Consider the following 57,671-nt stretch of genomic DNA (forward strand, 5'->3'; position numbering starts at 1 on the left):
CCGGGGTTTTGTGTGGGGCGGGGCCCCCCCCCCCGGGCCCCCCCCGGGGGGGGGGGGGGGGGGGGGGGGGGCCCCCCCCCCCCCCCCCCCCCCGCCGCCGTTGTCGGTGGCAGCGGATAGCCTGGCGTGAAGTCGAAGATCACCGAGGGGAGGGGCGCGTGCGGGTACTCGGAGTGGACCCCGGACTGACGCGATGCGGTGTGGGCGTCGTCGAGGGGGTCGCGGGCCGGCCGCTCACCATGGTGGACGTCGGTGTCGTACGGACGCCCGTGGACGCCGAGTTGGGACAGCGCCTCGTCGCCATCGAGCAGGGCATCGAGCAGTGGCTGGACGAGCACCGGCCCGAAGTCGTCGCCGTGGAGCGGGTGTTCAGCCAGCACAACGTACGGACCGTGATGGGCACGGCCCAGGCCAGCGCCGTCGCCATGCTGTGCGCCGCCCGCCGGGGTCTCCCCGTCGCCCTGCACACCCCCAGCGAGGTCAAGGCCGCGGTCACCGGCAGCGGCCGCGCCGACAAGGCCCAGGTCGGCGCGATGGTCACCCGCCTCCTCCGGCTCGACGCACCCCCGAAGCCGGCCGACGCCGCCGACGCCCTCGCGCTCGCCATCTGCCACATCTGGCGCGCCCCCGCCCAGAACAGACTCCAGCAGGCCGTCGCCCTGCACGCCGCCAAGGCATCCTCGGCGTCCCAGGCATCCCCGGCATCATCGAAAGGCCGTCTCGCATGATCGCGTTCGTCAGCGGCCCGGTCGCCGCCCTCGCTCCCGACTCCGCGGTGGTCGAGGTGGGCGGGATCGGCATCGCCGTCCAGTGCACCCCCAACACGCTCTCCGGGCTGCGCATGGGCAAGCAGGCCAAGCTCGCCACGTCCCTGGTGGTGCGGGAGGACTCGCTCACCCTGTACGGCTTCGTGGACGACGACGAGCGCCAGGTCTTCGAGCTGCTGCAGACCGCGAGCGGAGTCGGCCCCCGGCTCGCCCAGGCCATGCTGGCCGTGCACAGCCCCGACGCCCTGCGGCGCGCCATCGCCACCGGTGACGAGAAGGCGCTCACCGCCGTCCCGGGCATCGGCAGGAAGGGGGCCCAGAAGCTGCTGCTCGAGCTGAAGGACCGCCTGGGGGAGCCGATCGGCGCACCCGTGGTCGGCGCCCCCGTCACCCAGGGCTGGCGCGACCAGCTGCACGCCGCGCTGATCGGTCTCGGATACGCCACCCGCGAGGCCGACGAGGCCGTCTCCGCCGTGGCACCGCAGGCGGAGGCCGCCGGGGGCACGCCCCAGGTCGGCCAGCTGCTCAAGGCGGCCCTGCAGACCCTCAACCGCGCCCGCTGACCCACCTGCGCCACGCCAGCTAGGAGATCTCAGTGAACTGGGACGACCCGACCGACGCCCCCGCCCCCGAGCGGCTCGTCGGTGCGTCCGCCGACCACGAGGACCAGGCCGTCGAGGCCGCCCTGCGCCCCAAGGACCTGGACGAGTTCATCGGCCAGGAGAAGGTCCGCGAGCAGCTCGACCTCGTCCTGCGCGCCGCACGCGCGCGTGGCGCCACCGCCGACCACGTGCTGCTCTCCGGCGCCCCGGGCCTGGGCAAGACCACCCTGTCCATGATCATCGCGGCCGAGATGGGCGCCCCGATCCGCATCACCAGCGGCCCGGCCATCCAGCACGCGGGCGACCTGGCCGCGATCCTCTCCTCCCTCCAGGAGGGCGAGGTCCTCTTCCTCGACGAGATCCACCGCATGTCCCGGCCAGCCGAGGAGATGCTGTACATGGCGATGGAGGACTTCCGGGTCGACGTGATCGTCGGCAAGGGCCCCGGCGCCACCGCCATCCCGCTCGAGCTGCCCCCGTTCACGATGGTCGGCGCCACCACACGCGCGGGCCTGCTGCCGCCCCCGCTGCGCGACCGCTTCGGCTTCACCGCGCACATGGAGTTCTACGAGCCGGCCGAGCTGGAGCGCGTCATCCACCGCTCCGCGAACCTGCTCGACGTCGAGATCCGAGGCGACGGTGCGGCGGAGATCGCCGGCCGCTCCCGCGGGACGCCCCGTATCGCCAACCGCCTGCTGCGCCGGGTGCGCGACTACGCCCAGGTCAAGGCCGACGGCATCATCACGAGAGAGATCGCGGCGGCCGCTCTCGCGGTGTACGAGGTCGACGCCCGCGGCCTGGACCGCCTCGACCGGGGTGTCCTGGAGGCGCTGCTCAAGCTGTTCGGCGGCGGTCCGGTGGGCCTGTCCACGCTCGCGGTCGCGGTAGGGGAGGAGCGCGAGACGGTCGAGGAGGTGGCCGAGCCGTTCCTCGTCCGGGAGGGTCTGCTCGCCCGGACCCCGCGCGGACGGGTCGCCACTCCGGCGGCCTGGGCGCATCTCGGCCTCACTCCGCCCCGCTCGTCCACTGCGGGAAACGGACAAGGGGACCTGTTCGGGACGTGATGGCATCGTGACGGCGCGGGCATTGGCCGGGCCAGGAACCCAGGTGCCATGCTGAACGTTGTTCCCTGCGCGCGGACTCGCTTAGACTCCGCCGATGCCGTCGTTGTCGGCGGTATACATACCCCCATCCATGAGGCCGCTCTCCATCGCGGTCGTGCGAAGGAAAATCCGTCCCGTGAATAACATCGGCATGCTCCTCCCCTTCATCGTGCTCATCGGGGCCATGTTCCTCATGACCCGCTCGGCCAAGCGCAAGCAGTCGCAGGCCGCACAGATGCGCAACGAGTTGCAGCCCGGCAGCGGCGTCCGCACGATCGGGGGCATGTACGCGACGGTCAAGGAGGTCAACGAGGACACGGTCCTCCTCGACGCCGGTCCGGGCGTCGAACTCCTCTTCGGGAAGAACGCCATCGGTTCCGTGCTCAGCGACGACGAGTACAACCGCATCGTGCACGGCATCGAGCACGACCTGAAGTCCGACACCGACGTGGTCCCGGACGACGCCTCCTCCCTCACCGAGACCGACGACTCCGCCGACGAAGCTGCCGCCTCCGACGACAAGTCCGTCGACTTCGGCAAGAAGGACGCGCCCGAGGAGCCGGCCGACGACACCGCGCCCGCCGAGGCCACGTCGGCCGCCGAGGCCAAGTCGGACGCAGAGCCGAAGAAGACCGACGGCGACTCCGAGGCGAAGTAGAAGGTGCTCCAGGGCGCGCGGGTCAGCACCGCGCGCGCTGGAACACGTACAGCTCGCAGCGGATCCCGACACATGTCATGGCCACCCGCCCCTGACCCGGCGCAGGGTGGCCCGAGAGGGAGTACGAGAAGGTGGCAGCACCTAAGAGGGGCCGGAGCGGGAGCGCCCAGAGCAAGCCGTGGCGACCGCTGGCCCTCATCCTGATCGCCATCGTGGCGCTCACCGGGGGAATGTTCGCCTCCGGGCACACCACTCCGCGTCTCGGCATCGACCTGGCCGGCGGCACGAGCATCACGCTCCGGGCGGTTGCCGAGCCGGGCCAGGCGTCCGCGATCAACAAGACCAACATGAACACCGCGGTCGACATCATGAACCGCCGTGTCAATGGTCTTGGTGTCTCGGAGGCCGAGGTTCAGACCCAGGGCGACAAGAACATCATCGTCAACATCCCCAAGGGCACGAACTCCAAGGAAGCGCGGCAGCAGGTGGGCACGACCGCCAAGCTGTACTTCCGCCCGGTGCTCGCCACCGAGGTCTCCGGCGGCGCCGCGACGGCCACTCCGTCGCCGAGCGCCTCCAGCAGCGCCTCGGACAAGGCCACCGGCAAGGCGACCTCGTCCTCCTCCGCGACGCCGACGGCGTCCGCCACGTCACAGGGCCGCCCCGTCACCGACGGTCTCAAGGCCGACTCGACGCCGAGCGCCTCCGCGAGCCCCAAGGCATCCTCCAGCGCCTCGCCGTCCGCGAGCAGCAGCGCCTCCGCCTCGACCAGCAAGCTCGAGGCGCAGTACGCCGCCCTGGACTGCACCAAGAAGTCCGTCCGCGCCACGGCCGGCAAGGGCACCAAGCCCACCGACACCGTCGTCGCCTGCGGTCAGAACTCGCAGAAGCAGTGGCAGAAGTACATCCTCGGCCCCGCCCAGGTCGACGGCACCGACGTCAAGAAGGCGCAGGCCGTCTTCAACACGCAGACCGCCGCCGGCTGGACCGTCACCATGGACTTCACGTCCAAGGGCGCCAAGAAGTTCGCCGACGTCACCGGCAAGCTGGCTCAGAACCAGTCCCCGCAGAACCAGTTCGCGATCGTCCTCGACGGCGACGTCGTCTCCGACCCCTACGTGCGGCAGGCGCTGACCGGCGGCAACGCTGAGATCTCCGGCAGCTTCAACCAGGAAGAGGCCCAGAGCCTCGCCAACATGCTGTCGTACGGCGCCCTCCCGCTGTCCTTCAAGGAGGACAGCGTCACCACGGTGACCGCCGCGCTCGGCGGTGAGCAGCTGCACGCCGGTCTGATCGCCGGCGCGATCGGCCTCGCCCTGGTCATCATCTACCTGCTGATCTTCTACCGCGGTCTGTCGGTCATCGCCATCCCCTCGCTGCTGGTCTCCGCGATCCTGACCTACGTGATCATGTCGCTGCTCGGCCCGACCATCGGCTTCGCGCTGAACCTGCCGGCCGTCTGCGGTGCGATCGTGGCGATCGGTATCACGGCGGACTCGTTCATCGTGTTCTTCGAACGCATCCGGGACGAGATCCGCGAGGGCCGCTCGCTGCGCCCGTCCGTCGAGCGTGCATGGCCGCGCGCCCGGCGCACCATCCTGGTCTCCGACTTCGTGTCGTTCCTCGCCGCGGCGGTGCTGTTCATCGTCACCGTCGGCAAGGTCCAGGGCTTCGCGTTCACGCTGGGTCTGACCACCGTGCTCGACGTGGTCGTCGTCTTCCTGTTCACCAAGCCGCTCATGACGCTGCTGGCCCGCCGCAAGTTCTTCGCGAACGGCCACAAGTGGTCCGGCCTGGATCCGAAGGCACTCGGCGCCAAGCCACCCCTGCGCCGTACCCGCCGTCCCGCCCGCCCTGCCGGCCCCGTCGACCCGAAGGAGGCCTGAGATGTCGAAACTCGGCAGCCTCGGCGCCCGACTGCACCGCGGCGAGGTCGGCTACGACTTCGTCGGCAAGCGCAAGATCTGGTACGGCATCTCGATCCTGATCACCATCACGGCCATCCTGGGCCTGGCGGTGCGCGGCCTGAACATGGGCATCGAGTTCCAGGGCGGCGCCGTCTTCACCACACCGAAGCACATGAGCGCCTCGGTCACCCAGGCCGAGTCGTTCGCGACGGACGCCTCCGGGCACGACGCGGTCGTCCAGAAGCTCGGCGACGGCAGCCTGCGCATCCAGATCGCCGGCATCGACACCGGCAAGTCCGACGCGATCAAGGAAAAGCTCGCCGGCGACCTGAAGATCAACTCGGAGACCATCAACGCCGACCTGGTCGGCCCCAGCTGGGGTGACCAGATCGCCAACAAGGCCTGGGAGGGCCTGGCGATCTTCATGGTCCTCGTGGTGATCTACCTGGCGATCGCCTTCGAGTGGCGGATGGCCCTTGCCGCGCTCGTCGCCCTGATCCACGACATCACCATCACCACCGGCATCTACGCCCTCGTCGGCTTCGAGGTCACGCCGGGCACGGTGATCGGTCTGCTGACGATCCTCGGTTACTCGCTCTACGACACGGTCGTCGTCTTCGACAGCCTCAAGGAGCAGACGAAGGACATCACCAAGCAGACCCGCTGGACCTACAGCGACGTCGCCAACCGGTCGATCAACAGCACCCTGGTGCGCTCCATCAACACCACCGTGGTCGCGCTCCTGCCGGTCGCGGGCCTGCTGTTCATCGGTGGCGGCTTCCTCGGCGCCGGCATGCTCAACGACATCTCGCTGTCGCTGTTCGTCGGCCTCGCGGCCGGTGCGTACTCCTCGATCTTCATCGCCACGCCGCTCGTCGCCGACCTCAAGGAGCGCGAGCCGCAGATGAAGGCGCTCAGGAAGCGCGTCCTCGCCAAGCGGGCGCAGGCCGCGGCGCAGGGCGAGCCGGAGGAGCCGGAGTACGTGGACGAGACGGAGGACGAGCCCGAGGACGCCGCTCCCGCGGTCGTCGGCCCGCGCGGCCAGGCCGGGGCCCGCAACCAGCCCTCGTCCCGCAACCGCGGCCGCGGCCGCCCCTCGGGGAAGCGCCGATGACCGACCTGGCAGACATCTCGACGCTGCTCCTCAGCCGCATCCGCGATGTGGCCGACTACCCGGAGCCGGGTGTGATGTTCAAGGACATCACCCCGCTCCTGGCGGACCCGGCCGCCTTCTCGGCGCTCACCGACGCGCTCGCCGAGATCGCCGACCGCACCGGCGCCACCAAGGTCGTCGGCCTGGAGGCCCGGGGCTTCATCCTCGGTGCCCCGGTCGCCGTCCGCGCCGGTCTCGGCTTCATCCCCGTACGCAAGGCGGGCAAGCTCCCCGGAGCCACCCTCGGCCAGACGTACGAGCTGGAGTACGGCTCCGCGGAGATCGAGGTGCACGCCGAGGACCTGTCCGGCGACGACCGCATCCTGATCGTCGACGACGTCCTCGCCACCGGCGGCACCGCCGAGGCCTCGATCCAGCTGATCCGCCGCGCGGGCGCCGAGGTCGCGGGCCTCGCGGTCCTGATGGAGCTGGGCTTCCTCGGCGGCCGCGCCCGCCTGGAACCGGCCCTCGGCGACGCCCCGCTGGACGCGCTGCTGGTGGTCTGACAGCGCCGGTACGCACGGTATGCGACGAGAACGGCCGTCCCGGCCTGTCCGGGGCGGCCGTTCTCGTCGGGAATGCCGCCGAGAGCCCGTCGTGTTTGCAGGGTAGACGGGCCTCACATCGGCCTGAAGGCGATCCTGGGGCGCAGGATCGCTACCATGGGGTCTCCGGAACCTGACCGGGGGACCCGGATCGCGCACGAGGAGTCCTCTTGCCAGACGAGGCCCAGCACCTGACGGCCGCCAAGCCCGAGTCGGCCTCGGCAGCCACGGCCAAGCCCGCGCCGAACACGCCGCACGCGAAGAACGACGCCGGCGGGCCGGTCGAGCACGCCCAGTCCGCACCCGTCGACAAGTCGGCCGAGCAGTCGCGCCCGAAGCCCTCCCCCGCTCCCGACTCCGCTCGAGCGGGGGGACCCCCATCTGCCGAGAACCCCGCGTCCTCGCAGCCCGCGGTCCGCCCGAACACCGGCCAGCCGCCGGCCCGCTCCGGCTCCTCCAACCGCGTCCGCGCCCGCCTCGCCCGGCTCGGCGTCCAGCGCTCCAACCCGTACAACCCGGTGCTGGAGCCGCTGCTGCGGATAGTGCGCAGCAACGACCCGAAGATCGAGACCGCGACGCTGCGGCAGATAGAGAACGCCTACCAGGTCGCCGAGCGCTGGCACCGCGGCCAGAAGCGCAAGAGCGGCGACCCGTACATCACGCACCCGCTCGCCGTCACCACCATCCTCGCCGAGCTCGGTATGGATCCGGCCACGCTGATGGCGGGCCTGCTGCACGACACCGTCGAGGACACCGAGTACGGCCTGGAGCAGCTCCGCCGCGACTTCGGCGACTCGGTCGCCCTCCTCGTGGACGGCGTCACCAAGCTGGACAAGGTCAAGTTCGGCGAGGCCGCGCAGGCCGAGACCGTGCGCAAGATGGTCGTGGCCATGGCCAAGGACCCGCGCGTCCTGGTCATCAAGCTCGCCGACCGCCTGCACAACATGCGCACCATGCGCTACCTCAAGCGCGAGAAGCAGGAGAAGAAGGCGCGCGAGACCCTCGAGATCTACGCGCCGCTCGCCCACCGCCTGGGCATGAACACCATCAAGTGGGAGCTGGAGGATCTCGCCTTCGCGATCCTCTACCCCAAGATGTACGACGAGATCGTCCGGCTGGTGGCCGAGCGGGCACCCAAGCGTGACGAGTACCTGGCCATAGTGACCGACGAGGTCCAGCAGGACCTGAGGGCGGCCCGCATCAAGGCGACCGTCACCGGCCGCCCGAAGCACTACTACAGCGTCTACCAGAAGATGATCGTCCGCGGCCGTGACTTCGCGGAGATCTACGACCTGGTGGGCATCCGTGTCCTGGTCGACACGGTCCGCGACTGCTACGCCGCCCTCGGCACCGTGCACGCGCGATGGAACCCGGTCCCCGGCCGGTTCAAGGACTACATCGCGATGCCCAAGTTCAACATGTACCAGTCGCTGCACACGACGGTCATCGGCCCCAACGGCAAGCCGGTCGAGCTCCAGATCCGCACCTTCGACATGCACCGCCGCGCCGAGTACGGCATCGCCGCGCACTGGAAGTACAAGCAGGAGGCCGTCGCCGGCGCCTCCAAGGTGCGTACCGACGTGCCCAAGGCCGGCAAGGGCAAGGACGACCACCTCAACGACATGGCGTGGCTGCGCCAGCTGCTCGACTGGCAGAAGGAGACCGAGGACCCGGGCGAGTTCCTGGAGTCCCTGCGTTTCGACCTGTCGCGCAACGAGGTCTTCGTCTTCACCCCCAAGGGCGACGTCATCGCGCTCCCGGCCGGGGCCACCCCGGTCGACTTCGCCTACGCGGTCCACACCGAGGTCGGCCACCGGACCATAGGAGCACGGGTCAACGGCCGCCTCGTGCCGCTCGAATCAACCCTGGACAACGGCGACTTGGTGGAGGTCTTCACCTCCAAGGCGGCCGGCGCCGGCCCGTCCCGCGACTGGCTCGGCTTCGTCAAGTCACCGCGGGCCCGCAACAAGATCCGGGCCTGGTTCTCCAAGGAGCGCCGCGACGAGGCGATCGAGCAGGGCAAGGACGCCATCGTCCGCGCCATGCGCAAGCAGAACCTGCCGATCCAGCGCATCCTGACCGGCGACTCGCTGGTCACGCTCGCACACGAGATGCGCTACGCCGACATCTCGGCGCTCTACGCGGCGATCGGCGAGGGCCATGTCTCCGCGCAGAACATCGTGCAGAAACTGGTCCAGGCGCTCGGCGGCGAGGAGGCGGCCACCGAGGAGATCGACGAGTCGGTCCCGCCGACCCGCAGCCGCAGCCGCAAGCGCCGCTCCAGCGCCGACCCGGGCGTCGTCGTCAAGGGCGTGGACGACGTGTGGGTCAAGCTGGCCCGGTGCTGTACGCCGGTCCCGGGCGACCCCATCATCGGCTTCGTCACGCGCGGCAGCGGCGTATCGGTTCACCGCAGCGACTGCGTGAACGTGGAGTCGCTGTCCCGCGAGCCCGAGCGCATCCTCGAGGTCGAGTGGGCGCCGACCCAGTCCTCGGTCTTCCTGGTCGCCATCCAGGTCGAGGCGCTGGACCGCTCCCGGCTGCTGTCGGACGTCACGCGCGTCCTGTCCGACCAGCACGTCAACATCCTCTCCGCGGCCGTGCAGACCTCCCGCGACCGCGTGGCCACCTCCCGCTTCACCTTCGAGATGGGCGACCCGAAGCATCTCGGTCACGTCCTGAAGGCGGTCCGGGGCGTGGAGGGCGTGTACGACGTCTACCGCGTGACCTCGGCGCGCAGCAGGTCGTAGCGGAGCCGTACCCGGCCGTACGCACGAGAAGGGGCCCGTACCGCGAGGTACGGGCCCCTTCCACTTCTGGCGGCGACGGTGTCAGCCGCCGAACTCCTGCAGGCCCTTCAGCGCCTGGTCCAGCAGGGCCTGGCGGCCCTCCAGCTCCCGCTCGAGCTTGTCGGCCCTGGCGTTGTTGCCCTGGGCGCGTGCCTGCTCGATCTGGCCCCGCAGCTTGTCCACGGCCGCCTGGAGCTGCCCGGTCAGCCCCTCGGCACGCGCGCGTGCCTCCGGGTTCGTCCGGCGCCACTCGGTCTCCTCGGCCTCCTGGATGGCCCGCTCCACGGCGTGCATCCGGCCCTCGACCTTCGGGCGGGAGTCCCGCGGCACGTGGCCGATGGCCTCCCAGCGTTCGTTGACCGAGCGGAAGGCGGCGCGAGCCGCCTTCAGGTCCGTCACCGGGAGGATCTTCTCGGCCTCCTCGGCCAGTTCCTCCTTCAGTTTCAGGTTCTCGGACTGCTCGGCGTCCCGCTCGGCGAAGACCGAGCTGCGGGCCGCGAAGAAGATGTCCTGGGCGCCGCGGAAGCGGTTCCACAGGTCGTCCTCGTGCTCGCGCTGGGCACGGCCTGCGGCCTTCCACTCCGCCATCAGCTCGCGGTAGCGCGCCGCGGTCGGACCCCACTCCGTGGAGCCGGACAGCGCCTCGGCCTCCGAGACCAGCCGCTCCTTGATCTTGCGGGCGTCCTCGCGCTGCGCGTCCAGCGCGGCGAAGTGGGCCTTGCGCCGCTTGGAGAACGCCGAGCGGGCGTGCGAGAAGCGGTGCCACAGCTCGTCGTCCGACTTGCGGTCCAGGCGCGGCAGGCTCTTCCAGGTGTCCACCAGTGCCCGCAGCCGCTCGCCGGCCGCCCGCCACTGGTCGGACTGCGCCAGCTGCTCCGCCTCGACGACCAGGTCCTCCTTGGCGTGCCGCGCCTGGTCGGACTGCTTCGCGCGCTGCTGCTTGCGCTCCTCGCGGCGTGCCTCGACGGTCTCGACCAGCTTGTCCAGACGGGTCCGCAGGGCGGCCAGGTCGCCGACCGCGTGGTGGGCGTCGACCTGTTCCCGGATGTGATCGATGGCGGCCTGCGCGTCCTTCGCGGACAGGTCGGTGGTCTTCACTCGCTTCTCGAGGAGGCCGATCTCGACAACCAGGCCCTCGTACTTGCGCTCGAAGTAGGCCAGCGCCTCCTCAGGGGAGCCGGCCTGCCAGGATCCGACGACCTGCTCGCCGTCGGCCGTACGCACGTACACGGTCCCCGCCTCGTCGACGCGTCCCCACGGGTCGCTGCTCACAGCGCCTCCTCCACATGATGCCTGCGGGGGGCCTCAGCACCCCCGGGCATCGTCCACAGTTTCGTCACGGCCAACATAGGCGACCGGCGGGTGACCTGTCCGCATCCCGCGCGACCGAAATTTCGCACTTGACGGTCAGGACTTCGTGACCGTCGCCTTGTTGATCACCACGGTCGCGTTGGGTGCCGTGTTGCCGGTCGTGGGGTCGGCCGCGGCGGCCCCCGCGGCGGCGATCTTCTTGAGGACCTTCATGCCGTCCTTGGAGATCGTGCCGAACGGGGTGTAGTCGGGCGGCAGCGGACTGTCCTGGTAGACGAGGAAGAACTGGCTGCCGCCGGTGTTGCGGCCCTTCTTCGTCTGGGCGTTGTACTGGTTGGCCATGGCGACCGTGCCCGCCGGGTACACGTTGCCCTTGAGGCTCTTGTCCTTGAGGTTCTCGTCCGGGATGGTGTAGCCCGGTCCGCCGGTGCCGGTGGCCGTCGGGTCACCGCACTGCAGCACGTAGATCCCCTGGGGAACCAGCCGGTGGCACTTGGTGTGGTCCAAGTAGCCCTTGCTGACAAGGAAGTTGAAGGAGTTGACGGTGTGGGGCGCCGCCGACGCCTTCAGGTCGATGCCTATGTCACCGCAGGTCGTGGCGAGGTTCATCGTGTACTTCGCCGACTTGTCGATGGTGACCGCCGGCTCCTTCTTCCAGCTGAGCTTCTTCACGGAACCCTTGGCCGGCTTGGCGCACGGATCCGGCGCCTTGCTGGTCGCGGCCGCGCTCGGGGTGGTCTGCGAGCTCGCGTTGGCCTTGTCGTCCTTCTTGCCGCCCTTGAAGGGCCCGGTCGTGTAGAGGACCACGCTGCCGATCACGATCACGCCGAGCGCCGACGCGATCACCGAATTGCGCATCTTGGCCTTGCGCCGCGCGGCCGTACGCCGCTGCTGCTGGCGCAGGAACTTCTCCCGGGCGAGCTGGCGCTTCCGCTGTTCCTGGGTGACCACCGGGTTCTCTCCTCATGCGTCTCGTACGTCGACCGGTACGCGTGCGTCCTGTGAGCCGACCGCCCGCGTGTGCCCCGTACCGTATATGGGTTCGCTGAGGATTCGGCAGCGCCGGTAGGCTCTGACAGCAGCTGAAGCCACCTGTAATCGACACAACGAAGGACGATCGTGCTCATTGCCGGGTTCCCCGCCGGGGCCTGGGGGACGAACTGTTATCTCGTCGCCCCCGCCGCCGGCGAGGAGTGCGTGATCATCGACCCGGGCCACCAGGCCGCCCAAGGCGTCGAGGAAGCGCTGAAGAAGCATCGGCTCAAGCCCGTCGCCGTCGTCCTGACCCACGGTCACATCGACCATGTGGCCTCGGTCGTCCCGGTGTGCGGCGCGCACGACGTACCGGCGTGGATCCACCCCGAGGACCGCTACATGATGGCGGACCCGGAGAAGGCGCTCGGCCGCTCCATCGGCATGCCGCTGATGGGCGAGCTGACCGTGGGGGAGCCCGACGACGTCAAGGAGCTCGCCGACGGCGCGCGGCTGGCGCTCGCCGGCCTGGAGTTCTCCGTCGCGCACGCGCCCGGCCATACCAAGGGGTCGGTGACGTTCCAGATGCCCGAGACGACCGAGATCCCCTCGGTCTTCTTCTCCGGGGATCTGCTCTTCGCCGGCTCCATCGGACGCACCGACCTGCCCGGCGGTGACATGGCCGAGATGCTCGACTCGCTGACCCGCGTGTGCCTGCCGCTCGAGGACTCGACCGTAGTGCTGTCCGGCCACGGCCCCCAGACGACCATCGGCCAGGAGCGCGCCACCAACCCGTATCTGCGGCAAGCGGCCGCAGGCCCCCAAGATCACGGTGTGAACACCGATGCCGCTCCCCGACGAGGAATGTGACGAGACCTTCCGTGAGCACCTTCAAGGCCCCCAAGGGCACGTACGACCTGATCCCGCCGGACAGCGCCAAGTACCTGGCCGTCCGCGAGGCGATCGCCGCGCCCCTGCGCAACTCCGGCTACGGCTACATCGAGACGCCCGGATTCGAGAACGTCGAGCTCTTCGCGCGCGGTGTCGGTGAGTCCACCGACATCGTGACCAAGGAGATGTACGCCTTCGAGACCAAGGGCGGCGACAGGCTGGCGCTGCGCCCCGAAGGCACGGCGTCCGTGCTGCGCGCGACGCTGGAGGCCAACCTGCACAAGGCGGGCAACCTGCCGGTCAAGCTCTGGTACTCGGGCTCCTACTACCGATACGAGCGCCCCCAGAAGGGCCGCTACAGGCACTTCTCGCAGGTCGGCGCCGAGGCGATCGGTGCCGAGGACCCGGCGCTCGACGCCGAGCTGATCATCCTGGCCGACCAGGCGTACCGCTCGCTGGGCCTGCGCGACTTCCGCATCCTGCTCAACAGCCTGGGCGACAAGGAGTGCCGTCCCGTCTACCGGGCCGCGCTGCAGGACTTCCTGCGCGGCCTCGACCTGGACGAGGACACGCTGCGCCGTGCGGAGATCAACCCGCTGCGCGTCCTGGACGACAAGCGGGAGGCGGTCCAGAAGCAGCTGGGCGACGCCCCGCTCCTGCGTGACTACCTCTGCGACGGCTGCAAGGCGTACCACGAGGAGGTCCGCGAGCTGATCACGGCGGCGGGCGTGGCCTTCGAGGACGACGCCAGGCTGGTGCGCGGCCTCGACTACTACACCCGTACCACCTTCGAGTTCGTCCACGACGGTCTGGGCTCGCAGTCCGCGGTGGGCGGCGGCGGGCGCTATGACGGCCTGTCGGAGATGATCGGCGGCCCCGCGCTCCCGTCCGTCGGCTGGGCCCTCGGCGTGGACCGTACGGTCCTGGCGCTGGAGGCGGAGGGCGTCGAGCTCGAACTCCCCTCCACGACCAGCGTGTTCGCGGTGCCGCTGGGCGAGGAGGCACGGCGTGTGCTGTTCGCCAAGGTGACCGAACTGCGCAAGCTCGGCATCGCGGCCGACTTCTCCTACGGCGCGAAGGGCCTCAAGGGCGCCATGAAGAACGCCAACCGCAGCGGCGCCCGCTACACGGTCGTCGCCGGCGAACGCGACCTCGCCGAGGGCGTCGTCCAGCTCAAGGACATGGAGTCCGGCGAGCAGACGGCGGTCGGCGTGAACGAGATCGTGGCGGAGCTGGAGTCGAGGCTGGGCTGAGCCCGGTGGAGTGAGGGGGCTGCGGTCCCCTCACTCCAACAGCCCGAACCGCATCGCACTCGTGACGGCCGCCGTCCGGTCGTCGACCCCCAACTTGCCGAAGGCGCGCAGCAGATGGGTCTTCACGGTCGACTCCCCGATGAACAGCCGCCGCCCGATCTCCGCGTTGGTGCAGCCCTCCGCCACCAGTCGCAGCACCGCCGTCTCCCGCTCGGAGAGCCGTGGCCGCTCCGGCCTCGTGCGCAGCCGGTCGACCAGCCGGGCGGCCACTGACGGCGCGAGGACCGTCTCGCCGCGTGCGGCCGCTCGGACCGCCTCCGCCAGTTCGGCGCGCGGCATGTCCTTCAGCAGGTAGCCCGCCGCCCCGGCCTCCACCGCCCGCAGGATGTCCCCGTCCGTCTCGTACGTCGTCAGGACGATCACCCGGCACGGCAGCCCCGCCGCGCCCATCCGCACGATCGAGTCCACGCCCCCGCCACCCGGCATCCGCAGGTCCATGAGCACGATGTCGGGTCGCAGCTCAGCCGCCAGTGCCTCGGCCTGTGGCCCGCTCGCCGCGTCGGCGACCACGTCCAGGTCCGGCTCGGCGCTGAGCATCGCCCGCAGACCCTCCCGTACGACGGGATGGTCGTCGGCGAGGATGATCCGGATCACTGCGAGCTCCTCAGAGGCGGTACGGGCGATACGGGTGAGACGGGCGACAGGGGCGATACGGGCAGGCTGACGGTCACCGTCGTGCCGTCGCCCCGCGCGCTGCGGATCCGCGCCGTGCCGCCGACCTCCGTGGCCCGGGCGCGCAGCCCCGCAAGACCGTAGCCCTCGCAGGGCGCACCCGGGTCGAAGCCGCGGCCGTCGTCCCGTACGGACACGGTGAGCATGTCGTCGAAGTACGCCAGCGCGATGTCCACGGCCGCCGAACTCCCCGCGTGCTTACGGGCGTTGGCAAGGGCCTCCTGGCAGGAGCGCAGCGCGACCACCTCGGGCCCGGCCGGCAGCGGGCGCACCGGACCGGTCACGTTCAGCGTCGCCTCGTGCCGGGCGGCGAGCCGGCGCAGCGCGTCCGGCAGCGAGGTGCCGTCGAGGTCGGCCGGCGCCGCCCCGGCGACCAGGGCCCGGGCCTCGGCGAGGTTCTGCCGGGCCGTCTCGTCCATCAGGGCCAGATGGCGACGGGCCTGCGGAACGTCGTGGTCGAGTTCCGCCTCCACCGCCTGAATCAGCATCAGCAGGCTGGTGAACCCCTGCGCGAGGGTGTCGTGGATCTCGCGGGCCATGCGCTCACGCTCGGTCAGCGCCCCGTGCGCGGTGGACAGGCGCGAGACCTCGTGGCGGCTGGCGTCGAGTTCCGCGATCAGCGCGGCCCGCTCCTGGCTCTGCTCGATGATCCGGATCACCCAGGTGCCGACGGCCACCGAGAAGGCAAGGCTGACCACGGCGAACAGCCCGTTGAAGAAGACGTCCTGGTCGCTCGGCCACCACAGCAGCGCCCAGCCCGCCATCGGCACCACGTTGATCACGGCCACCACCGTGATAGCCCACCGCATCCGCAGGGTCATGAAGCACTGAGGGACGAGCGCGAAGGTCATCACCCGCGTCTCGCCGACCAGGATCGCCGACGGCAGGAACAGGGCCGTCATCGCGACGAGGTAGAGCAGCGCCCGGCGCTCGGGCGGCGGATCACCCCGCAGCAGGGGACGCCCCACCCACACGAACAGCGGGATCAACGGCACCAGCAGCGCCGCCGCCGTGAGCCGGACCGGCCACCCCGGGTGGTCCGTGCCGAGCACGAACGCCAGGGTGGCCAGCCAGATCAGTGCGAAGTAGGAGTCCCAGAGCCGGAATGAACGGTCCCAGGTGTACGCGCCGACGGCCTCCGCCGGACCCGTCATCCGTCGCGCCGGTTCTTCCACCGGAAGGTCAGCAGACACAGCACCAATCCTCCGACGCACCAGGCCCCGAGCACCAGAGCGACCTTGCCGAACTCCCAGCTGCCGGCCTGCTCCAGAACCTGCGCCGAGTCCGGCAGGAACACCCCGCGCAGTCCCTGGCACATCCACTTCAGCGGGAACAGCGCCCCGATGTTCAGCATCCAGTCGGGGATGGTGTCGATCGCGATGTACACGCCCGAGATGAACTGCAGCACCAGGAACGGCAGGACGACCACGGAGGTCGCGCTCTTGCCCGACTTCGGCACCGAGCTGACCGCGATGCCGAGCAGCGCGCACGCCGTCAGACCGAGGACGAAGATCCAGGCGAGGTCGAACCAGCGGGCCGCGTCCGAGGGCAGATCGACGCCGTAGAAGGAGGTGCCGACGAGCAGCAGGATCGCCGTCTCCAGCACACCGGTACACAGAACCAGCCAGATCTTGCCGAGGAAGTACGCGGCCGGTGGCATCGGCGTCCCGCGCAGCCGGCGCAGTACCTTCTCGTCCCGCTCGATGGCGATCGAGATGCCGAGCGACTGGAAACTCGTCGACATGATGCCGGCGGCCATCATCGCCGGGACGTACAGCTGCGAGGCGGTGATCCCGGCGCCCTTCACGTCGTCGCTGAAGATCGACGCGAACAGGAACAGGAACACCACCGGGAACGCGAAGGTGAACACGACCTGCTCGCGCTGCCGGAAGAACTGCTTGATCTCCAGGGCGCCCCGCTGAAGGCCCAGCCCCCAGGCCCCCGGCAGCCTCGCGGTCGTCGTCCCGGCCTTGGTCGGTACGGCGGTCGTGGTCATCGGGCGTCCTCCTGTCCGGTCAGCCGGAGGTAGACGTCCTCCAGCGTGGGGCGGCTCACCCGCAGGTCCGGGATCTCGCCGTCGAAGCGATGCATCAGTTCGGCGACCGTCCTGGTCGGGGTGTCCGTGCGCTCGGTGCGGGTGGCGCCGTCGGGTTCGGTCCACTCGACCGTGGCCCCGGTGCCGAACTGCTTGCGCAGATCGGCGGGTTCACCCATGGCGACGACCTGGCCCTTGGCCACGACGGCGAGCCGGTCGGCGAGCGCCTCCGCCTCCTCCAGGTAGTGCGTGGTCAGCAGGATGGTCGTGCCCTCGTCGGCGAGCAGCCGGATCAGGTCCCAGAACTGCCGCCGCGCCGCCGGGTCGAACCCGGTGGTCGGCTCGTCCAGGAGCAGCAGTTCGGGCCCGCCGATCACCCCGAGGGCCACGTCGAGACGCCTGCGCTGGCCGCCCGACAGCGCCTTGATGCGGCTGTCCGCCTTGGCCTGAAGACCCACCAGGCCGATGACCTCCTCCGGGTCGCGCGGCCTCGGGTAGTAGCGTGCGAAATGCCGTACGGTCTCGCGGACCGTCAACTCGGCGGGCGCCGATTCGTCCTGCCAGACGATTCCCACGCGGGACCTCCACGCGCGCGTGCCGGCCGCCGGGTCGGACCCGAGCACCGACACCTCGCCCGCGTCCCGGCCGCGGTTGCCCTGGAGGATCTCCACGGTGGTCGACTTGCCCGCGCCGTTGGGCCCGAGCAGGCCGAACACCTCGCCGGTGCGGATCCCGAGATCGATGCCGTCCACCGCGGTCACGTCCCCGTACTGCTTGCGCAGCCCCCGTACGTCCACCGCGAGTTCGTTCGCGTGTGTTGTCATGCACCCAAGGCTCGGCCGGAACCGAACGCTCAGGGACGACCGTGCGTACTTCCTTATGTCCACCGAACGGTGGACACAGGGCCGAGTGCGGCACAATGGCCCCTGCCCGAAGAAGGTCCAACTCTCAAGCAGACGGAATCGGCGTGATGAGCAAGACCACAGTCAAAGACATCTCCACCGAGCCCGAACCCGCTTCCGGAAACGGCTCCGCCGGACCACGGACGGAGGGCGGCAGCCGGGCCTTCGCGCTGCTGCTGGTGATCACGGGCGCGGCCGGTCTGCTCGCCGCGTGGGTCATCACGATCGACAAGTTCAAGATCCTCGAGGCCAAGGTCGCGGGCAAGACGTTCACCCCGGGGTGCAGCCTCAACCCGGTGGTCTCCTGCGGCAACGTGATGGAGTCCAAGCAGGCCGCCGCCTTCGGCTTCCCCAACCCGATGCTCGGCCTGGTCTGCTACGGCATCGTCATCTGCGTCGGCATGAGCCTGCTCGCCCGCGCCCGCTTCCCGCGCTGGTACTGGCTCACGTTCAACTTCGGCACCCTCTTCGGTGTGGCCTTCTGCACCTGGCTGCAGTTCCAGTCCCTGTACCGGATCAACGCGCTGTGCCTGTGGTGCTCGCTGGCCTGGGTCGCCACGATCACCATGTTCTGGTACGTGACGTCGTTCAACATCCGCAACGACTTCCTGCCCGCCCCGCGCTGGGTGAAGAGCTTCTTCGACGAGTTCACCTGGGTCGTGCCCGTGCTGCACGTCGGCATCATCGGCATGCTCGTGCTGACCCGCTGGTGGGACTTCTGGACCAGCTGACCTCCGCCGCGGAGGGCCCGGAGGGATTGTCAGTGCGGTGAATTAGGGTTTGGGACGTGGAGCCCGACCTGTTCACCGCAGCCGCAGAAGAACGCCAGGAGAAGGACCCGGCAGGGAGCCCCCTGGCGGTGCGGATGCGCCCGCGCACCCTGGACGAGGTGGTGGGCCAGCAGCATCTGCTGAGGCCCGGCTCACCCCTGCGCAGACTCGTCGGCGAGGGCGCCGGCGGCCCGGCCGGACCGTCCTCGGTGATCCTCTGGGGCCCGCCCGGCACCGGCAAGACGACCCTTGCGTACGTCGTCTCGAAGGCCACCAACAAGCGCTTCGTCGAGCTGTCGGCGATCACCGCGGGGGTCAAGGAGGTCCGCGCGGTCATCGACGGCGCCCGCCGCGCCACCGGCGGGTACGGCAAGGAGACCGTCCTCTTCCTCGACGAGATCCACCGCTTCAGCAAGGCCCAGCAGGACTCCCTGCTGCCCGCGGTCGAGAACCGCTGGGTGACGCTGATCGCGGCGACGACGGAGAACCCGTACTTCTCGGTGATCTCCCCGCTGCTGTCCCGCTCCCTGCTGCTCACCCTCGAACCGCTCACGGACGACGACGTCCGCGGGCTGCTGAAGCGCGCGCTGAGCGACGAGCGGGGCCTGAAGAACGCGGTCGCCCTCCCGGACGACACCGAGGACCACCTCCTGCGCATCGCCGGCGGCGACGCCCGCCGCGCCCTGACCGCCCTGGAGGCAGCGGCCGGAGCCGCTCTGGACAAGGGCGAGCCGGAGGTCTCCCTGACGACGCTGGAGGAGACGGTCGACCGGGCGGCGGTGAAGTACGACCGCGACGGCGACCAGCACTACGACGTCGCCAGCGCCCTCATCAAGTCCATCCGCGGCTCGGACGTCGACGCCGCGCTGCACTATCTGGCCCGCATGATCGAGGCCGGCGAGGACCCCCGCTTCATCGCCCGCCGCCTGATGATCTCGGCGAGCGAGGACATCGGCCTCGCGGACCCGAACGCGTTGCCGATCGCGGTCGCCGCCGCCCAGGCCGTCGCCATGATCGGCTTCCCCGAGGCCGCCCTCACCCTCAGCCACGCGACCATCGCCCTCGCCCTGGCCCCCAAGTCCAACTCCGCGACGACGGCGATCGGCGCCGCCATGGACGACGTACGCAAGGGACTGGCGGGGTCCGTGCCCCCGCATCTGCGCGACGGGCACTACAAGGGCGCCGCCAAGCTCGGTCACGCACAGGGGTACGTCTATCCGCACGACCTGCCCGAGGGCATCGCCGAGCAGCAGTACGCCCCGGACGCGATCAAGGACCGCGAGTACTACACCCCGGGCCGGCACGGCGCCGAGGCGCGGTACGCCGACGCGGTGGAATGGACCAGGAAGCACCTCGGTCGCAGGCGGTCCTAGGAGGGCATGCCCGGCAATTCCCGCCTGCCTCGCCCGCTCTCCGGGCGGACGACGGGAATTGCCAGGCACGCCCTCGCACCCTGTAGACTTTGCCGAAGTGCCGAGTCCCGTGCCGTCAGAGCGGGACATCCGGCCGGAACCCCCAGCGGGTTCCAGGAGCGTCGCGCACCGTCGAACGGTGTCGCGGGCAGCCCACCACCACCCGTCGCACGACGGGAAGGGTCGGTGGGCCACTCGCGTACTGCACGTATGTGCCCAGACCAGGGGAGCGGCTGCCCGCCCCGCCCACCAGGGCGAGGAGGGTTTCCCCGGCTGCGGATGCGACCTCCCAGAACCCTGACAAGCCGAAGAATCTGAGAGAAGAGACTAAAGACAGTGGCGAACCAGTCCCGCCCCAAGGTCAAGAAGTCGCGTGCCCTCGGCATCGCGCTGACCCCGAAGGCCGTCAAGTACTTCGAGGCCCGCCCCTACCCGCCGGGCGAGCACGGCCGCGGCCGCAAGCAGAACTCGGACTACAAGGTCCGTCTGCTCGAGAAGCAGCGTCTGCGCGCGCAGTACGACGTGTCCGAGCGCCAGCTCGTCCGCGCCTACGAGCGTGCCTCCAAGGTCCAGGGCAAGACCGGTGAGGCCCTGATCATCGAGCTCGAGCGCCGTCTCGACGCCCTGGTCCTGCGTTCGGGCATCGCCCGCACCATCTACCAGGCCCGTCAGATGGTCGTGCACGGCCACATCGAGGTCAACGGTCAGAAGGTCGACAAGCCGTCCTTCCGCGTCAAGCCCGACGACGTCGTGATGGTCCGCGAGCGCAGCCGCAGCAAGACGCTGTTCGAGGTCGCCCGCGCCGGTGGCTTCGCCCCCGACGGTGAGACCCCGCGCTACCTCCAGGTGAACCTCGGCGCCCTGGCGTTCCGCCTGGACCGCGAGCCGAACCGCAAGGAGATCCCGGTGATCTGCGACGAGCAGCTCGTCGTCGAGTACTACGCCCGCTGATCACCAGCAGGCGGTAGCACCACCTCAGCCCGCCGTCTCCTCGCCCTTGCGGGCGCGGGAGGCGGCGGGTTCGTGCATGTCGAAACCCGCCGCATGCCGGGCCGGACCGCGCTGGGACGGGACGGCGTCCAGCGTCCGCTCCAGCGCCCGGGACACCGCCGCCTCCCGCACCAGCCGCGCCCCTTCGGCCACGCACTCCGCGTACCGCTCGTCGCCCAGCCGCTCGCGGGCCGTCCCCTCGCAGAGCTCGTGCGGGGCGTCGTAGTACGCCGATCCGAACAGCGGCAGGCCCACCGACCGCCACATCCGGGACGCCGCGCCCTGCAGCACCGCCGCCTCCGCCGCGTCGCCCTGCGCCACGGTGACCAGGGCCAGCAGCTCCATCGCCAGCACCGAACCGAGCAGGTCGTGGAAGGCGTGGGCGCCGGTGAGGCACTCGGTGAGCAGGTCGCGTGCCCGCGGGAGGTCGCCGTCGGCCCAGGCCGCGTACGCCAGGACGTACAGGGCGTAGCCGCGGGTCCACCGCTCGCCGTGGTCCTCGCACACCCGCCGCACGTCCTCGCACAATCGCACCGCGTCCGGCAGATCGCCCTGGAACGCGCGCGTCATCGCCAGTTCGACCTGCCCCATCAGCACATTGCTGTTGAGTTCGCCGATCGCCTGGTAGCGGTCCAGCGCCGACTCCAGCAGCCTCTCGGCACGCTCCATGTCGTCGCTGACCAGGGCGAGGCATCCGGCGCGGTGCTCCGCGTACGCCACAGCCGTCCGGTCGCCGGAGTGCTCCGCCTCCTCGCGGCACTCCTGGAGCGCCGCCAGCGCCGGCACGGTGTCGCCCTGGAGGATGGCCACGTAGCCGAGCACCCACAGCGCCTTCAGCCGGGACTGCTCGTGCCCGGTGTCCAGCCGCACCACCTGCTCCAGCCAGTGCCGCCCCTCCGAAAGACGCCCGCAGCCGGCCCAGTAGAACCACAGCGAGCCCGCGAGGTACTGCCCGAGATGCGCATCCTCCGCCTCGCCCAGGCAGTGCTCCAGCGCGCTGCGCAGATTGGGCAGTTCCGCCTCCACCCGCGCGGCCACTTCGGCCTGGCGCGGTGAGAACCAGTCCAGCTCGCACCAGGTCGCGAGCCCCAGGTACCAGTCGCGGTGCCGCCGCCGCAGCCGGGCCGCGTCGCCCGTCGCCTCCAGCCACTCGGCGCCGTACGCGCGCACCGTGTCCAGCATCCGGTAGCGCGTGCCCGCCGGCGTCTCCTCGCGGGCGACCACCGACTGCGCGAGCAGTTCGGTGAGCACGTCCAGGACGTCGTCGGCCTTCAGGCCCTGCCCGCTGCACACGTACTCGACGGCCTCCAGGTCGAACTGCCCGGCGAACACCGACAGCCGCGACCACAGCAACCGCTCGCGGGGCGCGCACAGTTCATGGCTCCAGCCGATGGCCAGGCGCAGGGTCTGGTGGCGGGGCAGCGCGTCCCGCTCGCCGCAGGTCAGCAGCCGGAAGCGGTCGTCCAGCCGGTCCAGCAGCTGCCTGGGGGAGAGGGCCCGCAGCCGCCCGGCGGCCAGTTCGACGGCGAGCGGGATCCCGTCCAGGCGCCGGCACACCTCGCGCAGGTCCGGGCCGTCCGCCACCGCCGGCCCCCGCTCCGCCGCCCGGTTCAGCAGCAGCTCGACCGCCTCGTCCTCGCCCAGCGGCACCAGCGGGAACACCCGCTCACCGGCCAGGGCCAGCGGTCTGCGCCCCACCGCGAGCACCGTGAGCCCGGGCACCTGCCGCAGCAACTCGCCCACCAGTTCGGCGCACGCCTCCACCAGATGCTCGAAACCGTCCAGCACGAGCAGCAGTTGACGCTCGGCGAGATGAGCGAGCAGCGTCTCGCGCGGCGGCCGGGTGGTGTGGTCCGTCAGCCCCAGCGCCTCGACGAGGGCGTAGTCGACGAACGCCGGATCGCGCACCGGCGCCAGCTCCACCCGCCACACGCCGTCGCGCGGCGCGCACCGCGCGGCCGCCCGCGCCGCGAGCCGCGACTTGCCGACACCGCCCGCCCCGGTCACCGTCACCAGACGGGCGGACCCGAGCAACCGCTCCAGCCGGGCGAGTTCGGCCGAGCGCCCGACGAACGCGTTGAGCTCCAGCGGTAAGTTGCCGTCCATGAGTCCGTCGCCCCGTTGATGATCCTGCATGGAATACGGAGCGTACTGAACCGTAATCACTCCGTACAATCGCTTCGCGCAACCCCGCGGCGCCCGACGGTAATGCGGTGCGGACCTCCGCGCGTGGCGCGATAGGCTCGGTCCATTGTTTTTCGATGTTCAGGCACGTTTCAGGGAGCGGGTGCGCGAGGTGTCCGGTGGCGAGGTGGCCGGGATCCTGGTGGCCGTCTTCTGGGCGATCCTGGTCTCCTTCCTCGCCGTAGCGCTGGCGAGGCTGGCCCAGACGCTCAGGGCGACCACCAAGCTGGTGGCGGAGGTGACCGACCAGGCCGTGCCGCTGCTGTCCGACGCGTCCGCGGCGGTGCGCTCGGCGCAGACCCAGATCGACCGGGTCGACGCCATCGCCACCGACGTCCAGGAGGTCACGTCGAACGCGTCGGCGCTGTCCACCACCGTCGCCTCCACCTTCGGCGGCCCGCTGGTCAAGGTCGCGGCCTTCGGCTACGGCGTCCGCCGCGCCCTGGGCGTCCGCAGGGAGGACGCGCCCGCCAGGACATCGAGGGAGACCGTGATCATTGGCCGCACCGTCCCGGCCGCGCGGCGGGAGAAGCGGAACAGGCGAAAGAAGGACTGAGCGACCGATGTTCCGCCGTACCTTCTGGTTCAGCACCGGCGTCGCCGCGGGTGTGTGGGCCACCACCAAGGTCAATCGCAAGCTGAAGCAGCTGACGCCCGAGAACCTCGCCGTGGCCGCCGCCAACAAGGCGATCGACGCCGGCCACCGGATCAAGGACCGGGCGGTCGGCTTCGCGCTGGACGTGCGCGACAACATGGCGCAGCGCGAGGAGGAGCTGGGCGAGGCCCTCGGCATCAACGCGGCCCCCGAACTCCCCGCGCCCCGGCGGTACACCGCCATCGAGAACCGCAGCACACCGAAGTACGTCGAGGGTTCGACGTACCAGACGTACCCGTACAACCGGAATGAGGACCACTGATGGAGTCGGCCGAGATTCGCCGCCGCTGGCTGAGCTTCTTCGAGGAGCGCGGGCACACCGTCGTCCCTTCGGCGTCGCTCATCGCGGACGACCCGACTCTGCTCCTCGTCCCGGCCGGCATGGTGCCCTTCAAGCCCTACTTCCTGGGTGAGGTCAAGCCGCCCTTCGACCGCGCCACCAGCGTGCAGAAGTGCGTGCGCACGCCCGACATCGAAGAGGTCGGCAAGACCACGCGGCACGGCACGTTCTTCCAGATGTGCGGCAACTTCTCCTTCGGCGACTACTTCAAGGAAGGCGCCATCAAGTACGCCTGGGAGCTGCTCACCAGCCCCCAGGACAAGGGCGGTTACGGCCTGGAGCCGGAGAAGCTCTGGATCACCGTCTACAAGGACGACGACGAGGCCGAGCGCATCTGGCACGAGGTCGTCGGCGTGCCGAAGGAGCGCATCCAGCGCCTCGGCATGAAGGACAACTTCTGGTCCATGGGCGTTCCCGGTCCCTGCGGCCCGTGTTCCGAGATCAACTACGACCGCGGCCCCGAGTTCGGCGCCGAGGGCGGCCCCGCCGTCAACGACGAGCGGTACGTGGAGATCTGGAACCTCGTCTTCATGCAGTACGAGCGCGGCGAGGGCATCGGCAAGGACAACTTCGAGATCCTCGGCGAGCTCCCCAGCAAGAACATCGACACGGGCCTCGGCCTGGAGCGTCTCGCCATGATTCTGCAGGGTGTGCAGAACATGTACGAGATCGACACCTCCATGGCCGTCATCAAGAAGGCCACCGAGCTGACCGGCGTCCACTACGGCGCCGCCCACGCCTCGGACGTCTCGCTGCGCGTGGTCACCGACCACATGCGCACGTCGGTGATGCTCATCGGCGACGGCGTCACCCCGGGCAACGAGGGTCGCGGTTACGTCCTGCGCCGCATCATGCGCCGCGCCATCCGCAACATGCGCCTGCTCGGTGCCACCGGTCCGGTCGTCCTTGACCTCATCGACACCGTGATCGCGATGATGGGCCAGCAGTACCCGGAGCTGGTCACCGACCGCGAGCGCATCGAGAAGGTCGCCGTCGCCGAGGAGAACGCCTTCCTCAAGACGCTGAAGGCCGGCACCAACATCCTCGACACCGCGGTCACCGAGACCAAGGCCGCGGGCTCCGCGGTCCTCGCCGGCGACAAGGCGTTCCTGCTCCACGACACCTGGGGCTTCCCGATCGACCTCACCCTCGAGATGGCCGCCGAGCAGGGCCTGTCGGTGGACGAGGACGGCTTCCGCCGCCTGATGAAGGAGCAGCGGGAGCGCGCCAAGGCCGACGCCCAGGCCAAGAAGACCGGCCACGCCGGCGCCGGCGCCTACCGGGAGATCGCCGACAAGGTCGGTGAGACCGACTTCATCGGCTACAGCGAGACCGAGGGCGAGTCCACCATCGTCGGCATTCTCGTCGACGGCGCCTCCTCCCCGGCCGCCACCGAGGGCGACGAGGTCGAGATCGTCCTCGACCGCACCCCGTTCTACGCCGAGGGCGGCGGCCAGATCGGTGACACCGGCCGGATCAGGTCCGACTCCGGTGCCGTCATCGAGATCCGCGACTGCCAGAAGCCGGTCCCGGGCGTCTACGTCCACAAGGGCGTCGTCCAGGTCGGCGAGGTCACCGTCGGCGCCAAGGCCCACGCGTCCATCGACGGCCGCCGCCGCACGGCTATCGCCCGTGCCCACTCGGCCACGCACCTCACCCACCAGGCGCTGCGCGACGCCCTCGGCCCGACGGCCGCCCAGGCCGGTTCCGAGAACCAGCCCGGCCGCTTCCGCTTCGACTTCGGCTCGCCGTCCGCCGTTCCCACGGCCGTGATGAGCGACGTCGAGCAGAAGATCAACGAGGTGCTCGCCCGCGACCTCGACGTCCGCGCCGACGTCATGGGCATCGACGAGGCGAAGAAGCAGGGCGCCATCGCCGAGTTCGGCGAGAAGTACGGCGAGCGCGTCCGCGTCGTGACCATCGGCGACTTCTCCAAGGAGCTGTGCGGCGGCACGCACGTGCACAACACCTCCCAGCTCGGCCTGGTCAAGCTGCTCGGCGAGTCCTCCATCGGCTCGGGTGTCCGCCGTATCGAGGCCCTCGTCGGTGTGGACGCCTACAGCTTCCTCGCCCGCGAGCACACGGTCGTCAACCAGCTGACCGAGCTGCTCAAGGGACGCCCGGAGGAGCTGCCGGAGAAGGTCTCCTCGATGCTCGGCAAGCTGAAGGACGCCGAGAAGGAGATCGAGAAGTTCCGCGCCGAGAAGGTGTTGCAGGCCGCCGCCGGTCTCGCCGAGTCGGCCAAGGACGTCCGCGGCGTCGCCGTCGTCACCGGCCGGGTCCCGGACGGCACCACCCCCGACGACCTGCGCCGGCTGGTCCTCGACGTACGCGGTCGCATCCAGGGCGGACGGGCCGCGGTCGTGGCCCTGTTCACCGTCACGGGCGGCAAGCCGCTCACCGTCATCGCCACCAACGAGCCCGCCCGTGAGCGCGGCCTCAAGGCGGGCGACCTGGTGCGTACGGCGGCCAAGACCCTCGGCGGCGGCGGTGGCGGCAAGCCGGACGTCGCCCAGGGCGGCGGCCAGAACCCGGCCGCGATCGGCGAGGCCGTGGACGCCGTCGAGCGTCTCGTGGCGGACACCGCGAAGTGACGATGCGCCGAGGCCGCCGGCTCGCCATCGACGTCGGGGACGCCCGGATCGGGGTCGCTTCGTGCGACCCCGACGGGATCCTCGCCACTCCGGTGGAGACGGTCCCCGGGCGGGACGTCCCCGCGGCTCACCGGCGGCTGAAGCAACTGGTCGAGGAGTACGAGCCGATCGAGGTCGTCGTCGGTCTTCCCCGCTCCCTCAAGGGGGGCGAGGGGCCGGCCGCGGTCAAGGTCCGCGGCTTCGCACAGGAGCTCGCCAAGGGCATCGCCCCGGTGCCGGTGCGGCTCGTCGACGAGCGCATGACGACGGTGACGGCGAGCCAGGGGCTGCGGGCCTCGGGCGTGAAGTCGAAGAAGGGCCGCTCGGTCATCGACCAGGCCGCCGCTGTGATCATCCTTCAGCAGGCGCTCGAATCCGAACGGGTGTCAGGTAAAGCACCCGGCGAGGGCGTCGAAGTGGTCATCTGATCGCGATACGGTAACGTTCCGCGCGATTGCGCCGCTGTTCGAAAAGCGGGTGCACAGCAAGAGGCGGGACGGATACCCGGCCAGAAGCCGCGTAACTGCCGCCTCGCGGCTCTAGGGGTTCGATGACTGAGTATGGCCGGGGCCAAGGCTCCGAACCGTGGAATCCGGAGGACCCGCTCTACGGGAACGACGGATGGGGAGGACAGCAGGCCGAGACGGGCCGGCAGTCCCCCTACGGCGGCCAGCCACAGCACCACCCGGAGCAGCCGCAGCAGCAGCACTACGGCGACTGGAGCCAGGGCGGTCAGTCCGCCTACGGCCAGGACCAGCAGCAGTACCAGGGCTACGACCAGCAGTACTACGCAGGTCAGGGCCAGCAGCAGTACCCCCACGGTCAGCAGCAGTACCCCCACGGTCAGCAGCAGTACCCCCAGGGTCAGCAGCAGTACCAGGGACAGCAGGCGTACGACCAGGGCACCGGCACCTGGGGCACCGGCACCCACGTCCAGTACACCGACCCCACGGACCCGTACGGCCGGACCGCTTCGTACGGCGGCGAGCAGCCCGACCCGTACGGCACGCCCGACGCCTATCCGCCGCCCGAGCCGCCGGCCCGCAGGCAGGCCGAACCCCAGCCGCAGACCGATTGGGATCCTGGCCCCGATCAGGGAGAACACGCCTTCTTCGGCGGGGGCGACGATGACGACGAGGACGACGACGCGCCGGGCGGCCGCAAGGGCCGCGGCGGCAAGAAGCCGAAGAAGCGCCGCAGCGGGTGCGCCTGCCTCGTCCTGGTGACGATCTTTGCGGGCGGCGTCGCCGGCGTCGGCTACTTCGGCTACCACTTCTACCAGGATCGTTTCGGCCCGTCGCCGGACTACGCGGGTGAGGGGGACGGCCAGCAGGTCACCGTCGTCATCCCCAAGGGCGCCGGCGGCTATGTGATCGGCCAGAAGCTCAAGGAGGCGGGCGTCGTCAAGTCCGTCGACGCCTTCGTCTCCGCGCAGCAGTCGAACCCCAAGGGCAAGACGATCCAGGACGGCGTCTACACGCTGCAGAAGCAGATGTCGGCCGCGAGTGCGGTCGAACTCATGCTCAGTCCCAAGAGCCGCAGCAACCTGATCATCGCCGAGGGCATGCGCAACACGGCGATCTACACGCTGATCGACAAGCGTCTCGGAGTCGCCGAGGGCAGCACGGCGAAGACCGCGAAGCGGGACTACAAGAAGCTCGGCCTGCCCGCCTGGGCGCTGAACCACCCGAACCTCAAGGACCCGCTGGAAGGATTCCTCTACCCCTCCAGCTACGGCGTCTCCAAGGGCCAGAAGCCGGAGGACGTCCTGAAGGACATGGTCTCCCGGGCCAACGGCACCTACGAGGAACTCGGCCTGGAGAAGAAGGCGAAGAGCCTCGGACTCTCCGGCCCCTGGCAGCTGCTCACCGTGGCCAGCCTGGTCCAGGCCGAGGGCACGAGCCACGACGACTTCCGCAAGATGGCCGAGGTCGTCTACAACCGCCTCAAGCCCGGCAACCCCGAGACATACGGCTCGCTCGAGTTCGACTCCACGTACAACTACGTGAAGAACCAGAGCAGGATCGACCTGAGCATCGCCGAGCTGCGGAAGTACAACAACCCGTACAACACGTACTACATCAAGGGCCTGCCGCCCGGCCCCATCGACAACCCCGGCGCCGAGGCGATCAAGGGCTCGCTCGACCCGACGCACGACGGCTGGTACTACTTCATCTCGTTGGACGGCAAGACCAGCAAGTTCACCAAGACGCTCGCTGAGCACAACAAGCTGGTCGACGAATTCAATGCGTCGAGGAAAAAGAACTGATGACGACGACCCGGCGGGCGGCCGTGCTCGGCTCGCCCATCGCCCACTCCCTGTCCCCGCAGCTGCACACCGCGGCTTACCGGGCGCTCGGCCTGGAGGGCTGGTCGTACGGCAGGTTCGAGATCGACGAGGCGGCGCTGCCCGGGTTCCTCGAGAAGCTCGGTCCCAAGTGGGCGGGGCTGTCGCTGACGATGCCGCTGAAGCGGGCGGTGATCCCGCTGCTCGACGAGATCACCGACACGGCGGCCTCGGTCGAGGCGGTGAACACCGTGGTGTTCCACCCCGACGGGCGCCGGGCCGGCGACAACACCGACATCCCCGGACTGGTGGCCGCGCTGCACGAGCGCGGGGTGGAGAAGACCGAGTCGGCGGCGATCCTGGGGGCCGGGGCCACCGCCTCCTCCGCGCTCGCGGCACTCGCCCGCATCTGCACCGGTGAGGTCGCCGTGTACGTCCGCAGCGAGCGGCGCGCGGACGAGATGCGGCAGTGGGGCGAGCGGCTCGGCGTCCAGGTCCGCCCGGCCGACTGGGCCGACGCGGCACGCGCCTTCGAGGCCCCCCTGGTGATCTCCACGACGCCCGCCGGAGGCGCCGACGCGCTGGCCGAGCGGCTGCCCGCCCAGGTCGGCACCCTCTTCGACGTGCTCTACGAACCGTGGCCCACCCCGCTCGCCGCGGCCTGGGAGGCGCGCGGCGGACAGGTGCTCAGCGGCCTCGACCTGCTGGTGCACCAGGCGGTCTTCCAGTTCCGGCAGTTCACCGGCGATCCGCGCTCGCCGCTGGCGGCGATGCGCGAGGCCGCGCAGCCGCGCTGACCGTCAGGCCCCCACCTGTGCGTTTGGCAGGCGCAGGTCCCGTCCGTCAGCCATCTGTCCGTCTGCCGGACCGCGAGCAACAGCGCCGCGCGGACGTGGGAGGATCGGAGATGGCGGGCCGGGGCCGCGCACCTGGTCATGCCGACGCCGTACGCGAGGAAGCGCGTACGCAGTCAGTACCAGGGCGCGAGCACTGAGGAGCACCGTTGAGCAGGTTGCGCTGGCTGACCGCGGGGGAGTCCCACGGTCCCGCACTCGTGGCGACGCTGGAGGGCCTTCCGGCCGGCGTGCCGATCACGACGGAGATGGTGGCGGACCACCTGGCCCGGCGCCGGCTCGGCTATGGACGCGGTGCGCGCATGAAGTTCGAGCGCGACGAGGTCACCTTCCTCGGCGGTGTCCGGCACGGCCTGACCCTGGGTTCCCCGGTAGCGATCATGGTGGGCAACACCGAGTGGCCGAAGTGGGAGCAGGTCATGGCGGCCGACCCGGTCGACCCGGAGATCCTCGCCGGTCTGGCCCGCAACGCGCCGCTGACCCGCCCGCGTCCCGGTCACGCGGACCTGGCGGGCATGCAGAAGTACGGCTTCGACGAGGCGCGGCCGATCCTGGAGCGGGCCTCCGCGCGGGAGACCGCGGCCCGGGTCGCGCTGGGCGCGGTGGCGCGGTCGTACCTGAAGGAGACGGCCGGTATCGAGATCGTCAGCCATGTCGTCGAGCTGTGCTCCGTGAAGGCGCCGCAGGGTGTGTACCCGACGCCGGCCGACGTGGCCAAGCTGGACGCCGACCCGTTGCGCTGCCTGGACGCGGACGCGTCGAAGGCGATGGTGGCGGAGGTCGACCAGGCCCACAAGGACGGCGACACCCTGGGTGGTGTGGTCGAGGTGCTCGCCTACGACGTGCCGGTCGGCCTGGGCTCGCACGTGCACTGGGACCGCAAGCTGGACGCGCGGCTGGCCGGTGCGCTGATGGGCATCCAGGCGATCAAGGGCGTCGAGCTCGGCGACGGGTTCGAGCTGGCGCGGGTGCCGGGTTCCAAGGCGCACGACGAGATCGTGAACACGCCGGAGGGCATCCGGCGGGTGTCGGGGCGTTCCGGTGGCACCGAGGGCGGTCTGACCACGGGTGAGCTGCTGCGGGTGCGGGTGGCGATGAAGCCGATCGCCACCGTGCCGCGGGCGCTGCAGACGGTGGATGTGAGCACCGGTGAGGCGACGCAGGCGCACCACCAGCGCTCCGACGTGTCCGCGGTGCCCGCCGCCGGCATCGTCGCCGAGGCGATGGTGGCGCTGGTCCTGGCGGACGCGGTGGCGGAGAAGTTCGGCGGCGACAGCGTCACCGAGACCCGCCGCAACGTGCGTTCCTACCTCGAGAACCTGGCCATCCGGTGAGCGCGGTGCCGGTGGTGGTGCTGGTGGGCCCGATGGGCGTGGGCAAGTCGACGGTGGGGCAGCTGCTGGCCGGGCGGCTCGGTGTCGGCTACCGCGACACCGACGACGACATCGTGGCCGAGCAGGGCCGGGCGATCGCGGAGATCTTCGTCGACGAGGGCGAGACGGCCTTCCGGGCGATCGAGAAGCAGGCGGTGCACAGGGCGCTGGCCGGGCACGACGGAGTGCTGGCGCTCGGCGGCGGCGCGATCCTGGACGCGGACACGCGGGCGCTGCTGGCCGGGCAGCGGGTCGTCTACCTCTCGATGGACGTCGAGGAGGCGGTCAAGCGCACCGGCCTGAACACCGCCCGCCCGCTGCTCGCGGTCAACCCGCGCAAGCAGTGGCGCGAGCTGATGGAGGCCCGGCGTTCGCTGTACGAGCAGGTCGCCACGGCGGTCGTGGCCACCGACGGCCGTACGCCCGAAGAGGTCACCCAAGTCGCCCTGGACGCACTGGAGTTGAAGGAAGCATGAGCGAGGCAGTCACCCGGATCCAGGTCGGCGGGAGCGCGGGCAGCGACCCGTACGAGGTCCTGGTGGGCCGTCAGCTCCTGGGTGAGCTGGCCACTTTGGTGGGGGAGCGGGCCAAGCGGGTCGCGGTGATCCACCCCGAGGCGCTGGCCGAGACCGGAGACGCCCTGCGCGCCGATCTCGCCGGGCAGGGCTTCGAGGCCGTGGCCATCCAGGTGCCCAACGCGGAGGAGGCCAAGACCGCCGAGGTCGCCGCCTACTGCTGGAAGGCGCTGGGTCAGTCCGGCTTCACCCGCTCCGACGTGATCGTGGGCGTCGGCGGCGGCGCCACCACCGACCTCGCCGGGTTCGTCGCGGCGACCTGGCTGCGCGGCGTGCGCTGGATCGCCATCCCGACCACGGTCCTTGCGATGGTGGACGCCGCGGTCGGCGGCAAGACCGGCATCAACACCGCCGAGGGCAAGAACCTGGTCGGCGCCTTCCACCCGCCCGCGGGTGTGCTGTGCGACCTGGCCGCGCTGGACTCCCTCCCGGTCAACGACTACGTCTCCGGGCTCGCCGAGATCATCAAGGCCGGCTTCATCGCCGACCCGGTGATCCTGGAGCTGATCGAGGCCGACCCGCAGGCGGCGCGCACACCGGCCGGCCCGCACACCTCCGAGCTCATCGAGCGCTCGATCCGGGTCAAGGCCGAGGTCGTCTCGTCCGACCTGAAGGAATCGGGTCTGCGGGAGATCCTCAACTACGGCCACACGCTCGGCCACGCGATCGAGAAGAACGAGCGCTACAAGTGGCGGCACGGCGCTGCGGTCGCGGTCGGCATGCACTTCGCGGCCGAACTGGGCCGTCTGGCGGGCCGGCTGGACGACGCCACGGCCGACCGGCACCGCACGGTCCTGGAGTCGGTCGGGCTGCCGCTGCACTACCGCCACGACCAGTGGCCCAAGCTGCTGGAGACGATGAAGGTCGACAAGAAGTCCCGCGGCGACCTGCTGCGCTTCATCGTCCTGGACGGCCTGGCCAAGCCGACCGTCCTGGAGGGCCCCGACCCCGCGGTGCTCCTCGCCGCCTACGGCGAGGTCGGGGAGTAAGTCCGCCGGAGCGTCATCCGTCCGATTTGCCTTGCGTGGCTGGGCACTTCGAGCCGTCCCCGGCCGTTCACCAAACGGCGGCCGGGGAAGGTACCGTTCGGTAGCGAGCGGGACTCGCGCCTCGCTGCCCGGCGCCGACCGCCCGCGGCGACACCGAGCCCATTGAGAACGAGACGGAGTGGCACCGGATGCAGCACGCAGTGGGTTCTCCGCTGCCGCCGCCCCACCAGCCGGGGCACGGACCGGCCGCCGGCTGGTCGCCGGCCGCGCACCACCCGGGTCCGCATCAGGCGGACCCGCAGCAGGGTCCGCCCCCTGTGCCCCCGCCGCCCCCCGCCCCGGGCCACTCCCAGGCGCCCGTGATGCCGGCCCCGCCGCAGCACGTCCCGGCCCCGCCACCGCCTGAGACCACCGGCCATGTCCCGCTGCCGCCCGGCGGCCCGGTCGCCATGCCCAGCGCGCCGCATGCCCCGAGCGCTCCGGACCTGGCGGGCACGACCCTCGCGGTGCTGCTCATCGGCCCCGCGGGCGCCGGCAAGACCAGCGTCGCCAAGTACTGGGCGGACCACCGCCGCGTCCCCACCGCCCACATCAGCCTGGACGACGTACGCGAATGGGTCCGCTCGGGCTTCGCCGACCCGCAGTCGGGGTGGAACGACCACTCGGAGGCGCAGTACCGCCTCGCCCGCCGCACCTGCGGCTTTGCCGCCCGCAACTTCCTGGCCAACGGCATCTCCTGCATCCTCGACGACGCCGTCTTCCCCGACCGCCCGGTCGTGGGCCTCGGCGGCTGGAAGCGCCATGTGGGCCCCGGCCTGCTGCCGGTCGTCCTCCTGCCCGGCCTGGAGATCGTGCTGGAGCGCAACGCGGAACGTTCCGGCAACCGCCGCCTCACCGACGAGGAGGTCGCCCGCATCCACGGCCGCATGGCGGGGTGGTACGGCTCGGGCCTGCCGATCATCGACAACTCCCAGATGGACGTGCCGACGACGGCCCGCGTCCTGGACGACGTACTGGCGAGGTCGATCGCGAGTCCGCCGAACTGGTAGCAGGGGCAGCCGCACCGCCGTCCGCAGCCCCCGTCCCCCGAACGGCACCTTCAGAACCGGCACAAATCGCCCAACCCTCCTACGCTCGTCTCATGTCAGAGGTGTACGCGACCCGCCGAGCCCGGCTGAGGGCACGCTGCAATGCCGGCGGCAGCCAAGCCGCGCTGATCTCCCGCCCCGCCAATGTCCGTTACCTCGCGGGCACGGCCCCGCGGGGCGCCGTCCTGCTCCTGGGCATGACCGAGGACGTGCTGCTCTGCGCCGGACCGCCGGAGGACCGCGCCGCGGACGGCCGGGCGGACGACGCCCTGCGCGCGCGGATCCTGCCCGGCACGGCCGGCGACCCCGCCGTGGCCGCCGCCGACCTCGCCGAGGCGCAGCGGGCCGACACCCTCGCCGTGGAGGAGCACCACCTCACCGTGGCGCGTCATCGCGCCATCCGCTCGGTCGTCCCGCGGCTGCGCCTCACCGATCTCGCGGCCTCCGTCGAGCAGCTCAGGATCGTCAAGGACGAGGAGGAGATCTCCTGCCTGCGTATCGGCGCGGAGATCGCCGACCAGGCCCTCGGCGAACTCCTGGAGTCCATCCTGGTCGGCCGCACCGAACGGCACCTCGCCCTCGAACTGGAGCGGCGCCTCGTCGACCACGGCGCCGACGGTCCCGCCTTCCCGACCTCGGTCGCCACCGGCCCCAACGCCGGCCGGCGCGGCCACCGGCCCACCGACCGCCGGGTCGAGGAGGGGGACTTCCTCTCGGTCTGCCTGGGCGCCGCCTACCGCGGCTACCGCTGCGAGATCGGCCGCACCTTCGTCATCGGCACGTCTCCCGCGGACTGGCAGATCGAGCTCTACGACCTCGTCTTCGCCGCCCAGCGCGCGGGCCGGGAGGCGCTGATGCCCGGCGCGGCCTGCCGTGACGTGGACCGGGCCGCCCGCCAGGTGCTGGGCTCCGCGGGGCACGCCGAGGGGCTGCCGTCCATGACGGGGCACGGTGTGGGACTCGAAATCGACGAGGACCCGCAGCTGGCCCCTGCGGCCATGGGTAAACTGGACGCTTGCGTGCCGGTCACCGTCGAACCGGGGGTCCACCTCCCGGGCCGGGGCGGTGTCCGGATCGATGACACGCTCGTCGTCCGCCCCGAGGCGGACGGCGGACCCGAGCTACTCACCATCACGACCAAGGAGCTGCTCGCACTCTAGGCAAGGTGCGCGCCCCGGGGTCGTCCACGTCAGTCCAGGAGATTCCGCAACCGTGGCTTCCACGAACGACCTCAAGAACGGCCTTGTGCTCAAGCTCGAAGGCGGCCAGCTCTGGTCCGTCGTCGAGTTCCAGCACGTCAAGCCCGGCAAGGGCCCGGCCTTCGTGCGCACCAAGCTCAAGAACGTGCTCTCCGGCAAGGTCGTCGACAAGACCTTCAACGCCGGCGTCAAGGTCGAGACGGCCACTGTCGACAAGCGCGACATGCAGTTCTCGTACATGGACGGCGACTACTTCGTCTTCATGGACATGGAGACCTACGACCAGCTCATGGTCGACCGCAAGGCCGTCGGCGACGCCGCCAACTTCCTGATCGAGGGCTTCACCGCCACCGTCGCGCAGCACGAGGGCGAGGTGCTCTTCGTCGAGCTGCCGGCCGCCGTCGAGCTCGTCATCCAGGAGACCGAGCCGGGCGTCCAGGGCGACCGCTCCACCGGCGGCACCAAGCCCGCCACGCTGGAGACCGGCCACCAGATCCAGGTCCCGCTCTTCATCACCACCGGCGAGAAGATCAAGGTCGACACCCGCACGAGCGACTACCTCGGCCGGGTGAACAGCTAACCGTGGCTGCTCGCAACACGGCCCGCAAGCGCGCCTTCCAGATCCTCTTCGAGGGCGACCAGCGCGGCGCCGACGTCCAGACGGTCCTCGCGGACTGGATCCGGCTGTCCCGGGACGACACCCGGCAGCCGCCGGTCAGCGAGTACACGATGCAGCTCGTGGAGGGCTACGCGAAGCACGCGAAGCGCATCGACGAGCTGATCGCGCAGTACTCGGTGGGCTGGACGCTCGACCGGATGCCCGTGGTGGACCGGAACGTCCTGCGTCTCGGTGCCTACGAGCTGATCTGGGCCGACGAGACCCCGGACGCCGTCGTGCTGGACGAGATGGTGCAGCTGGCGAAGGAGTTCTCCACGGAGGAGTCGCCCGCGTTCGTCAACGGTCTGCTGGGCCGGCTCAAGGAGCTGAAGCCCTCGCTGCGCCGGGACGAGGCGTAGAACAGGCAGGCACTTTCCAGGGGGCCCGCGGCGTGAGCGCTGCGGGCCCCCTGGCGTGTCGTCCCGTGCGCGGTCGTCTCCTGGGGCCTGCGGCGCCCCTGAAGGCCGCAGAAAGCCGCCGGGGTGGCCGGAACGGTGAAGTTCCGGCCACCCCGGCGGCACGTTTCTGCTGTGCAGGTGGTCAGGCGTCCTCGTGGACGACCGCGCGGCGGGCGTCGGCGTCCAGCACGCCCCAGTTGATCAGCTGCTCGGTGAGGACCGAGGGCGACTGGTCGTAGATGACGGCGAGTGTGCGCAGGTCGTCCTGGCGGATCGACAGCACCTTGCCGTTGTAGTCGCCGCGCTGCGACTGGATCGTGGCCGCGTACCGCTGGAGGGGGCCGGCCTTCTCGGCAGGCACGGTCGCCAGCCGCTCCAGGTCGAGGACCAGCTTCGGCGGCGGCTCGGCGGCGCCGCCCGGGGTGGTGCCCGGCAGGAGCTCCTGCACCGGGACCCCATAGAAATCCGCCAGTTCGGCGAGGCGCTGTACGGTCACGGCTCGGTCGCCGCGCTCGTACGATCCGACCACTACCGCCTTCCAGCGTCCCTGGCTCTTCTCCTCGACACCGTGGAGGGAAAGGCCCTGCTGGGTGCGGATGGCCCGGAGCTTGGCCCCGAGCTGTTTGGCGTATTCGCTGGACATATAGCTCCCCGGACACTGTGTCGGCGCAGCTTGAGGGGTCCCGAGCCGCGCGTCTCGTAACTCACTGTGAGGTTACGCAGCGTGACTCTCGTGCGTCAAGCCGAATGGTCCACACCGACGCTTCCGTGGCAGCGGTGGCTGATTACTCCAGGGGGGTGATCTGGGGTGTCGTCCGGGCCTGCTACCGTTGATGGCGCAAATCCGACGTCCTTTAAGGTCCGTCCCGTGAGGCGGAGAAGGGGGTCCGTTTCGTATGGACAAGCAGGACACGCAAGCATCCGATGCCCGGCCCGTGCTCGAAGGCCCTGACATCGCGCGGGTACTGACCCGCATCGCCCACGAGATCGTCGAGCGCGCCAAGGGCGCCGACGACGTGGTGCTCCTCGGCATTCCGACCCGAGGCGTCTTCCTCGCCCAGCGGCTCGCCGCCAAGCTCGAGGAGATCACCGCCCGGAAGATCCCGGTCGGTTCGCTCGACATCACCATGTACCGCGACGACCTGCGCATGCACCCGCCGCGTGCGCTGGCCCGCACCGAGATCCCCGGTGACGGCATCGACGGCAAGCTGGTCGTCCTCGTCGACGACGTGCTCTTCTCCGGCCGCACCGTCAGAGCCGCCCTCGACGCCCTGAACGACGTCGGGCGCCCGCGCGCGGTCCAGCTCGCGGTCCTCGTCGACCGCGGCCACCGCGAACTGCCCATCCGCGCCGACTACGTCGGCAAGAACCTCCCCACGTCGCTGCGGGAGACGGTCAAGGTCCTGCTCGCCGAGGAGGACGGTCGCGACACCGTGCTGCTCGGCACCAAGCAGACCCAGTAGCAGGCCGGGTGCTCGGCCCTGCCGACCCCGCGTACCCGCTTGCCCGAAAACTCCCGAATTGCCTTACGGAGCCTGACAGATGCAGCGTCATCTCATCTCGGCCGCCGACCTCACCCGCGACGACGCCGTCCTGATCCTCGACACCGCCGAGGAGATGGCCCGGGTCGCGGACCGGCCGATCAAGAAACTGCCGACCCTGCGCGGCCGCACGGTCGTCAACCTCTTCTTCGAGGACTCCACGCGCACGCGTATCTCCTTCGAGGCCGCCGAGAAGCGGCTGTCCGCGGACGTCATCAACTTCACCGCCAAGGGTTCGAGCGTCTCCAAGGGCGAGTCCCTGAAGGACACCGCCCAGACGCTGGAGGCCATGGGCGTCGACGCCGTGGTCATCCGGCACGGCGCGTCCGGAGCCCCATACCGCCTGGCCAACTCCGGCTGGATCGACGCCGCCGTCATCAACGCCGGCGACGGCACGCACCAGCACCCCACGCAGGCCCTGCTCGACGCGTTCACCATGCGCCGCCGGCTCGTCGGCCGGGACGCCGGGCTCGGCCAGGACCTGTCCGGCAAGCGCATCACGCTCGTCGGCGACGTCCTGCACAGCCGCGTCGCCCGCTCCAACGTCGACCTGCTGCACACCCTCGGCGCCGAGGTCACCCTCGTCGCGCCGCCCACCCTGGTGCCGGTCGGGGTGGAGACCTGGCCCTGCGAGGTGTCGTACGACCTCGACGCCGTGCTGCCCAAGTCCGACGCGGTGATGATGCTGCGCGTCCAGCGCGAGCGCATGAACGCCGCCTTCTTCCCGACCGAGCGCGAGTACTCACGCCGCTACGGCCTGGACGGCGAGCGCATGGCGAGGATGCCCGAGCACGCCATCGTGATGCACCCCGGCCCGATGGTCCGCGGCATGGAGATCACCGCCGAGGTCGCCGACTCCGACCGCTGCACCGTCGTCGAGCAGGTCGCAAACGGAGTCTCCATCCGGATGGCCGTCCTGTACCTGCTGCTCGGTGGCAACGAGCCCGCCGTCACCCACACCCGTACCGAGGAGAAGTAAGAACCATGAGCAAGATCCTTATCCGTGGTGCGAAGGTGCTCGGCGGCGAGCCGCAGGACGTGCTGATCGACGGTGCGACGATCGCCGAGGTGGGCGCCGGTCTGTCCGCCGAGGGCGCCGAGGTCGTCGAGGCCGCCGGCAAGGTGCTGCTGCCGGGCCTCGTCGACCTGCACACCCACCTGCGCGAGCCGGGCCGCGAGGACTCCGAGACCGTCCTGACCGGCACGCGCGCGGCGGCGAGCGGCGGCTTCACGGCCGTGTTCGCCATGGCCAACACCTTCCCGGTCGCCGACACCGCCGGCGTCGTCGAGCAGGTCTGGCGACTGGGCCGGGAGCACGGCTACTGCGACGTGCAGCCCATCGGCGCCGTCACCGTCGGCCTGGAGGGCAGGAAGCTCGCCGAGCTGGGCGCCATGTACGAGTCGGCCGCCGGGGTCACCGTCTTCTCGGACGACGGCAAGTGCGTCGACGACGCCGTGATCATGCGCCGCGCGCTGGAGTACGTGAAGGCCTTCGGCGGCGTCGTGGCCCAGCACGCGCAGGAGCCGCGGCTGACCGAGGGCGCCCAGATGAACGAGGGCATCGTCTCCGCCGAGCTGGGCCTCGGGGGCTGGCCCGCGGTGGCCGAGGAGTCGATCATCGCCCGGGACGTCCTGCTCGCCGAGCACGTCGGCTCCCGCGTGCACATCTGCCACCTTTCGACCGCCGGCTCGGTCGAGATCGTGCGCTGGGCCAAGTCCCGCGGCATCGACGTCACGGCCGAGGTGACCCCGCACCACCTGCTCCTGACGGACGAGCTGGCGCGCACGTACAACCCGGTCTACAAGGTCAACCCGCCGCTGCGCACCGAGCGCGACGTGATCGCCCTGCGCGAGGCGCTCGCCGACGGCACGATCGACATCGTCGCCACCGACCACGCCCCGCACCCGCACGAGGACAAGGACTGCGAGTGGGCCGCGGCCGCCATGGGGATGGTGGGCCTGGAGACCGCGCTGTCGGTGGTGCAGGAGACCATGGTGGACACCGGACTCCTCACCTGGGCCGGGGTCGCCGAGCGCATGTCCGTCAAGCCCGCCGAGATCGGGCGGGCCGAGGGCCATGGGCGTCCCGTCTCGGCTGGTGAGCCCGCCAACCTCACGCTCGTCGACACGGCATACCGTGGGTCGGTGGACCCCGCGGGCTTCGCCTCGCGCAGCCGGAACACCCCGTACGAGGGGCGTGAGCTGCCGGGCCGTGTCACGCACACGTGGCTCCGGGGCAAGGCCACGCTCGTCGACGGGAAGCTCACGTGACACCTGCACCTCTGCTCGCGGCCGGGCTCGCGGCCCCGCTCGCGGACGGGAAGAAGTCGGCCGCGGTCACCGACTGGGCCGCCCGCCTCGGCTGGCTGGTCGGACTCGTCCTCTTCGTCGCGCTCGTCTACTGGCTGATGCGCGAGGGCTGGAAGTGGCGCGGCACGCTTCAGGGCGACCTGCCCGAACTCCCCAGCGCGCCGGACGGGCCCGGCGAGGCGAGACTGACTGTGCTCTCGACGAGCGGCCGCTACCACGGCTCCACCACCGCCGGTCAGTGGCTGGACCGGATCGTGGCGCGCGGCCTCGGCACCCGCAGCCGGGTCGAGCTCACGCTGACGGACGCGGGACTGGACGTCGTACGCCCCGGCGCGGCCGACTTCTTCATCCCCCTCGCGCAGCTGCGCGAGGCCCGGCTGGACAAGGGCATCGCCGGCAAGGTGCTGACCGAGGGCGGACTGCTGGTGGTGACCTGGCAGCACGGCGAGCGGCTGATCGACTCGGGCTTCCGCTCCGACCACGCGGCCGAGCACACGGAGTGGGTCGACACCCTGAACCACATGATCAACAAGACGGAAGGCGCACGATGACAACCTCCACCAGGGGAGCCAGCAGGACTCCCGCCGTACTCGTCCTGGAGGACGGCCGGATCTTCCGGGGCCGTGCCTACGGGGCCGTGGGGGTGACCTTCGGCGAGGCGGTCTTCTCGACCGGCATGACCGGCTACCAGGAGACCCTGACCGACCCGTCGTACCACCGCCAGGTCGTGGTGATGACCGCCCCGCACGTGGGCAACACCGGCGTCAACGACGAGGACCCCGAGAGCAGGCGGATCTGGGTCGCCGGCTACGTCGTGCGCGATCCCGCGCGCGTGCCGTCCAACTGGCGCTCCCGGCGCTCGCTGGACGACGAGCTGCGCCACCAGGGCGTCGTCGGCATCTCCGGCATCGACACGCGCGCGCTGACGCGCCATCTGCGCGAGCGCGGCGCGATGCGCGTCGGCATCTTCTCCGGCAACGCGCTGCCCGACGAGGGCACCATGCTCGCCGAGGTCCGCCAGGCCCCCGAGATGAAGGGCGCCGACCTCTCCGCCGAGGTCGCCACCAAGGAGGCGTACGTCGTCCCGGCGCTCGGCGAGAAGAAGTTCACCGTCGCCGCCGTCGACCTCGGCATCAAGGGCATGACCCCGCACCGCATGGCCGAGCGCGGCATCGAGGTGCACGTGCTGCCCGCCACGGCGACCGTCGAGGACGTCTACGCCGTCGACCCGGACGGTGTGTTCTTCTCCAACGGACCCGGTGACCCGGCCACCGCCGACCACCCGGTCTCCGTCATGCGGGCCGTCCTGGAGCGCGGCACCCCGCTCTTCGGCATCTGCTTCGGCAACCAGATCCTCGGACGGGCGCTGGGCTTCGGCACGTACAAGCTCAAGTACGGCCACCGGGGCATCAACCAGCCCGTGCAGGACCGTACGACCGGCAAGGTCGAGGTCACCGCGCACAACCACGGCTTCGCCGTCGACGCCCCGCTCGACCAGGTCACCGAGACCCCCTACGGCCGCGTCGAGGTCTCCCACGTCTGCCTGAACGACAACGTGGTGGAGGGCCTGCAGCTGCTCGACCGCCCCGCCTTCAGCGTCCAGTACCACCCCGAGGCGGCAGCGGGCCCGCACGACGCCGCCTACCTGTTCGACCGCTTCACCTCTTTGATGAGCACCGTTCCGATGGAGGGCCAGCGTGCCTAAGCGCACCGATATCCAGTCCGTCCTGGTCATCGGCTCCGGCCCGATCGTCATCGGCCAGGCCGCCGAGTTCGACTACTCCGGCACGCAGGCGTGCCGCATCCTGCGCGCCGAGGGCCTGCGGGTCGTCCTGGTGAACTCCAACCCGGCGACGATCATGACCGACCCGGAGATCGCCGACGCCACGTATGTCGAGCCGATCACCCCGGAGTTCGTCGAGAAGATCATCGCCAAGGAGCGCCCGGACGCCCTGCTGCCCACCCTGGGCGGCCAGACGGCGCTCAACACGGCCATCTCGCTGCACGACAACGGCGTGCTGGCGAAGTACGGCGTCGAGCTGATCGGCGCCCGTCCCGAGGCGATCCACAAGGGCGAGGACCGCGACCTGTTCAAAGGCGTCGTGGAGGAGGTGCGCAAGAAGATCGGCCACGGCGAGTCCGCCCGCTCGGTCATCTGCCACTCCATGGACGACGTCCTGGGGGGCGTCGAGACCCTCGGCGGCTACCCGGTCGTCGTCCGCCCGTCCTTCACCATGGGCGGCGCCGGCTCCGGCTTCGCGCACGACGAGGAGGAGCTGCGCCGCATCGCCGGCCAGGGCCTCACGCTCTCCCCGACCACCGAGGTGCTCCTGGAGGAGTCCATCCTCGGCTGGAAGGAGTACGAGCTGGAGCTGATGCGCGACAAGCACGACAACGTCGTGGTCGTCTGCTCCATCGAGAACTTCGACCCGATGGGCGTGCACACCGGCGACTCGATCACCGTCGCCCCGGCGATGACGCTGACCGACCGCGAGTACCAGGTGCTGCGCGACGTCGGCATCGCGATCATCCGCGAGGTCGGTGTCGACACCGGCGGCTGCAACATCCAGTTCGCGGTGAACCCCGACGACGGCCGCGTGATCGTCATCGAGATGAACCCGCGCGTGTCGCGCTCCTCGGCGCTCGCCTCCAAAGCGACCGGCTTCCCGATCGCCAAGATCGCGGCCAAGCTCGCCGTCGGCTACACCCTCGACGAGATCCCGAACGACATCACCCGGGAGACCCCGGCCTCCTTCGAGCCCACGCTCGACTACGTGGTCGTGAAGGCCCCGCGGTTCGCCTTCGAGAAGTTCCCGCAGGCCGACTCCACGCTGACCACGACCATGAAGTCGGTCGGCGAGGCCATGGCCATCGGCCGCAACTTCACCGAGGCGTTCCAGAAGGCGCTGCGCTCGCTGGAGAAGAAGGGCAGCCAGTTCACGTTCGTCGGCGAGCCCGGCGACAAGGCCGCCCTCCTCGAAGAGGCGGTCCGCCCGACCGACGGCCGCATCAACACCGTCATGCAGGCGATCCGCGCCGGCGCCACCCAGGAGGAGATCTTCGCGTACACGAAGATCGACCCCTGGTTCGTCGACCAGCTCTTCCTGATCAAGGAGATCGCGGACGAGCTGGCCGAGGCGCCCGAGCTGACCGCCGACCTGCTCTCCGAGGCCAAGCGGCACGGCTTCTCCGACCAGCAGATCGGCGAGATCCGCGGGCTGCGCGAGGACGTCGTGCGCGAGGTGCGGCACGCGCTGGGCATCCGTCCGGTCTACAAGACGGTCGACACCTGCGCCGCCGAGTTCGCCGCGCGGACCCCGTACTTCTACTCCTCCTACGACGAGGAGACGGAGGTCGCCTCCCGCGAGAAGCCAGCCGTCATCATCCTGGGCTCCGGCCCCAACCGCATCGGCCAGGGCATCGAGTTCGACTACTCGTGCGTGCACGCCTCCTTCGCACTGAGCGACGCGGGCTACGAGACCGTGATGGTCAACTGCAACCCGGAGACCGTCTCCACGGACTACGACACCTCCGACCGCCTGTACTTCGAGCCGCTGACGCTGGAAGACGTGCTGGAGATCGTCCACGCCGAGCAGCAGGCCGGCCCGGTGGCGGGCGTCGTGGTCCAGCTCGGCGGCCAGACCCCGCTGGGCCTGTCGCAGGCGCTCAAGGACAACGGCGTGCCGGTCGTCGGTACGTCCCCCGAGGCGATCCACGCCGCCGAGGACCGCGGCGCCTTCGGCCGCGTCCTCGCCGAGGCGGGCCTGCCGGCCCCCAAGCACGGCACCGCCACCACCTTCGCCGAGGCCAAGGCCATCGCCGACGAGATCGGCTATCCGGTCCTCGTCCGGCCGTCGTACGTCCTCGGCGGCCGCGGCATGGAGATCGTCTACGACGAGACCCGGCTGGAGTCCTACATCGCCGAGTCGACCGAGATCAGCCCCTCCCGGCCGGTGCTGGTCGACCGCTTCCTCGACGACGCGATCGAGATCGACGTCGACGCCCTGTACGACGGCACCGAGCTCTACCTCGGCGGCGTCATGGAGCACATCGAGGAGGCCGGCATCCACTCCGGCGACTCGGCGTGCGCGCTGCCCCCGATCACCCTGGGCGGCTTCGACATCAAGCGCCTGCGGGCCTCGACCGAGGCCATCGCCAAGGGCGTCGGCGTCCGCGGCCTGATCAACATCCAGTTCGCGATGGCGGGCGACATCCTCTACGTCCTGGAGGCCAACCCGCGCGCGTCCCGCACGGTCCCCTTCACCTCGAAGGCGACCGCGGTGCCGCTGGCGAAGGCCGCCGCCCGGATCTCCCTCGGCGCGACCGTCGCCGAACTGCGTGCCGAGGGCCTGCTCCCGGCGACCGGCGACGGCGGCGAGCTGCCGCTCGACGCGCCGATCTCCGTCAAGGAGGCCGTCATGCCCTGGTCGCGCTTCCGCGACATCCAGGGACGCGGCGTCGACACCGTGCTCGGCCCGGAGATGCGCTCCACCGGCGAGGTGATGGGCATCGACTCCGTCTTCGGCACGGCGTACGCCAAGTCGCAGGCGGGAGCGTACGGCCCACTGCCCACCAAGGGCCGGGCGTTCATCTCGGTCGCCAACCGCGACAAGCGCTCGATGATCTTCCCGGCGCGCGAACTCGTCGCCCACGGCTTCGAGCTGCTCGCCACCTCGGGCACCGCCGAGGTCCTCAAGCGCAACGGCATCAACGCCACGGTCGTGCGCAAGCAGTCCGAGGGCGTGGGCCCGAACGGCGAGCGGACCATCGTCCAGCTCATCCACGACGGCGAGGTCGACCTCATCGTCAACACCCCGTACGGCACCGGCGGCCGCCTCGACGGCTACGAGATCCGTACGGCGGCCGTTGCGCGGTCGGTCCCCTGCCTGACGACGGTCCAGGCGCTCGCCGCCGCCGTCCAGGGCATCGACGCCCTCAACCACGGTGACGTGGGCGTCCGTTCGCTCCAGGAACACGCGGAACACCTGACCGCGGCCCGCGACTAGCAGCCGACGAGGGGGACACCGGAAACGGTGTCCCCCTCTGTATGAGGACACAACTGAGATGTACGAGCTCTTCTTCCGACTGGTCTTCAAGCGGATGGACCCCGAGCAGGCGCACTATCTGGCCTTCCGCTGGATCCGCCTCGCCGTCCGCATCCCCGTGCTGCGCACCTTCGTCGCCGCCGCGCTCGCGCCGCGCTTCGAGGAGCTGCGCACCGAGGCCTTCGGGCTGCGCATGCACGGCCCGTTCGGCCTCGCCGCCGGCTTCGACAAGAACGCGGTCGCCATCGACGGCATGTCGATGCTGGGCTTCGACCACGTCGAGGTCGGCACCGTGACCGGCGAGGCGCAGCCCGGCAACCCCAAGAAGCGGCTGTTCCGGCTCGTGAAGGACCGTGCGCTGATCAACCGCATGGGCTTCAACAACGAGGGCTCGCTGGCCGTGGCGGCCCGCCTGGCGTCCCGTGAGCCGGTGTTCAGGACCGTCGTGGGCGTCAACATCGGCAAGACCAAGGTCGTCCCCGAGGACGAGGCCGCCGCGGACTACGTGAAGTCGACCGAGCGGCTGGCGCCGTACGCCGACTACCTGGTCGTGAACGTCTCCTCGCCCAACACGCCCGGACTGCGCAATCTCCAGGCCACCGAGGCGCTGCGCCCGCTGCTGAGCGCCGTCCGCGAGGCCGCCGACCGCACGGTGACCGCCCGCCGCGTCCCGCTCCTGGTCAAGATCGCGCCGGACCTCGCGGACGAGGACGTCGACGCCGTCGCCGACCTCGCCGTCGAACTCGGCCTCGACGGGATCATCGCCACGAATACCACCATCGCGCGCGAGGGACTCGGCCTGAAGTCCGCACCCTCGCTGGTCAAGGAGACCGGCGGCCTGTCCGGAGCGCCCCTCAAGGCGCGCTCCCTGGAGGTGCTGCGCCGCCTCTACGCGCGCGTGGGCGACCGCATCACCCTGGTGGGCGTCGGCGGCATCGAGAACGCCGAGGACGCCTGGCAGCGCATCCTGGCCGGCGCCACGCTCGTCCAGGGCTACAGCGCCTTCATCTACGAGGGTCCCTTCTGGGGCCGCGCCATCCACAAGGGCCTCGCCGCCCGCCTCCGCACCAGCCCGTACGCCACCATCGCCGACGCGGTCGGCGCCGACACCAGGAGCAACCGGTGACCGTTCTCGAACCCTTCGGCACCCGTCTGCGCCGCGCCATGGACGAGCGCGGGCCGCTGTGCGTCGGCATCGACCCGCACGCGTCCCTGCTCGCCGAGTGGGGCCTCAACGACGACGTGGCCGGTCTGGAGCGGTTCAGCCGCACGGTCGTGGAGGCCGTGGCCGACCGGGTCGCCGTCCTGAAGCCGCAGAGCGCGTTCTTCGAGCGCTTCGGGTCCCGGGGCATCGCCGTACTGGAGAAGTCGGTCGAGGAGGCCCGGGCGGCCGGCGCGCTGGTCGTGATGGACGCCAAGCGCGGCGACATCGGCTCGACGATGGCCGCGTACGCCGAGACCTTTCTGCACAAGGACTCCCCGCTCTTCTCGGACGCGCTCACCGTCTCGCCCTACCTCGGCTACGGCTCGCTCTCCCCGGCCGTGGCCCTGGCCCGGGAGAGCGGCACGGGCCTGTTCGTGCTCGCGCTGACCTCCAACCCGGAAGGTGGCGAGGTGCAGCACGCCGTGCGGGCGGACGGGCGGACCGTCGGAGCGACGATGCTGGCCCACCTCGCCGCCGAGAACGAAGGGGACCAGCCCCTGGGGTCCTTCGGGGCGGTCGTCGGTGCCACGCTGGGCGACCTGACCTCGTACGACCTGGACATCAACGGGCCGCTCCTGGCGCCCGGCATCGGAGCCCAGGGCGCCACCGCGGCCGACCTTCCCGGCGTCTTCGGTTCCGCGGTGCGCAACGTCGTGCCGAACGTCAGCCGGGGAGTGCTGCGGCACGGGCCCGACTCCGGTGCGCTGCGCTCGGCCGCGTCCCGCTTCGCGGAGGAGATCAGCGCCGCCGTGGCGGCCGTGTGAGGTCTTCCGAGACCTCCGACGAGTGGTCGGACGGGTGTTCCAGAGACCTCTTGAGTCTGAATACATCCTCAAATCCAGGGCATTATGTCCTAAATGCCCGACCTGACGGAGGCTGACCAGGACTTTTCCGCTGTTCTCGCTGACTCTGGCGGACTTGCCCGCTAGTCTCCGACGAGAGTCCGCGGGCAAGCGTGTTGCTCGTGGCTCCCCAGGTGTGGGGCGACTAGGTTCCTCACCGGTCCGTATCCGACAGTTCGACATCCGAGGTGACGTAGGCGTGGCTCTTCCGCCCCTTACCCCTGAACAGCGCGCAGCCGCGCTCGAAAAGGCCGCCGCGGCTCGCCGGGAGCGGGCCGAGGTCAAGAATCGACTCAAGCACTCCGGCGCCTCCCTGCACGAGGTCATCAAGCAGGGCCAGGAGAACGACGTCATCGGCAAGATGAAGGTCTCCGCGCTGCTCGAGTCCCTGCCGGGCGTGGGCAAGGTCCGCGCCAAGCAGATCATGGAGCGACTCGGCATCTCCGAGAGCCGCCGCGTGCGCGGCCTCGGTTCCAACCAGATCGCCTCCCTGGAGCGTGAGTTCGGCAGCACCGGCTCCTGAATCCGGGATCTCCGGACCGGAGTCCCGGTCATGCCGGGATTGCTGGAATAATCGCTGCATGGCTGCAACATTCCGGGGGACGACCCCCGAGCCCCCGGACGTACGTCCGCGGCTGACCGTGCTCTCCGGCCCCTCGGGGGTCGGCAAGAGCACGGTCGTCGCCCATATGCGCAAGGAACACCCCGAGGTCTGGCTCTCGGTGTCGGCGACGACCCGCAAGCCCCGTCCCGGCGAGAAGCACGGTGTCCACTACTTCTTCGTCACCGACGACGAGATGGACAAGCTGATCGCCAACGGCGAGCTGCTGGAGTGGGCGGAGTTCGCCGGCAACCGCTACGGCACGCCGCGTGCGGCCGTGCTGGAGCACCTGGAGGCCGGTGTGCCGGTCCTCCTGGAGATCGACCTCCAGGGCGCCCGGCAGGTCCGCGAGACCATGCCCGAGGGCCGGCTGGTGTTCCTGGCTCCGCCCTCCTGGGAGGAGCTCGTGCGCAGGCTCACCGGGCGGGGCACCGAGCCGCCCGAGGTGATCGAGCGCCGGCTGGACGCGGCGAAGATCGAACTCGCGGCCGAGCCGGAGTTCGACATGACCTTGGTCAACACCTCCGTCGAGGACGTGGCGCGCGAGCTGCTAGCCTTGATGGACGTTGTGTGATCGTGCCTGATCGTCAAGATTGCCAAGGCTCGATCACTCGCACTGATTCTTTCCCATCCATCGGAAGGTAGAGCGTGTCCTCTTCCATCTCCGCGCCCGAGGGCATCATCAACCCGCCGATCGACGAGCTCCTCGAGGCCACCGACTCGAAGTACAGCCTCGTGATCTACGCGGCCAAGCGTGCCCGCCAGATCAACGCGTACTACTCGCAGCTCGGCGAGGGCCTCCTCGAGTACGTCGGTCCGCTCGTCGACACCCACGTCCACGAGAAGCCGCTCTCGATCGCCCTGCGCGAGATCAACGCCGGACTGCTGACCTCCGAGGCCATCGAGGGCCCGGCGCAGTAGTACGTTCGTATCGCGGTTAGCTTTTCCACAGGCCCGGCAGCGCGACTGTCGGGCCTGTGGTGTGTGATGGAGACGTACGCCGGGAGCCGCGGCGTAGGGATGTCGAGTGCGGGGAGGCCCGGTGGACAAGCCGAAGGTCGTGCTGGGGGTCAGCGGCGGCATCGCCGCGTACAAGGCCTGTGAGCTGCTGCGAAGGCTGACGGAGTCGGGACACGGCGTGCGCGTCGTCCCCACCGCCTCCGCCCTGCACTTCGTGGGCGCGGCGACCTGGTCCGCCCTCTCCGGAAACCCCGTCTCCACCGAGGTCTGGGACGACGTCCACGAGGTCCCGCACGTGCGCATCGGGCAGCACGCCGACCTGGTCGTCGTCGCCCCGGCGACCGCGGACGTCCTCGCGAAGGCGGCCCACGGCATCGCCGACGACCTGCTCACCAACACCCTGCTCACCGCCCGCTGCCCGGTCGTCTTCGCGCCCGCCATGCACACGGAGATGTGGGAGCACCCCGCCACCCAGGAGAACGTGGCGACGCTGCGCCGCCGCGGCGCCGTCGTCATCGAGCCCGCCGTCGGCCGCCTGACCGGCGTCGACACCGGCAAGGGCCGGCTGCCCGACCCGGCGGAGATCTTCGCCGTCTGCCGCCGCGTGCTGGACCGCGGCGTCACCGAACCGGACCTCTCCGGGCGACACGTCGTCGTGAGCGCCGGCGGCACCCGCGAGCCCCTGGACCCGGTGCGCTTCCTCGGCAACCGCTCGTCCGGCAAGCAGGGCTACGCCCTCGCCCGCACCGCGGCCGCGCGCGGCGCCCGGGTCACGCTCGTCTCCGCGAACACCGGCATGCCCGACCCGGCCGGCGTGGACGTCGTCCAGGTGGGCACGGCCGTGCAGCTGCGCGAGGCGGTGCTGAAGGCGGCGGCGGACGCCGACGCCGTCGTGATGGCGGCCGCGGTCGCGGACTTCCGCCCGGCGGCGTACGCGGCCGGGAAGATCAAGAAGAAGGACGACAAGGACCCGGACCCCATCGTCCTCGTACGGAATCCGGACATCCTCGCGGAGATCTCCGCGGAGCGCGCCCGCGAGGGCCAGGTGATCGTCGGCTTCGCCGCCGAGACCGACGACGTCCTGGCCAACGGCCGGGCGAAACTGCGGCGAAAGGGCTGCGACCTCCTCGTGGTGAACGAGGTGGGGGAGCGCAAGACCTTCGGCTCCGAGGAGAACGAGGCGGTCGTGCTGGGCGCCGACGGCACCGAGACCCCGGTCTCGCACGGCCCCAAGGAGCACCTGGCCGAAACGGTCTGGGATCTGGTGGCGGAGCGCCTGCGCTGAATGTTTCCTTCGCTTCCCGAACCCCTCAAACCTCTGCCACAGAGGTGTGGCGCCCCTGGCCAAGTTCGCAGAGGATTGGGCAGAATGCGCGTGCCGCAGGTCACAGCCCTCCCGAGAGGCGAGACAGGGAGGCCGATGGCCGGGCACGACCGATAAACTGTTCTCGGACGGTGCCGGGCGCAGCCTCCGGGCCCGTCCGCCAATGATCAGCCAGCAGCCGCTGCAACCCCAGGGAGCGTTGTGTCCCGTCGCCTGTTCACTTCGGAGTCTGTGACCGAGGGTCACCCCGACAAGATCGCTGACCAGATCAGCGACACCATTCTCGACGCGCTTCTGCGTGAGGACCCGTCCTCCCGGGTCGCCGTCGAGACGCTGATCACCACCGGCCTCGTCCATGTCGCCGGTGAGGTCACCACCAAGACCTACGCGGACATCGCGACCCTCGTCCGCAGCAAGATCCTCGAGATCGGCTACGACTCCTCGAAGAAGGGTTTCGACGGCGCCTCCTGCGGCGTCTCGGTGTCCATCGGCGCGCAGTCCCCGGACATCGCCCAGGGTGTCGACACGGCGTACGAGTCCCGGGTCGAGGGCGACGAGGACGAGCTCGACAAGCAGGGTGCGGGCGACCAGGGCCTGATGTTCGGTTACGCGACCGACGAGACGCCCACCCTCATGCCGCTGCCGATCTTCCTGGCGCACCGCCTGTCGAAGCGACTGTCGGACGTCCGCAAGAACGGCACCATCCCCTACCTGCGCCCGGACGGCAAGACGCAGGTCACCATCGAGTACGACGGCGACAAGGCCGTCCGTCTCGACACCGTGGTCGTCTCCTCGCAGCACGCGAGCGACATCGACCTGGAGTCCCTCCTCGCCCCCGACATCCGCGAGTTCGTCGTGGAGCCGGAGCTGAAGGCGCTCCTGGACGAGGGCATCAAGCTGGACACGGAGAACTACCGCCTGCTGGTCAACCCGACCGGCCGTTTCGAGATCGGCGGCCCGATGGGCGACGCCGGCCTCACCGGCCGCAAGATCATCATCGACACGTACGGCGGCATGGCCCGCCACGGCGGCGGTGCCTTCTCGGGCAAGGACCCGTCCAAGGTGGACCGCTCCGCCGCGTACGCGATGCGCTGGGTGGCGAAGAACGTCGTCGCCGCCGGTCTGGCCTCCCGCTGCGAGGTCCAGGTCGCGTACGCGATCGGCAAGGCCGAGCCGGTGGGTCTGTTCGTGGAGACCTTCGGTACCGCCACGATCGACCACGAGAAGATCGAGAAGGCCATCGACCAGGTCTTCGACCTGCGCCCGGCCGCGATCATCCGCGACCTCGACCTGCTCCGCCCGATCTACGCCCAGACCGCGGCATACGGCCACTTCGGCCGTGAGATCCCCGAGTTCACCTGGGAGAACACGGACCGCGTGGACGCGCTGCGCAAGGCTGTGGGGATGTAGGTCCCCGAGTCCCGGCGAGGCCCGGTTCCCCTGGGGGAGCCGGGCCTCGGCGTGTTCCGGCCCGAACGGAACGATCTCGGGCGGCGGGGGTCGGTGTCAGTGGTGTTTGGTAAGAATGCAGGCGTGAGCAGCGAGAACGGTCAGGGGGACGGAGGCGCGGAGGGCGCGCCCCCGGAGCAGCTCGCGCTCATCCGGGAGAGCGTGCGCAAGGCGCAGGTGCCCAGGGCCAAGCCGCGGACCTGGCGCGGGGCCGCGCTGGCCAAGGAGCTGCCGGTGGCGCGAGTGCTGGTCGACAAGGGCGTGCTGCATCTCGACCGGTACTTCGACTACGCGGTGCCCGAGGAGCTGGACGCCGACGCCCAGCCGGGTGTGCGGGTGCGGGTGCGGTTCGGGGCCGGGCGGCACCGGGTGCGCGACGGACGGCGCGAAGGCGGCGGGCTGATCGACGGGTTCCTCGTCGAGCGGCTGGCGGAGTCCGACTACTCCGGGCCGCTGGCCGCACTGGCACAGGTCGTCTCGCCCGAGCGGGTCCTGAGCGAGGAGCTGCTGGGGCTCGCCCGGGCCGTCGCCGATCGGTACGCCGGGAGCCTTGCCGACGTGCTCCAGCTCGCCGTGCCGCCGCGCAGTGCGCGGGCCGAGCAGCGGCCGTCTCCCGAGTTGCTGCCCCCGCCGGGGAAGCCGGACCCGGGGGGCTGGGAGCGTTATGAGCGGGGCGCCGGATTCCTGGAGTCGCTGGCGTCGGGAGGCGCCCCGCGAGCGGTGTGGAACGCGCTGCCCGGGCCCGGGTGGAGCGACGAACTGGCCCATGCCGTCGCCGCGACCCTGGCCTCGGGGCGTGGCGCGCTCGCCGTGCTGCCCGACGGACGGGCGGTGGCCCGTGTCGACGCCGCGCTGACCGCGCTGCTGGGCAAGGGGCGGCACGCGGTGCTCACCGCCGACGCCGGGCCCGAGAAGCGGTACCGGGAGTGGCTCGCGGTGCGGCGGGGGTCCGTACGGGCCGTCATCGGCACCCGCGCCGCCATGTTCGCGCCGGTGCAGAACCTCGGCCTCGTCGCCGTCTGGGACGACGGGGACGACAGCCACAGCGAGCTGCACGCCCCTCAGCCGCATGCCCGGGAGGTGCTGCTCCTGCGGGCCGCCCACGACAAGTGCGGTTTCCTGCTGGGCGGCTGGAGCTGCACCGTGGAGGCCGCGCAGCTCGTCGAGAGCGGCTGGGCCCGGCCGCTCGTCGCCGCGCGCGAACAGGTGCGAGCGGCCGCTCCCCTCGTACGGACGGTCGGGGACACGGATCTCGCGCGGGACGAGGCCGCCCGGGCCGCCCGGTTGCCGACCCTCGCCTGGCAGGCCGTCAGGGAGGGGCTGCGGCACGGGCCGGTGCTCGTGCAGGTGCCGCGGCGGGGGTACGTCCCCCGGATGGCCTGCGCCAACTGCCGGGCACCGGCGCGGTGCCGGCACTGTTCCGGACCACTGGAAGGACAGGAGACGGGTGCCGCACTGCGGTGCGGGTGGTGCGGGCGGGACGAGAGCGGCTGGCACTGCCCGGAGTGCGGCGGGTTCCGGTTGCGGGCGCAGGTCGTCGGGGCGCGGCGGACCGCCGAGGAGCTGGGGCGGGCGTTTCCGGCCGTACCGGTGCGGACCTCCGGGCGCGAGCAGGTGCTGGACACCGTGCCGGGCACGCCGGCGCTGGTCGTGAGCACGCCGGGGGCCGAGCCGGTCGCCGAGGGCGGATATGCGGCCGCGCTGCTGCTGGACGGCTGGGCCATGCTCGGGCGGCCCGACCTGCGCGCCGGTGAGGACGCGCTGAGGCGCTGGATCGCGGCCGCCGCACTCGTCCGGCCCCAGGGCGCGGGAGGCACCGTGGTCGTCGTCGCGGAGCCGACGCTGCGGCCGGTGCAGGCCCTTGTGCGGTGGGACCCCGTCGGCCACGCGGTGCGGGAGCTCGCCGAGCGCGCCGAGCTCGGCTTCCCGCCGGTGTCACGGATGGCGGCGGTGTCCGGGCCGCCGGAGGCGATCGCCGAGTTCCTGGGCACGGCCGAACTGCCGCGCGAGGCCGAGGTGCTGGGTCCCGTGCCGCTGACGGTCACCCGGGCGGGAGGACCACGCCGACCGGGGGCGCCGCCTCCGGGGGAGCACTGGGAGCGGGCCCTGGTCCGCGTGCCGCCGGGCAGCGGCGCCGCCCTGGCTGCGGCACTCAAGGCCGCGCAGGCGGCACGGATGGCGCGGGGACCCGGGGAGGCGGCGGTGCGGGTGCGGATCGATCCGCCGGACATCGGGTGAGGCGGTTGCGTGAGGTACCGAGCCCCGGCATACGTCTGCCCTCCCGGTTCATGCCGGGAGGGCAGGAGGGAAGCGGAAGGCGGCTCAGCCGTTGCGTGGGCCGGGGAAAGCCGTCGGCCTGACCTCGTCGCGGAGGGACGGGCTGCCGGCCGTCGGCTGGGTCGGCATGGAGCGGGCGGCGGGGACCGTGGGCACCGCCTGGATGCCGGTGTTGACGCCGACCGGGCGGGGTGCCGCCGGCTCGGCCGTCCGCTCGGTCTCGGCGGCTGCCTGGGTCGCGGCACGCCGGGCGCCGTAACGGCGGTGCACCGCCTGCTTGGTGACGCCGAGCGCGGAACCCACCGCGTCCCACGAGAAGCCGAGGGAGCGGTCGAAGTCGACCGCGGCCGTGACCAGGGTCTCGACGCTGTCCCGCAACTCCTGGGCGAGGCGCACCGTCGGGGCGGGAGCGCGTCCGTAGACGACGAAGCCCGTGGAGGGACCGGAGCGGCGCGGGCGGTAGACGTTGCCCAGCTGGGCGGTGAGGGTGCGCAGTGCGTCCACCTGCCGGCGGACCCGCTCGATGTCCCGCACCAGCAAGTGCAGGCTGGCCCGAGCCTGGGCGTCGTGGGTTGCGTGGTCGGCCATGAACAAGCCTCTCGAACCGGCGTTGAAAAAGGATCCGGGCCGCGCGGTCGCGGCCCGTTGTGGTCAACTCTCACTTGACCAACGTGTTTTTGCTCCGAGGGTCACGCTCAGGGGGCGTAGGGGCATATGCATACGCCCCCAGGGGTCGCTGCGCGCCGCGGACCTCGGCGGATCCCACCCCGTCCGCGCACGTGGCCGCGGCGCTCCGAGGCCGGGGTCATAGACTTGTGCGTCGCCGCAACAGCTCCCGCCCGAGAGGCCCCGCCCACCCATGAAGCTCGTCTTCGCCGGTACCCCCGAGGTCGCCGTTCCCGCTCTGGACGCTCTCATCGCCTCCGGGCGGCACGAGGTGGCCGCCGTCGTCACGCGCCCCGACGCGCCGGCCGGCCGGGGCCGCAGGCTGATCGCGTCGCCCGTGGCGCAGCGGGCCCAGGAGGCCGGCATCGAGGTGCTCAAGCCCCGCAAGCCGCGGGACCCCGCGTTCCTCGAGCGGCTGCGGCAGATCGCCCCCGACTGCTGCCCCGTCGTCGCCTACGGCGCCCTGCTGCCCCGCGTCGCCCTCGACATCCCGGCCCGGGGCTGGGTCAACCTGCACTTCTCGCTGCTGCCCGCCTGGCGCGGCGCCGCGCCCGTGCAGGCCGCCATCATGGCCGGTGACGAGATGACGGGCGCCTCCACCTTCCTCATCGAGGAGGGGCTCGACTCCGGTCCCGTCTACGGCACCGTCACCGAGACGATCCGGCCCACCGACACCAGCGGCGACCTGCTCACCCGTCTCGCCTTCGCCGGCGCGGGCCTGCTCGCCGCCACCATGGACGGCATCGAGGACGGCACGCTGAAGGCGGTGCCGCAGCCCGCCGAGGGCATCAGCCTGGCGCCGAAGATCACCGTCGAGGACGCCGAGGTCGACTGGTCCACCCCGGCGCTCAGGGTCGACCGGGTGGTGCGCGGCTGCACGCCGGCGCCCGGCGCCTGGACCACCTTCCGCGGTGAGCGCCTGAAGCTCATCCAGGTCACGCCCGTGCCGGACCGCACCGACCTCGCACCGGCGCAGCTGTCCGTCGGCAAGAACAGCGTGCACGCCGGCACCGGTTCGTACGCCGTCGAGCTGCTGTGGGTGCAGGCCCAGGGCAAGAAGCCGATGCGGGCGGCCGACTGGGCGCGTGGTGTGCGCATCGCGGACGGGGAGACGCTCGGCGGCCAGGGGCCGGACACCCCTTAGGGCGCGGCGACGCTCCGGGCAGCGGCGGTACGGGTGCGACGTACCCTTGGTGCGTACCTCTCCCAGACATCCGGAGCACCTTTTTCGTGAGCGACACCTCCCGTGGGCCGCGCAGGCCCGGCAAGCCCTACCGGCGGCCGAAGAAAGACCCCGTCCGCATCCTCGCCTTCGATGCGCTGAGGGCCGTGGACGAGCGGGACGCCTACGCCAACCTCGTGCTGCCGCCGCTGCTGCGCAAGGCACGGGAGAAGGGCGACTTCGACGCGCGGGACGCGGCGCTGGCGACCGAGCTGGTGTACGGGACGCTGCGGCGGCAGGGGACGTACGACGCGGTCATCGCCGCCTGTGTGGACCGGCCGCTGCGCGAGGTCGACCCGCCGGTGCTGGACGTGCTGAGCCTCGGGGCCCATCAGCTCCTCGGGACGCGGATCCCGACCCATGCCGCCGTGTCGGCCACCGTCGAGCTCGCCCGGGTCGTGCTCGGCGACGGGCGGGCGAAGTTCGTCAACGCCGTGCTGCGCAAGGTCGCGCAGGCCGATCTCGACACCTGGATCGAGCGCGTCGCGCCGCCCTACGACGAGGACCCCGAGGACCATCTCGCCGTCGTGCACTCGCACCCGCGCTGGGTCGTCTCCGCGCTGTGGGACTCCCTCGGCGGCGGCCGGGCCGGCATCGAGGAGCTGCTGGCGGCGGACAACGAGCGGCCCGAGGTCACCCTCGTCGCGCGGCCCGGGCGGTCCACGACCGAGGAGCTGCTCGGCGAGGAGGCCGCCGTGCCGGGGCGCTGGTCGCCGTACGCGGTGCGGCTGACCGAGGGCGGCGAGCCCGGCGCCATCGAGGCCGTGCGGGACGGCCGGGCCGGCGTGCAGGACGAGGGCAGCCAGCTGGTGGCCCTCGCACTCGCCAACGCGCCCGTGGAGGGCCGCGACCAGAGGTGGCTCGACGGGTGCGCCGGGCCCGGCGGCAAGGCGGCGCTGCTCGCGGCGCTCGCCGCCGAGCGCGGTGCCGTCCTGCTCGCCTCCGAGAAGCAGCCGCACCGGGCGGGCCTGGTCGCCAAGGCGCTGCACGGCAACCCCGGGCCCTACCAGGTCATCGCCGCCGACGGGACCCGGCCGCCGTGGCAGCCCGGCTCCTTCGACCGCGTGCTGATGGACGTGCCCTGCACCGGGCTCGGCGCTCTGCGCCGGCGGCCCGAGGCCCGCTGGCGGCGCCGTCCCGAGGACCTGGAGGGGTTCGCGCCGCTCCAGCGCGGCCTGCTGCGCAGCGCCCTGGACGCCGTACGGGTCGGCGGAGTCGTCGGCTACGCCACCTGCTCGCCGCATCTCGCCGAGACCAGGGCCGTCGTGGAGGACCTGCTCAAGCAGCACCCCGACGCCGAACTCGTCGACGCCCGCCCCCTGCTGCCGGGCCTGCCGGACCTCGGCGAGGGCCCCGACGTGCAGCTGTGGCCGCATCTGCACGGGACCGACGCCATGTACCTCGCGCTCATTCGGAGGACTGGCTGACCCGGTCCTGAGCCGGGGGCACGGCGGAGGCCGGGCCGTCCTGCCGCGACAGGTGGTGCGGCCACCACACCTTCTTGCCCACGTCGAGGAAGAGGGAGGTGACCAGCACGGACCGGACGATGAAGGTGTCCAGCAGGACGCCCAGTGCCACCGCGAAGCCGATCTCCGCGAAGCCCACCATCGGCAGGGTGCCGAGGGCGGCGAACGTGCCGGCGAGGACCAGTCCGGCCGAGGTGATCACCGCACCGGTCGTGGCGAGGCCCGTGACCACACCGGGGCGGGTGCCCTGGCGGATCGCCTCCTCGCGGATGCGGGTGGTCAGGAAGATGTTGTAGTCGATGCCCAAGGCCACCAGGAAGACGAAGACGAACAGCGGGAAGGCCACGTCCTCGCCCGCGTAGCCGAAGACGTGGCGGAAGGCCAGCGCGCTCAGGCCCAGGGCCGTGGCCAGGGACAGCATCACGGTGCCGATGAGCAGCAGGGGTGCCACGAGCGCCCGCAACAGGACGCTGAGCACCAGCAGGACGACGGCCAGGACGAGTGGGATGACCAGGTAGTTGTCGTGGGTCTGGGCGTTCTCCATGTCGATCAGGGCGGCCGTGCCGCCGCCGACCTGGGCGTCGGCGCCGGGTACCGCGTGCACCGCGTCGCGCACCCGCTCCACGGTCGCCTTCGCCGCGTCGCTGTCGGACGGGGCGCGCATGGTCGCCTCGAACAGCACCTGCCCGTTGTGCTCGGGCGCCGTGCCCGGCGGGACGCCGATGCTCTGCGGGACGAC

At 71.0% G+C, this 57,671-nt stretch carries 52 protein-coding genes (1 of these 52 running past the window's edge); 42 read left to right on the top strand and 10 right to left on the bottom strand.

From position 1 onward, the window contains the following. Window positions 1-158: 158 nt before the first annotated feature. The 8 genes from ruvC to ACIBN2_RS24675 all read left to right on the top strand — a co-directional run bounded on the left by ruvC (window position 159) and on the right by ACIBN2_RS24675 (window position 9,485). Window positions 159-728 (top strand): crossover junction endodeoxyribonuclease RuvC, encoded by a 570-nt coding sequence (ruvC, locus tag ACIBN2_RS24640; RefSeq protein ID WP_399137235.1) that lies wholly within the window; start codon window positions 159-161, stop codon window positions 726-728. Next, complete coding sequence (gene ruvA, locus ACIBN2_RS24645; RefSeq protein ID WP_399137236.1) at window positions 725-1,330, top strand: Holliday junction branch migration protein RuvA; 606 nt, start codon at window positions 725-727, stop codon at window positions 1,328-1,330. Before ruvC ends, ruvA begins: the two co-directional genes overlap by 4 nt. Before the next feature lie 32 nt (window positions 1,331-1,362). Then, window positions 1,363-2,433: a Holliday junction branch migration DNA helicase RuvB gene (gene ruvB, locus ACIBN2_RS24650; RefSeq protein ID WP_399137237.1), complete on the top strand. Its 1,071-nt coding sequence runs from the start codon at window positions 1,363-1,365 to the stop codon at window positions 2,431-2,433. A gap of 190 nt (window positions 2,434-2,623) precedes the next feature. Beyond that, the gene (gene yajC, locus ACIBN2_RS24655; RefSeq protein WP_399137467.1) at window positions 2,624-3,130 is read left to right on the top strand and encodes a preprotein translocase subunit YajC; all 507 of its coding nucleotides are present in this window, start codon (window positions 2,624-2,626) and stop codon (window positions 3,128-3,130) included. A 131-nt stretch (window positions 3,131-3,261) separates the two neighbouring features. Then, entirely contained in the window at window positions 3,262-5,016 is a 1,755-nt protein-coding gene (gene secD, locus ACIBN2_RS24660; protein ID WP_399137239.1) for a protein translocase subunit SecD, read from the top strand. 1 nt (window position 5,017) lies between these two features. Further along, a complete protein-coding gene (gene secF, locus ACIBN2_RS24665; RefSeq protein ID WP_399137240.1) occupies window positions 5,018-6,151 on the top strand; it encodes a protein translocase subunit SecF in 1,134 nt (377 codons plus the stop codon). After that, the gene (locus ACIBN2_RS24670) at window positions 6,148-6,696 is read left to right on the top strand and encodes an adenine phosphoribosyltransferase (RefSeq protein WP_399137242.1); all 549 of its coding nucleotides are present in this window, start codon (window positions 6,148-6,150) and stop codon (window positions 6,694-6,696) included. The genes secF and ACIBN2_RS24670 overlap by 4 nt, the downstream gene beginning before the upstream one ends. A 209-nt stretch (window positions 6,697-6,905) precedes the next feature. Continuing rightward, the gene (locus ACIBN2_RS24675; RefSeq protein WP_399137243.1) at window positions 6,906-9,485 is read left to right on the top strand and encodes a RelA/SpoT family protein; all 2,580 of its coding nucleotides are present in this window, start codon (window positions 6,906-6,908) and stop codon (window positions 9,483-9,485) included. Window positions 9,486-9,566: 81 nt separating this feature from the next. Here the strand turns inward: ACIBN2_RS24675 and ACIBN2_RS24680 are convergent, their stop codons facing one another. Further along, window positions 9,567-10,796 carry a DUF349 domain-containing protein gene (locus tag ACIBN2_RS24680; RefSeq protein ID WP_399137244.1) on the bottom strand — a complete coding sequence of 410 codons (1,230 nt, stop codon included), beginning with the start codon at window positions 10,794-10,796 and terminating at the stop codon, window positions 9,567-9,569. 135 nt (window positions 10,797-10,931) lie between these two features. Beyond that, window positions 10,932-11,786 carry a peptidylprolyl isomerase gene (locus ACIBN2_RS24685; RefSeq protein ID WP_399137246.1) on the bottom strand — a complete coding sequence of 285 codons (855 nt, stop codon included), beginning with the start codon at window positions 11,784-11,786 and terminating at the stop codon, window positions 10,932-10,934. A gap of 168 nt (window positions 11,787-11,954) precedes the next feature. On the opposite strand from ACIBN2_RS24685, the gene ACIBN2_RS24690 reads away from it, so the two are divergent. Both ACIBN2_RS24690 and hisS read left to right on the top strand, forming a co-directional pair. After that, window positions 11,955-12,677: an MBL fold metallo-hydrolase gene (locus tag ACIBN2_RS24690; protein WP_399137247.1), complete on the top strand. Its 723-nt coding sequence runs from the start codon at window positions 11,955-11,957 to the stop codon at window positions 12,675-12,677. An 11-nt stretch (window positions 12,678-12,688) separates the two neighbouring features. Beyond that, complete coding sequence (gene hisS / locus ACIBN2_RS24695) at window positions 12,689-13,951, top strand: histidine--tRNA ligase (protein ID WP_399137249.1); 1,263 nt, start codon at window positions 12,689-12,691, stop codon at window positions 13,949-13,951. A gap of 30 nt (window positions 13,952-13,981) precedes the next feature. On the opposite strand, the gene ACIBN2_RS24700 is transcribed toward hisS, so the two are convergent. Genes ACIBN2_RS24700 through ACIBN2_RS24715 form a run of 4 tightly spaced genes read right to left on the bottom strand, consistent with a single transcriptional unit; the run spans window position 13,982 to window position 17,542 of the window. Next, the gene (locus tag ACIBN2_RS24700) at window positions 13,982-14,605 is read right to left on the bottom strand and encodes a response regulator (RefSeq protein WP_399137251.1); all 624 of its coding nucleotides are present in this window, start codon (window positions 14,603-14,605) and stop codon (window positions 13,982-13,984) included. Next, complete coding sequence (locus ACIBN2_RS24705; protein ID WP_399137253.1) at window positions 14,602-15,837, bottom strand: sensor histidine kinase; 1,236 nt, start codon at window positions 15,835-15,837, stop codon at window positions 14,602-14,604. The genes ACIBN2_RS24700 and ACIBN2_RS24705 overlap by 4 nt, the downstream gene beginning before the upstream one ends. Further along, window positions 15,834-16,679 (bottom strand): ABC transporter permease, encoded by an 846-nt coding sequence (locus ACIBN2_RS24710; RefSeq protein ID WP_399137255.1) that lies wholly within the window; start codon window positions 16,677-16,679, stop codon window positions 15,834-15,836. Before ACIBN2_RS24710 ends, ACIBN2_RS24705 begins: the two co-directional genes overlap by 4 nt. Beyond that, window positions 16,676-17,542: an ABC transporter ATP-binding protein gene (locus ACIBN2_RS24715; protein WP_399137257.1), complete on the bottom strand. Its 867-nt coding sequence runs from the start codon at window positions 17,540-17,542 to the stop codon at window positions 16,676-16,678. The genes ACIBN2_RS24710 and ACIBN2_RS24715 overlap by 4 nt, the downstream gene beginning before the upstream one ends. Before the next feature lie 146 nt (window positions 17,543-17,688). On the opposite strand from ACIBN2_RS24715, the gene ACIBN2_RS24720 reads away from it, so the two are divergent. The 3 genes from ACIBN2_RS24720 (at window position 17,689) to rpsD (ending at window position 20,753) form a co-directional block, all read left to right on the top strand. Continuing rightward, window positions 17,689-18,351, top strand: a complete 663-nt coding sequence (locus tag ACIBN2_RS24720) for a vitamin K epoxide reductase family protein (RefSeq protein WP_399137259.1) — start codon at window positions 17,689-17,691, stop codon at window positions 18,349-18,351. A 56-nt stretch (window positions 18,352-18,407) separates the two neighbouring features. Continuing rightward, window positions 18,408-19,763 (top strand): replication-associated recombination protein A, encoded by a 1,356-nt coding sequence (locus ACIBN2_RS24725; protein ID WP_399137261.1) that lies wholly within the window; start codon window positions 18,408-18,410, stop codon window positions 19,761-19,763. A gap of 375 nt (window positions 19,764-20,138) precedes the next feature. Next, a complete protein-coding gene (gene rpsD / locus ACIBN2_RS24730; protein ID WP_399137262.1) occupies window positions 20,139-20,753 on the top strand; it encodes a 30S ribosomal protein S4 in 615 nt (204 codons plus the stop codon). A gap of 24 nt (window positions 20,754-20,777) precedes the next feature. Here the strand turns inward: rpsD and ACIBN2_RS24735 are convergent, their stop codons facing one another. Next, window positions 20,778-22,928, bottom strand: coding sequence for an ATP-binding protein (locus tag ACIBN2_RS24735; RefSeq protein ID WP_399137264.1), 2,151 nt, complete (start codon window positions 22,926-22,928; stop codon window positions 20,778-20,780). A 151-nt stretch (window positions 22,929-23,079) separates the two neighbouring features. On the opposite strand from ACIBN2_RS24735, the gene ACIBN2_RS24740 reads away from it, so the two are divergent. From ACIBN2_RS24740 to nusB, 13 genes are all read left to right on the top strand, one after another. Beyond that, on the top strand, window positions 23,080-23,532 hold the full coding sequence (locus ACIBN2_RS24740; protein WP_399137265.1) for a DUF948 domain-containing protein: 453 nt from the start codon (window positions 23,080-23,082) through the stop codon (window positions 23,530-23,532). 7 nt (window positions 23,533-23,539) lie between these two features. After that, window positions 23,540-23,893, top strand: coding sequence for a hypothetical protein (locus tag ACIBN2_RS24745; protein WP_399137266.1), 354 nt, complete (start codon window positions 23,540-23,542; stop codon window positions 23,891-23,893). Beyond that, window positions 23,893-26,565, top strand: coding sequence for an alanine--tRNA ligase (alaS, locus tag ACIBN2_RS24750; protein ID WP_399137268.1), 2,673 nt, complete (start codon window positions 23,893-23,895; stop codon window positions 26,563-26,565). Before ACIBN2_RS24745 ends, alaS begins: the two co-directional genes overlap by 1 nt. Window positions 26,566-26,567: 2 nt before the next feature. Next, complete coding sequence (ruvX, locus tag ACIBN2_RS24755) at window positions 26,568-27,032, top strand: Holliday junction resolvase RuvX (RefSeq protein ID WP_399137469.1); 465 nt, start codon at window positions 26,568-26,570, stop codon at window positions 27,030-27,032. 122 nt (window positions 27,033-27,154) lie between these two features. Further along, window positions 27,155-28,873 carry an endolytic transglycosylase MltG gene (gene mltG, locus ACIBN2_RS24760; RefSeq protein ID WP_399137270.1) on the top strand — a complete coding sequence of 573 codons (1,719 nt, stop codon included), beginning with the start codon at window positions 27,155-27,157 and terminating at the stop codon, window positions 28,871-28,873. Then, the gene (locus tag ACIBN2_RS24765) at window positions 28,873-29,688 is read left to right on the top strand and encodes a shikimate dehydrogenase (RefSeq protein WP_399137272.1); all 816 of its coding nucleotides are present in this window, start codon (window positions 28,873-28,875) and stop codon (window positions 29,686-29,688) included. Before mltG ends, ACIBN2_RS24765 begins: the two co-directional genes overlap by 1 nt. A gap of 206 nt (window positions 29,689-29,894) precedes the next feature. After that, complete coding sequence (gene aroC, locus ACIBN2_RS24770) at window positions 29,895-31,079, top strand: chorismate synthase (protein WP_399137273.1); 1,185 nt, start codon at window positions 29,895-29,897, stop codon at window positions 31,077-31,079. Next, the gene (locus ACIBN2_RS24775) at window positions 31,076-31,594 is read left to right on the top strand and encodes a shikimate kinase (protein WP_399137275.1); all 519 of its coding nucleotides are present in this window, start codon (window positions 31,076-31,078) and stop codon (window positions 31,592-31,594) included. Before aroC ends, ACIBN2_RS24775 begins: the two co-directional genes overlap by 4 nt. Then, entirely contained in the window at window positions 31,591-32,682 is a 1,092-nt protein-coding gene (aroB, locus tag ACIBN2_RS24780) for a 3-dehydroquinate synthase (RefSeq protein ID WP_399137277.1), read from the top strand. Before ACIBN2_RS24775 ends, aroB begins: the two co-directional genes overlap by 4 nt. Window positions 32,683-32,870: 188 nt before the next feature. After that, window positions 32,871-33,731 carry a Pro-rich N-terminal domain-containing protein gene (locus tag ACIBN2_RS24785; RefSeq protein WP_399137279.1) on the top strand — a complete coding sequence of 287 codons (861 nt, stop codon included), beginning with the start codon at window positions 32,871-32,873 and terminating at the stop codon, window positions 33,729-33,731. 92 nt (window positions 33,732-33,823) lie between these two features. Next, window positions 33,824-34,930, top strand: a complete 1,107-nt coding sequence (locus ACIBN2_RS24790) for an aminopeptidase P family protein (RefSeq protein ID WP_399137281.1) — start codon at window positions 33,824-33,826, stop codon at window positions 34,928-34,930. 52 nt (window positions 34,931-34,982) lie between these two features. Continuing rightward, window positions 34,983-35,549: an elongation factor P gene (gene efp / locus ACIBN2_RS24795; RefSeq protein ID WP_020938844.1), complete on the top strand. Its 567-nt coding sequence runs from the start codon at window positions 34,983-34,985 to the stop codon at window positions 35,547-35,549. Window positions 35,550-35,551: 2 nt separating this feature from the next. Continuing rightward, entirely contained in the window at window positions 35,552-35,986 is a 435-nt protein-coding gene (gene nusB / locus ACIBN2_RS24800; protein WP_399137283.1) for a transcription antitermination factor NusB, read from the top strand. 181 nt (window positions 35,987-36,167) lie between these two features. On the opposite strand, the gene bldD is transcribed toward nusB, so the two are convergent. After that, window positions 36,168-36,668 (bottom strand): transcriptional regulator BldD, encoded by a 501-nt coding sequence (gene bldD / locus ACIBN2_RS24805; protein WP_399137285.1) that lies wholly within the window; start codon window positions 36,666-36,668, stop codon window positions 36,168-36,170. Window positions 36,669-36,921: 253 nt separating this feature from the next. Here bldD and pyrR point away from each other — a divergent pair, with 253 nt between their 5' ends. The 14 genes from pyrR (at window position 36,922) to ACIBN2_RS24875 (ending at window position 53,539) form a co-directional block, all read left to right on the top strand. Continuing rightward, complete coding sequence (gene pyrR / locus ACIBN2_RS24810; RefSeq protein WP_399137287.1) at window positions 36,922-37,488, top strand: bifunctional pyr operon transcriptional regulator/uracil phosphoribosyltransferase PyrR; 567 nt, start codon at window positions 36,922-36,924, stop codon at window positions 37,486-37,488. 79 nt (window positions 37,489-37,567) lie between these two features. Beyond that, on the top strand, window positions 37,568-38,545 hold the full coding sequence (locus ACIBN2_RS24815) for an aspartate carbamoyltransferase catalytic subunit (protein ID WP_399137289.1): 978 nt from the start codon (window positions 37,568-37,570) through the stop codon (window positions 38,543-38,545). 5 nt (window positions 38,546-38,550) lie between these two features. Beyond that, a complete protein-coding gene (locus ACIBN2_RS24820; protein WP_399137291.1) occupies window positions 38,551-39,837 on the top strand; it encodes a dihydroorotase in 1,287 nt (428 codons plus the stop codon). Then, window positions 39,834-40,427 (top strand): hypothetical protein, encoded by a 594-nt coding sequence (locus ACIBN2_RS24825; RefSeq protein WP_399137293.1) that lies wholly within the window; start codon window positions 39,834-39,836, stop codon window positions 40,425-40,427. The genes ACIBN2_RS24820 and ACIBN2_RS24825 overlap by 4 nt, the downstream gene beginning before the upstream one ends. Next, window positions 40,424-41,581 (top strand): glutamine-hydrolyzing carbamoyl-phosphate synthase small subunit, encoded by a 1,158-nt coding sequence (gene carA, locus ACIBN2_RS24830; protein WP_399137295.1) that lies wholly within the window; start codon window positions 40,424-40,426, stop codon window positions 41,579-41,581. Before ACIBN2_RS24825 ends, carA begins: the two co-directional genes overlap by 4 nt. Then, the gene (gene carB / locus ACIBN2_RS24835; RefSeq protein WP_399137297.1) at window positions 41,574-44,882 is read left to right on the top strand and encodes a carbamoyl-phosphate synthase large subunit; all 3,309 of its coding nucleotides are present in this window, start codon (window positions 41,574-41,576) and stop codon (window positions 44,880-44,882) included. Before carA ends, carB begins: the two co-directional genes overlap by 8 nt. 58 nt (window positions 44,883-44,940) lie before the next feature. Further along, window positions 44,941-46,047, top strand: coding sequence for a quinone-dependent dihydroorotate dehydrogenase (locus tag ACIBN2_RS24840; RefSeq protein ID WP_399137298.1), 1,107 nt, complete (start codon window positions 44,941-44,943; stop codon window positions 46,045-46,047). After that, window positions 46,044-46,889: an orotidine-5'-phosphate decarboxylase gene (gene pyrF, locus ACIBN2_RS24845; protein ID WP_399137300.1), complete on the top strand. Its 846-nt coding sequence runs from the start codon at window positions 46,044-46,046 to the stop codon at window positions 46,887-46,889. The genes ACIBN2_RS24840 and pyrF overlap by 4 nt, the downstream gene beginning before the upstream one ends. Window positions 46,890-47,166: 277 nt before the next feature. Beyond that, on the top strand, window positions 47,167-47,490 hold the full coding sequence (locus ACIBN2_RS24850; protein ID WP_003977346.1) for an integration host factor: 324 nt from the start codon (window positions 47,167-47,169) through the stop codon (window positions 47,488-47,490). Between the two features lie 58 nt (window positions 47,491-47,548). Continuing rightward, complete coding sequence (gene gmk, locus ACIBN2_RS24855) at window positions 47,549-48,142, top strand: guanylate kinase (protein WP_399137301.1); 594 nt, start codon at window positions 47,549-47,551, stop codon at window positions 48,140-48,142. A gap of 74 nt (window positions 48,143-48,216) precedes the next feature. Next, window positions 48,217-48,489: a DNA-directed RNA polymerase subunit omega gene (rpoZ, locus tag ACIBN2_RS24860; RefSeq protein ID WP_003977348.1), complete on the top strand. Its 273-nt coding sequence runs from the start codon at window positions 48,217-48,219 to the stop codon at window positions 48,487-48,489. 121 nt (window positions 48,490-48,610) lie between these two features. Next, window positions 48,611-49,813 carry a bifunctional phosphopantothenoylcysteine decarboxylase/phosphopantothenate--cysteine ligase CoaBC gene (gene coaBC, locus ACIBN2_RS24865; RefSeq protein WP_399137302.1) on the top strand — a complete coding sequence of 401 codons (1,203 nt, stop codon included), beginning with the start codon at window positions 48,611-48,613 and terminating at the stop codon, window positions 49,811-49,813. 240 nt (window positions 49,814-50,053) lie between these two features. Beyond that, window positions 50,054-51,262, top strand: a complete 1,209-nt coding sequence (gene metK, locus ACIBN2_RS24870; protein WP_399137304.1) for a methionine adenosyltransferase — start codon at window positions 50,054-50,056, stop codon at window positions 51,260-51,262. Window positions 51,263-51,385: 123 nt separating this feature from the next. After that, entirely contained in the window at window positions 51,386-53,539 is a 2,154-nt protein-coding gene (locus tag ACIBN2_RS24875; protein ID WP_399137306.1) for a primosomal protein N', read from the top strand. 84 nt (window positions 53,540-53,623) lie between these two features. Here ACIBN2_RS24875 and ACIBN2_RS24880 read toward each other — a convergent pair whose 3' ends face one another. Further along, entirely contained in the window at window positions 53,624-54,166 is a 543-nt protein-coding gene (locus tag ACIBN2_RS24880) for a hypothetical protein (RefSeq protein WP_399137308.1), read from the bottom strand. A 271-nt stretch (window positions 54,167-54,437) separates the two neighbouring features. Here ACIBN2_RS24880 and fmt point away from each other — a divergent pair, with 271 nt between their 5' ends. Further along, window positions 54,438-55,388, top strand: coding sequence for a methionyl-tRNA formyltransferase (fmt, locus tag ACIBN2_RS24885; protein WP_399137310.1), 951 nt, complete (start codon window positions 54,438-54,440; stop codon window positions 55,386-55,388). 86 nt (window positions 55,389-55,474) lie between these two features. After that, entirely contained in the window at window positions 55,475-56,893 is a 1,419-nt protein-coding gene (locus ACIBN2_RS24890; protein WP_399137312.1) for an RsmB/NOP family class I SAM-dependent RNA methyltransferase, read from the top strand. Here the strand turns inward: ACIBN2_RS24890 and ACIBN2_RS24895 are convergent. Continuing rightward, a protein-coding gene (locus tag ACIBN2_RS24895; RefSeq protein ID WP_399137313.1) for an MMPL family transporter crosses the window boundary here: on the bottom strand, window positions 56,874-57,671 show its final stretch. Its footprint extends 1,362 nt past the window's final position; only the last 798 of its 2,160 coding nucleotides appear in the window; its start codon lies beyond the right edge, outside the window — the gene reads right to left on this strand; it ends in the stop codon at window positions 56,874-56,876. The two genes, ACIBN2_RS24890 and ACIBN2_RS24895, sit on opposite strands and share 20 nt — an antisense overlap.

The organism is Streptomyces sp. NPDC050534, assembly GCF_044457745.1.
In the GTDB taxonomy this organism is placed as follows: domain Bacteria; phylum Actinomycetota; class Actinomycetes; order Streptomycetales; family Streptomycetaceae; genus Streptomyces.

Bases quoted from the DNA above. Each gene is read 5' to 3' on its own strand.
- ACIBN2_RS24785 (WP_399137279.1), top strand. From the start codon at position 32,871: ATGCAGCACGCAGTGGGTTCTCCGCTGCCGCCGCCCCACCAGCCGGGG.
- bldD (WP_399137285.1), bottom strand. From the start codon at position 36,668: ATGTCCAGCGAATACGCCAAACAGCTCGGGGCCAAGCTCCGGGCCATC.
- pyrR (WP_399137287.1), top strand. From the start codon at position 36,922: ATGGACAAGCAGGACACGCAAGCATCCGATGCCCGGCCCGTGCTCGAA.
- ruvA (WP_399137236.1), top strand. From the start codon at position 725: ATGATCGCGTTCGTCAGCGGCCCGGTCGCCGCCCTCGCTCCCGACTCC.
- gmk (WP_399137301.1), top strand. From the start codon at position 47,549: ATGGCTGCAACATTCCGGGGGACGACCCCCGAGCCCCCGGACGTACGT.
- ACIBN2_RS24790 (WP_399137281.1), top strand. From the start codon at position 33,824: ATGTCAGAGGTGTACGCGACCCGCCGAGCCCGGCTGAGGGCACGCTGC.
- ACIBN2_RS24670 (WP_399137242.1), top strand. From the start codon at position 6,148: ATGACCGACCTGGCAGACATCTCGACGCTGCTCCTCAGCCGCATCCGC.
- carA (WP_399137295.1), top strand. From the start codon at position 40,424: ATGACAACCTCCACCAGGGGAGCCAGCAGGACTCCCGCCGTACTCGTC.
- ACIBN2_RS24715 (WP_399137257.1), bottom strand. From the start codon at position 17,542: ATGACAACACACGCGAACGAACTCGCGGTGGACGTACGGGGGCTGCGC.
- ruvX (WP_399137469.1), top strand. From the start codon at position 26,568: ATGCGCCGAGGCCGCCGGCTCGCCATCGACGTCGGGGACGCCCGGATC.
- aroB (WP_399137277.1), top strand. From the start codon at position 31,591: ATGAGCGAGGCAGTCACCCGGATCCAGGTCGGCGGGAGCGCGGGCAGC.
- alaS (WP_399137268.1), top strand. From the start codon at position 23,893: ATGGAGTCGGCCGAGATTCGCCGCCGCTGGCTGAGCTTCTTCGAGGAG.
- ACIBN2_RS24765 (WP_399137272.1), top strand. From the start codon at position 28,873: ATGACGACGACCCGGCGGGCGGCCGTGCTCGGCTCGCCCATCGCCCAC.
- yajC (WP_399137467.1), top strand. From the start codon at position 2,624: ATGCTCCTCCCCTTCATCGTGCTCATCGGGGCCATGTTCCTCATGACC.
- ACIBN2_RS24820 (WP_399137291.1), top strand. From the start codon at position 38,551: ATGAGCAAGATCCTTATCCGTGGTGCGAAGGTGCTCGGCGGCGAGCCG.
- mltG (WP_399137270.1), top strand. From the start codon at position 27,155: ATGACTGAGTATGGCCGGGGCCAAGGCTCCGAACCGTGGAATCCGGAG.
- ACIBN2_RS24710 (WP_399137255.1), bottom strand. From the start codon at position 16,679: ATGACCACGACCGCCGTACCGACCAAGGCCGGGACGACGACCGCGAGG.
- secF (WP_399137240.1), top strand. From the start codon at position 5,018: ATGTCGAAACTCGGCAGCCTCGGCGCCCGACTGCACCGCGGCGAGGTC.
- ACIBN2_RS24815 (WP_399137289.1), top strand. From the start codon at position 37,568: ATGCAGCGTCATCTCATCTCGGCCGCCGACCTCACCCGCGACGACGCC.
- ACIBN2_RS24735 (WP_399137264.1), bottom strand. From the start codon at position 22,928: ATGCAGGATCATCAACGGGGCGACGGACTCATGGACGGCAACTTACCG.
- ACIBN2_RS24705 (WP_399137253.1), bottom strand. From the start codon at position 15,837: ATGACGGGTCCGGCGGAGGCCGTCGGCGCGTACACCTGGGACCGTTCA.
- ACIBN2_RS24880 (WP_399137308.1), bottom strand. From the start codon at position 54,166: ATGGCCGACCACGCAACCCACGACGCCCAGGCTCGGGCCAGCCTGCAC.
- fmt (WP_399137310.1), top strand. From the start codon at position 54,438: ATGAAGCTCGTCTTCGCCGGTACCCCCGAGGTCGCCGTTCCCGCTCTG.
- ACIBN2_RS24745 (WP_399137266.1), top strand. From the start codon at position 23,540: ATGTTCCGCCGTACCTTCTGGTTCAGCACCGGCGTCGCCGCGGGTGTG.
- ACIBN2_RS24840 (WP_399137298.1), top strand. From the start codon at position 44,941: ATGTACGAGCTCTTCTTCCGACTGGTCTTCAAGCGGATGGACCCCGAG.
- ACIBN2_RS24720 (WP_399137259.1), top strand. From the start codon at position 17,689: ATGAGCAAGACCACAGTCAAAGACATCTCCACCGAGCCCGAACCCGCT.